At 45.8% G+C, this 54,727-nt stretch carries 73 protein-coding genes and 1 tRNA gene (1 of these 74 cut by a window edge); 1 reads left to right on the forward strand and 73 read right to left on the reverse strand.

All coding sequences use genetic code 11. The features are described from left to right. Positions 1–259: 259 nt before the first annotated feature. The 19 genes from scfB to M3079_RS09050 all read right to left on the reverse strand — a co-directional run bounded on the left by scfB (position 260) and on the right by M3079_RS09050 (position 16,775). Positions 260–1,660, reverse strand: coding sequence for a thioether cross-link-forming SCIFF peptide maturase (gene scfB, locus M3079_RS08960; RefSeq protein WP_249078836.1), 1,401 nt, complete (start codon positions 1,658–1,660; stop codon positions 260–262). A gap of 82 nt (positions 1,661–1,742) precedes the next feature. Next, a complete protein-coding gene (gene scfA / locus M3079_RS08965; protein ID WP_021715452.1) occupies positions 1,743–1,886 on the reverse strand; it encodes a six-cysteine ranthipeptide SCIFF in 144 nt (47 codons plus the stop codon). Between the two features lie 66 nt (positions 1,887–1,952). Then, positions 1,953–2,783 carry a polysaccharide deacetylase family protein gene (locus tag M3079_RS08970; RefSeq protein ID WP_249078838.1) on the reverse strand — a complete coding sequence of 277 codons (831 nt, stop codon included), beginning with the start codon at positions 2,781–2,783 and terminating at the stop codon, positions 1,953–1,955. After that, a complete protein-coding gene (gene whiA / locus M3079_RS08975) occupies positions 2,755–3,711 on the reverse strand; it encodes a DNA-binding protein WhiA (protein ID WP_021715454.1) in 957 nt (318 codons plus the stop codon). Before whiA ends, M3079_RS08970 begins: the two co-directional genes overlap by 29 nt. A 12-nt stretch (positions 3,712–3,723) precedes the next feature. After that, the gene (locus tag M3079_RS08980; RefSeq protein ID WP_249078840.1) at positions 3,724–5,088 is read right to left on the reverse strand and encodes a YvcK family protein; all 1,365 of its coding nucleotides are present in this window, start codon (positions 5,086–5,088) and stop codon (positions 3,724–3,726) included. A gap of 11 nt (positions 5,089–5,099) precedes the next feature. Next, positions 5,100–5,969 (reverse strand): RNase adapter RapZ, encoded by an 870-nt coding sequence (gene rapZ, locus M3079_RS08985; protein WP_249078842.1) that lies wholly within the window; start codon positions 5,967–5,969, stop codon positions 5,100–5,102. Positions 5,970–6,080: 111 nt separating this feature from the next. After that, positions 6,081–7,472, reverse strand: coding sequence for an adenosylmethionine--8-amino-7-oxononanoate transaminase (bioA, locus tag M3079_RS08990; protein WP_249078844.1), 1,392 nt, complete (start codon positions 7,470–7,472; stop codon positions 6,081–6,083). Beyond that, positions 7,465–8,232: a dethiobiotin synthase gene (gene bioD, locus M3079_RS08995; protein WP_249078846.1), complete on the reverse strand. Its 768-nt coding sequence runs from the start codon at positions 8,230–8,232 to the stop codon at positions 7,465–7,467. The genes bioA and bioD overlap by 8 nt, the downstream gene beginning before the upstream one ends. Further along, positions 8,225–9,397, reverse strand: a complete 1,173-nt coding sequence (gene bioF, locus M3079_RS09000) for an 8-amino-7-oxononanoate synthase (protein WP_249078848.1) — start codon at positions 9,395–9,397, stop codon at positions 8,225–8,227. Before bioF ends, bioD begins: the two co-directional genes overlap by 8 nt. Further along, on the reverse strand, positions 9,391–10,161 hold the full coding sequence (locus M3079_RS09005; RefSeq protein WP_249078850.1) for a 6-carboxyhexanoate--CoA ligase: 771 nt from the start codon (positions 10,159–10,161) through the stop codon (positions 9,391–9,393). The genes bioF and M3079_RS09005 overlap by 7 nt, the downstream gene beginning before the upstream one ends. Positions 10,162–10,173: 12 nt before the next feature. Further along, positions 10,174–11,160, reverse strand: coding sequence for a biotin synthase BioB (bioB, locus tag M3079_RS09010; RefSeq protein WP_249078851.1), 987 nt, complete (start codon positions 11,158–11,160; stop codon positions 10,174–10,176). A 181-nt stretch (positions 11,161–11,341) separates the two neighbouring features. After that, positions 11,342–12,256, reverse strand: a complete 915-nt coding sequence (trxB, locus tag M3079_RS09015; protein ID WP_249078854.1) for a thioredoxin-disulfide reductase — start codon at positions 12,254–12,256, stop codon at positions 11,342–11,344. 9 nt (positions 12,257–12,265) lie between these two features. Further along, the gene (gene trxA / locus M3079_RS09020; RefSeq protein ID WP_249078856.1) at positions 12,266–12,574 is read right to left on the reverse strand and encodes a thioredoxin; all 309 of its coding nucleotides are present in this window, start codon (positions 12,572–12,574) and stop codon (positions 12,266–12,268) included. Between the two features lie 188 nt (positions 12,575–12,762). After that, entirely contained in the window at positions 12,763–13,053 is a 291-nt protein-coding gene (rpmA, locus tag M3079_RS09025; RefSeq protein ID WP_021715997.1) for a 50S ribosomal protein L27, read from the reverse strand. Positions 13,054–13,059: 6 nt separating this feature from the next. Further along, positions 13,060–13,386 (reverse strand): ribosomal-processing cysteine protease Prp, encoded by a 327-nt coding sequence (locus tag M3079_RS09030; RefSeq protein ID WP_249078857.1) that lies wholly within the window; start codon positions 13,384–13,386, stop codon positions 13,060–13,062. Then, entirely contained in the window at positions 13,386–13,697 is a 312-nt protein-coding gene (gene rplU, locus M3079_RS09035) for a 50S ribosomal protein L21 (RefSeq protein WP_021715995.1), read from the reverse strand. The genes M3079_RS09030 and rplU overlap by 1 nt, the downstream gene beginning before the upstream one ends. 126 nt (positions 13,698–13,823) lie before the next feature. Then, positions 13,824–15,242, reverse strand: coding sequence for an Rne/Rng family ribonuclease (locus M3079_RS09040; RefSeq protein WP_249078859.1), 1,419 nt, complete (start codon positions 15,240–15,242; stop codon positions 13,824–13,826). A 37-nt stretch (positions 15,243–15,279) separates the two neighbouring features. Further along, positions 15,280–15,633: a CGGC domain-containing protein gene (locus tag M3079_RS09045; RefSeq protein WP_021715993.1), complete on the reverse strand. Its 354-nt coding sequence runs from the start codon at positions 15,631–15,633 to the stop codon at positions 15,280–15,282. Positions 15,634–15,653: 20 nt separating this feature from the next. Beyond that, positions 15,654–16,775, reverse strand: a complete 1,122-nt coding sequence (locus tag M3079_RS09050; protein WP_249078861.1) for an AI-2E family transporter — start codon at positions 16,773–16,775, stop codon at positions 15,654–15,656. A gap of 129 nt (positions 16,776–16,904) precedes the next feature. On the opposite strand from M3079_RS09050, the gene M3079_RS09055 reads away from it, so the two are divergent. Then, positions 16,905–16,979, forward strand: a tRNA-Arg gene (locus M3079_RS09055). A gap of 151 nt (positions 16,980–17,130) precedes the next feature. Here the strand turns inward: M3079_RS09055 and M3079_RS09060 are convergent. From M3079_RS09060 to rplD, 54 genes are all read right to left on the reverse strand, one after another. Beyond that, positions 17,131–17,775 (reverse strand): vWA domain-containing protein, encoded by a 645-nt coding sequence (locus M3079_RS09060; RefSeq protein ID WP_021715986.1) that lies wholly within the window; start codon positions 17,773–17,775, stop codon positions 17,131–17,133. A 101-nt stretch (positions 17,776–17,876) separates the two neighbouring features. Next, positions 17,877–18,875, reverse strand: a complete 999-nt coding sequence (locus M3079_RS09065) for an O-acetyl-ADP-ribose deacetylase (protein ID WP_349293393.1) — start codon at positions 18,873–18,875, stop codon at positions 17,877–17,879. 98 nt (positions 18,876–18,973) lie between these two features. After that, complete coding sequence (locus M3079_RS09070) at positions 18,974–19,930, reverse strand: hypothetical protein (protein WP_249078865.1); 957 nt, start codon at positions 19,928–19,930, stop codon at positions 18,974–18,976. Between the two features lie 12 nt (positions 19,931–19,942). Then, on the reverse strand, positions 19,943–20,500 hold the full coding sequence (locus M3079_RS09075) for a carbonic anhydrase (RefSeq protein ID WP_249078867.1): 558 nt from the start codon (positions 20,498–20,500) through the stop codon (positions 19,943–19,945). A 17-nt stretch (positions 20,501–20,517) separates the two neighbouring features. Then, positions 20,518–21,522: an asparaginase gene (locus tag M3079_RS09080; protein ID WP_249078868.1), complete on the reverse strand. Its 1,005-nt coding sequence runs from the start codon at positions 21,520–21,522 to the stop codon at positions 20,518–20,520. Continuing rightward, positions 21,512–22,501 carry a DUF3089 domain-containing protein gene (locus M3079_RS09085; protein WP_249078870.1) on the reverse strand — a complete coding sequence of 330 codons (990 nt, stop codon included), beginning with the start codon at positions 22,499–22,501 and terminating at the stop codon, positions 21,512–21,514. The genes M3079_RS09080 and M3079_RS09085 overlap by 11 nt, the downstream gene beginning before the upstream one ends. Beyond that, positions 22,498–23,679 (reverse strand): amidohydrolase, encoded by a 1,182-nt coding sequence (locus M3079_RS09090; protein ID WP_249078872.1) that lies wholly within the window; start codon positions 23,677–23,679, stop codon positions 22,498–22,500. The genes M3079_RS09085 and M3079_RS09090 overlap by 4 nt, the downstream gene beginning before the upstream one ends. Then, positions 23,676–24,041 carry a peptidase dimerization domain-containing protein gene (locus M3079_RS09095; protein WP_249078875.1) on the reverse strand — a complete coding sequence of 122 codons (366 nt, stop codon included), beginning with the start codon at positions 24,039–24,041 and terminating at the stop codon, positions 23,676–23,678. The genes M3079_RS09090 and M3079_RS09095 overlap by 4 nt, the downstream gene beginning before the upstream one ends. 61 nt (positions 24,042–24,102) lie before the next feature. Next, on the reverse strand, positions 24,103–25,650 hold the full coding sequence (locus M3079_RS09100; protein ID WP_249078876.1) for an AbgT family transporter: 1,548 nt from the start codon (positions 25,648–25,650) through the stop codon (positions 24,103–24,105). A 141-nt stretch (positions 25,651–25,791) separates the two neighbouring features. Beyond that, positions 25,792–26,592 (reverse strand): DUF3298 and DUF4163 domain-containing protein, encoded by an 801-nt coding sequence (locus M3079_RS09105; protein ID WP_249078877.1) that lies wholly within the window; start codon positions 26,590–26,592, stop codon positions 25,792–25,794. Positions 26,593–26,668: 76 nt separating this feature from the next. Further along, the gene (locus M3079_RS09110) at positions 26,669–27,853 is read right to left on the reverse strand and encodes an FtsX-like permease family protein (RefSeq protein ID WP_249078879.1); all 1,185 of its coding nucleotides are present in this window, start codon (positions 27,851–27,853) and stop codon (positions 26,669–26,671) included. Next, positions 27,840–28,523, reverse strand: a complete 684-nt coding sequence (locus M3079_RS09115) for an ABC transporter ATP-binding protein (protein WP_249078881.1) — start codon at positions 28,521–28,523, stop codon at positions 27,840–27,842. The genes M3079_RS09110 and M3079_RS09115 overlap by 14 nt, the downstream gene beginning before the upstream one ends. Next, the gene (locus M3079_RS09120; protein WP_249078883.1) at positions 28,523–29,023 is read right to left on the reverse strand and encodes a hypothetical protein; all 501 of its coding nucleotides are present in this window, start codon (positions 29,021–29,023) and stop codon (positions 28,523–28,525) included. The genes M3079_RS09115 and M3079_RS09120 overlap by 1 nt, the downstream gene beginning before the upstream one ends. A 21-nt stretch (positions 29,024–29,044) precedes the next feature. Continuing rightward, positions 29,045–30,850 (reverse strand): alkaline phosphatase, encoded by a 1,806-nt coding sequence (locus M3079_RS09125; protein ID WP_249078885.1) that lies wholly within the window; start codon positions 30,848–30,850, stop codon positions 29,045–29,047. A 160-nt stretch (positions 30,851–31,010) separates the two neighbouring features. Next, positions 31,011–31,451, reverse strand: coding sequence for a C-GCAxxG-C-C family protein (locus M3079_RS09130; RefSeq protein ID WP_249078887.1), 441 nt, complete (start codon positions 31,449–31,451; stop codon positions 31,011–31,013). Positions 31,452–31,969: 518 nt separating this feature from the next. Then, on the reverse strand, positions 31,970–32,326 hold the full coding sequence (locus tag M3079_RS09135) for a hypothetical protein (RefSeq protein WP_249078888.1): 357 nt from the start codon (positions 32,324–32,326) through the stop codon (positions 31,970–31,972). A gap of 70 nt (positions 32,327–32,396) precedes the next feature. After that, positions 32,397–34,532, reverse strand: coding sequence for an autotransporter outer membrane beta-barrel domain-containing protein (locus tag M3079_RS09140; protein WP_249078891.1), 2,136 nt, complete (start codon positions 34,530–34,532; stop codon positions 32,397–32,399). A gap of 844 nt (positions 34,533–35,376) precedes the next feature. Next, positions 35,377–35,760 carry a desulfoferrodoxin family protein gene (locus M3079_RS09145; RefSeq protein WP_249078893.1) on the reverse strand — a complete coding sequence of 128 codons (384 nt, stop codon included), beginning with the start codon at positions 35,758–35,760 and terminating at the stop codon, positions 35,377–35,379. 53 nt (positions 35,761–35,813) lie between these two features. Next, positions 35,814–36,635, reverse strand: coding sequence for a ZIP family metal transporter (locus M3079_RS09150; protein WP_249078895.1), 822 nt, complete (start codon positions 36,633–36,635; stop codon positions 35,814–35,816). 187 nt (positions 36,636–36,822) lie between these two features. Further along, complete coding sequence (locus tag M3079_RS09155; RefSeq protein ID WP_249078896.1) at positions 36,823–37,245, reverse strand: flavodoxin; 423 nt, start codon at positions 37,243–37,245, stop codon at positions 36,823–36,825. Between the two features lie 14 nt (positions 37,246–37,259). Further along, positions 37,260–37,841 (reverse strand): DUF3793 family protein, encoded by a 582-nt coding sequence (locus M3079_RS09160; protein ID WP_249078898.1) that lies wholly within the window; start codon positions 37,839–37,841, stop codon positions 37,260–37,262. A 209-nt stretch (positions 37,842–38,050) separates the two neighbouring features. Then, complete coding sequence (locus M3079_RS09165) at positions 38,051–38,695, reverse strand: uracil-DNA glycosylase (RefSeq protein WP_249078900.1); 645 nt, start codon at positions 38,693–38,695, stop codon at positions 38,051–38,053. Continuing rightward, a complete protein-coding gene (locus M3079_RS09170; protein WP_249078903.1) occupies positions 38,692–40,119 on the reverse strand; it encodes a lipase family protein in 1,428 nt (475 codons plus the stop codon). The genes M3079_RS09165 and M3079_RS09170 overlap by 4 nt, the downstream gene beginning before the upstream one ends. 149 nt (positions 40,120–40,268) lie before the next feature. Beyond that, positions 40,269–40,466: a cold shock domain-containing protein gene (locus M3079_RS09175; RefSeq protein WP_021715492.1), complete on the reverse strand. Its 198-nt coding sequence runs from the start codon at positions 40,464–40,466 to the stop codon at positions 40,269–40,271. 123 nt (positions 40,467–40,589) lie between these two features. Beyond that, the gene (locus M3079_RS09180; protein ID WP_283162476.1) at positions 40,590–40,853 is read right to left on the reverse strand and encodes a GIY-YIG nuclease family protein; all 264 of its coding nucleotides are present in this window, start codon (positions 40,851–40,853) and stop codon (positions 40,590–40,592) included. Then, positions 40,853–41,323, reverse strand: coding sequence for a peptidylprolyl isomerase (locus M3079_RS09185; protein WP_021715490.1), 471 nt, complete (start codon positions 41,321–41,323; stop codon positions 40,853–40,855). The genes M3079_RS09180 and M3079_RS09185 overlap by 1 nt, the downstream gene beginning before the upstream one ends. 154 nt (positions 41,324–41,477) lie before the next feature. Continuing rightward, positions 41,478–41,816, reverse strand: coding sequence for a 50S ribosomal protein L17 (gene rplQ / locus M3079_RS09190; protein WP_021715489.1), 339 nt, complete (start codon positions 41,814–41,816; stop codon positions 41,478–41,480). 18 nt (positions 41,817–41,834) lie between these two features. Then, positions 41,835–42,806, reverse strand: coding sequence for a DNA-directed RNA polymerase subunit alpha (locus M3079_RS09195; protein WP_021715488.1), 972 nt, complete (start codon positions 42,804–42,806; stop codon positions 41,835–41,837). A 72-nt stretch (positions 42,807–42,878) separates the two neighbouring features. Next, entirely contained in the window at positions 42,879–43,472 is a 594-nt protein-coding gene (rpsD, locus tag M3079_RS09200; protein WP_021715487.1) for a 30S ribosomal protein S4, read from the reverse strand. 17 nt (positions 43,473–43,489) lie between these two features. Next, a complete protein-coding gene (gene rpsK / locus M3079_RS09205; RefSeq protein WP_249078905.1) occupies positions 43,490–43,882 on the reverse strand; it encodes a 30S ribosomal protein S11 in 393 nt (130 codons plus the stop codon). A 22-nt stretch (positions 43,883–43,904) separates the two neighbouring features. Then, positions 43,905–44,273: a 30S ribosomal protein S13 gene (gene rpsM, locus M3079_RS09210; RefSeq protein ID WP_021715485.1), complete on the reverse strand. Its 369-nt coding sequence runs from the start codon at positions 44,271–44,273 to the stop codon at positions 43,905–43,907. A gap of 17 nt (positions 44,274–44,290) precedes the next feature. Then, positions 44,291–44,404, reverse strand: coding sequence for a 50S ribosomal protein L36 (gene rpmJ / locus M3079_RS09215; RefSeq protein WP_004092858.1), 114 nt, complete (start codon positions 44,402–44,404; stop codon positions 44,291–44,293). A 27-nt stretch (positions 44,405–44,431) separates the two neighbouring features. Beyond that, the gene (gene infA / locus M3079_RS09220; RefSeq protein ID WP_021715484.1) at positions 44,432–44,650 is read right to left on the reverse strand and encodes a translation initiation factor IF-1; all 219 of its coding nucleotides are present in this window, start codon (positions 44,648–44,650) and stop codon (positions 44,432–44,434) included. 17 nt (positions 44,651–44,667) lie between these two features. After that, positions 44,668–45,315, reverse strand: a complete 648-nt coding sequence (locus M3079_RS09225) for an adenylate kinase (protein WP_249078907.1) — start codon at positions 45,313–45,315, stop codon at positions 44,668–44,670. Between the two features lie 13 nt (positions 45,316–45,328). Further along, on the reverse strand, positions 45,329–46,585 hold the full coding sequence (gene secY / locus M3079_RS09230) for a preprotein translocase subunit SecY (RefSeq protein ID WP_021715482.1): 1,257 nt from the start codon (positions 46,583–46,585) through the stop codon (positions 45,329–45,331). 1 nt (position 46,586) lies between these two features. After that, positions 46,587–47,027 (reverse strand): 50S ribosomal protein L15, encoded by a 441-nt coding sequence (gene rplO, locus M3079_RS09235; protein WP_021715481.1) that lies wholly within the window; start codon positions 47,025–47,027, stop codon positions 46,587–46,589. A 17-nt stretch (positions 47,028–47,044) separates the two neighbouring features. Beyond that, positions 47,045–47,230: a 50S ribosomal protein L30 gene (rpmD, locus tag M3079_RS09240; RefSeq protein WP_021715480.1), complete on the reverse strand. Its 186-nt coding sequence runs from the start codon at positions 47,228–47,230 to the stop codon at positions 47,045–47,047. A gap of 12 nt (positions 47,231–47,242) precedes the next feature. After that, positions 47,243–47,743, reverse strand: coding sequence for a 30S ribosomal protein S5 (gene rpsE, locus M3079_RS09245; protein WP_021715479.1), 501 nt, complete (start codon positions 47,741–47,743; stop codon positions 47,243–47,245). A gap of 17 nt (positions 47,744–47,760) precedes the next feature. After that, complete coding sequence (rplR, locus tag M3079_RS09250; protein ID WP_249078910.1) at positions 47,761–48,123, reverse strand: 50S ribosomal protein L18; 363 nt, start codon at positions 48,121–48,123, stop codon at positions 47,761–47,763. Positions 48,124–48,148: 25 nt separating this feature from the next. Continuing rightward, positions 48,149–48,697 (reverse strand): 50S ribosomal protein L6, encoded by a 549-nt coding sequence (gene rplF / locus M3079_RS09255; protein WP_021715477.1) that lies wholly within the window; start codon positions 48,695–48,697, stop codon positions 48,149–48,151. 26 nt (positions 48,698–48,723) lie between these two features. Continuing rightward, entirely contained in the window at positions 48,724–49,122 is a 399-nt protein-coding gene (gene rpsH, locus M3079_RS09260; RefSeq protein ID WP_021715476.1) for a 30S ribosomal protein S8, read from the reverse strand. A 31-nt stretch (positions 49,123–49,153) separates the two neighbouring features. Continuing rightward, positions 49,154–49,339 carry a type Z 30S ribosomal protein S14 gene (locus M3079_RS09265; protein WP_021715475.1) on the reverse strand — a complete coding sequence of 62 codons (186 nt, stop codon included), beginning with the start codon at positions 49,337–49,339 and terminating at the stop codon, positions 49,154–49,156. A 16-nt stretch (positions 49,340–49,355) separates the two neighbouring features. After that, entirely contained in the window at positions 49,356–49,901 is a 546-nt protein-coding gene (rplE, locus tag M3079_RS09270; RefSeq protein WP_021715474.1) for a 50S ribosomal protein L5, read from the reverse strand. Positions 49,902–49,925: 24 nt separating this feature from the next. Then, positions 49,926–50,252 (reverse strand): 50S ribosomal protein L24, encoded by a 327-nt coding sequence (rplX, locus tag M3079_RS09275; RefSeq protein WP_021715473.1) that lies wholly within the window; start codon positions 50,250–50,252, stop codon positions 49,926–49,928. A 36-nt stretch (positions 50,253–50,288) separates the two neighbouring features. Continuing rightward, positions 50,289–50,657 (reverse strand): 50S ribosomal protein L14, encoded by a 369-nt coding sequence (gene rplN, locus M3079_RS09280; RefSeq protein ID WP_021715472.1) that lies wholly within the window; start codon positions 50,655–50,657, stop codon positions 50,289–50,291. A gap of 41 nt (positions 50,658–50,698) precedes the next feature. Next, positions 50,699–50,959: a 30S ribosomal protein S17 gene (gene rpsQ, locus M3079_RS09285; protein WP_021715471.1), complete on the reverse strand. Its 261-nt coding sequence runs from the start codon at positions 50,957–50,959 to the stop codon at positions 50,699–50,701. A gap of 34 nt (positions 50,960–50,993) precedes the next feature. After that, entirely contained in the window at positions 50,994–51,188 is a 195-nt protein-coding gene (gene rpmC / locus M3079_RS09290; RefSeq protein ID WP_021715470.1) for a 50S ribosomal protein L29, read from the reverse strand. Then, positions 51,188–51,640, reverse strand: coding sequence for a 50S ribosomal protein L16 (rplP, locus tag M3079_RS09295; RefSeq protein ID WP_021715469.1), 453 nt, complete (start codon positions 51,638–51,640; stop codon positions 51,188–51,190). Before rplP ends, rpmC begins: the two co-directional genes overlap by 1 nt. Positions 51,641–51,644: 4 nt before the next feature. After that, positions 51,645–52,313, reverse strand: a complete 669-nt coding sequence (gene rpsC, locus M3079_RS09300) for a 30S ribosomal protein S3 (RefSeq protein WP_021715468.1) — start codon at positions 52,311–52,313, stop codon at positions 51,645–51,647. 26 nt (positions 52,314–52,339) lie between these two features. Continuing rightward, a complete protein-coding gene (gene rplV / locus M3079_RS09305) occupies positions 52,340–52,672 on the reverse strand; it encodes a 50S ribosomal protein L22 (RefSeq protein WP_021715467.1) in 333 nt (110 codons plus the stop codon). Between the two features lie 20 nt (positions 52,673–52,692). Beyond that, positions 52,693–52,968, reverse strand: a complete 276-nt coding sequence (gene rpsS / locus M3079_RS09310; protein WP_021715466.1) for a 30S ribosomal protein S19 — start codon at positions 52,966–52,968, stop codon at positions 52,693–52,695. Between the two features lie 30 nt (positions 52,969–52,998). Continuing rightward, a complete protein-coding gene (gene rplB, locus M3079_RS09315) occupies positions 52,999–53,829 on the reverse strand; it encodes a 50S ribosomal protein L2 (RefSeq protein ID WP_021715465.1) in 831 nt (276 codons plus the stop codon). Between the two features lie 27 nt (positions 53,830–53,856). Continuing rightward, the gene (rplW, locus tag M3079_RS09320) at positions 53,857–54,147 is read right to left on the reverse strand and encodes a 50S ribosomal protein L23 (protein WP_021715464.1); all 291 of its coding nucleotides are present in this window, start codon (positions 54,145–54,147) and stop codon (positions 53,857–53,859) included. Next, a protein-coding gene (gene rplD, locus M3079_RS09325; protein ID WP_021715463.1) for a 50S ribosomal protein L4 crosses the window boundary here: on the reverse strand, positions 54,147–54,727 show its 3' portion. It continues 49 nt past the right edge of the window; only the last 581 of its 630 coding nucleotides appear in the window; its start codon lies beyond the right edge, outside the window; the stop codon is at positions 54,147–54,149. The genes rplW and rplD overlap by 1 nt, the downstream gene beginning before the upstream one ends.

Below are 54,727 nucleotides of genomic sequence, written 5' to 3' on the forward strand. Positions count from 1 at the left end.
CCGCTTTAAGCAAACTCGCCCGCACATTCGCTTTTTCTTGGTTCTTGTTCAGTTTTCAAGGTGCTGCCGTTTTCCGGCGACTTGTATAGTTTATTACACTTTCAAAGGTTTGTCAAGTGCTTTTTTTACTTTTTTCGAAAAGTTTTTTTAAGTTAAGCATTTGTTAAACTTGTGTAACAAACTGTATTTAGTATATTAGCAGATTTTACGATAAAATGCAATACCCCTGCGCAAATTTTTTCGCAGGGGTATGAAAAATTTATTCTGTTTCGAACTTAAAGTTTGTTATATGCGGCCTGTTATCCTCGCCCTGCTGTGCTTCGGCAGACAGAACGGCCTGCAATATAATGGCACATTCCAGGCGCTTTTTCTGCAATTTGCAGCCGTATTCATACGGGATGGAAATATCGCCGTTAATAAGGTCGGCATTGGCATGGCAGCCGCCGCTGCAGAAGAACCTTGCCCAGCACTCGCGGCAGGCAGGCTTCGTCATTACGTGGGTATGGCGGAATTTCTGCACCAAATCAGGTTTTACAACACCGGTATCAAGAGTGCCGAGTTTATACTGCTCACGCCCTACAAACTGGTGGCAGGGGTAAATATCGCCTTCCGGAGTAATGGCAAAATATTCATGCCCGGCACCGCAGCCAGCCAACCTTTTGGCAACGCAGGGCCCGTTATCAAGTGCAACATTAAAATGGAAAAAGTCAAACGGGTCGCCTTCATGGCGTTTTTGCAGGTATGCACGCGCCAGTTTATCGTATTCTTCGTACAATACCGGCAAATCTTCTTCGGTAAGTACATACGGCTCATCAGTGCCGACAACCGGTTCTACGGAAATTTCCTTGCCGATTTTGGTCATATCAAGGGTATCTTCGCAAAAATGCGGATTGTAATGGGTATAAGTTCCGCGCAGATAATAGTTTTTGCCATGACGGCTTTCAATAACTTTTTTAAAGCCGCGTACAGCTGCATCATAGCTGCCCGTATGGTTCGGGAACGGACGCATCCTGTCGTGAGTTTCCTTTTTGCCGTCAAGGCTTAATACCAGCATTACGCGGTTATCGTTCAAAAATTTAATGTTTTCATCGTTCAGCAAAGTGCCGTTGGTTGTAAGTGTCAGCTTGATGTTTTTGCCGGTTTCCTGTTCACGGCGGCGCACATAGTTAATAACGTGCTCCACAACCGGCCAGTTCATCAGCGGCTCGCCGCCGAACAAATCAAGTTCCAGATTATGGCGTTTTTTGCTGCCTGTAATGGCAAATTCAACTGCTTTTTCGGCAACTTCTTTGCTCATCAAAGCGCGGCAGCCGCCAAAATCGCCGGTACCGGCAAAACAGTAGCCACAGCGTAGGTTGCAGTCATGCGCAATATGCAGGCATAACGATTTTAAAACCGGAGTTTCGCTGAAAGTAGGCGGCACTTCAAATTCAGGAGAAAAAAGCAGTCCTTCATTTTTCAGTTCCGTCAGTTCTTCAACGGCTTCACGCAGTTCCGCTTCGTCATAGCGGTCTTTCATTGCGCTTATGGCTTCTTCACCGTTTTCGCCGTTAAAAACATCCAGCAAATCGTAAATCAGGTCATCAACCAAATGCACCGCACCGCTGTTAACGTCAAGCACAGCCTTGTAATCGTCAAGGCGCATTTTATGTATCAGCATCAAATTCCACCTTTCAAAGCATAAAACAGCCCCCTGACATGCAGGGAGCTGTAACAGATCTGCTAATTTTTATCCGAACGGATTATTTATGTTCACAAACCTGGTTGCCTACAGTGCAGGAAGTTTTGCATGCAGACTGACAGGAAGCCGGGCATTCGCCGCAGCCGCCGGTTCTTAAAGTTTTGTTGAGCATTGCTTTATTTACGGTAGTGATATGTTTTTTCATCGTTCATTCCTCCAAAATCATTATTTATAATATTGTACCGTGTTTTAACTAAATCCGCAAGCCTTATCAGTAAAAAAACAGGCTGCCGAAAACCACGCTTTTTAAATACCCCAATAAATAGGAGCGTTCCAGTTTGCTTTCAAACTCGCTTTCCATCATGTCGCCCTTAATAATTACGCGCCCGATTTCCATCGGATGGTTTTCCACCCAGTTTTTATCAACGGCGCCGTTTTTGCCAGTAACAGCATAGTTGTAACCGTACTTCTGCGCTGCGGCAATTACTTTTTCGTCATATTTGCCGTTGGGATACGAAAGCAGATGCACATAATACATATCAAATTCCTTTTTTAAAAAGAATTTGGAACTTGAAAGTTCCCACGCAAAATATTTGGGGTCAATATCAGTTAAAATGTTGTGGTTGATTGTATGGGAAGCCAAATCGTTGCCTGCGCGAATCAGCTCCGTAATTTCGTTATGCCCCATATAATTGGGCTTGCCTATTTTAGACTGCACTATAAAAAACGAAGCATTGGCATTATATTTTTTCAGCAGCGGAAAAACATTGGTGTAATTATCCATATAGCCGTCGTCAAAAGTAAGCACAACCGCTTTGCCCATGTCTTTTCCGTTTTTAAAGCCGTCTATCATCTGCTCCATGGAAAGCATGCGGTAGCCGTTATTATGAAGATACTGCAGCTGTTTTTCAAAAGCTTCGGTTTTGATTATTACTTCGGCAGGCCATTCATCGCTGCCGCCAACGGAATGGTATTCCAAAACCGGCACTGCATTTTTGCGGTATTCGCTGTAACCGTCATAAAAAGGCTTCGCAGCCGCTGCCGCAGCAACAACCAGCACCAGCAGAACTATTTTAATCCACTTGCTCTTTATTTTTATCATTAATTTCCAGCCCCAGTTCTTTTGCAATTTGCTGTAATTTTTTCAGCCTGTGGTTAAGGCCGGATTTACTTATTTTACCGTTAGCGGCTTTGGCAAGTTCCGCCAGTGAAGCATCCGGGTTTTCAAGGCGCAGTTCTGCCGTTTCGCGCAGTGCCGCAGGCAGCTTGCCAAAATGCCCCTTCTTTTCCAGATAGCGGATGCTTTCAAGCTGTTCAACCGCAGCCTGCACAACTTTATTCAAATTGGCCGTTTCGCAGTTTACAACGCGGTTAACATTATTGCGCATTTCTTTAACAATACGCACATTTTCAAACTCCATAAGTGCATTATGCGCGCCGATAACCGAAAGAAAGTCAATAATGCTGTTGCCTTCCTTCATGTAAACAATAAAATCATTTTTGCGGTCGGTAATTTTTGCCGGCAGCGAAAAACCATGCATTACCTTTACAATGCTTTTGGCCAGTTCTTCGTTTTCCGTTACCACTTCCAAATGATAATCGCTTGAAGGCTTGCTTACAGACCCGCCTGCCAGAAACACCCCGCGCAGGAATGACCTGCGGCAGCAGGATTTGGCAAGCAGTTTATGCCTTTCCGCAACATCGCTGTAAGGCAAAAGCTGTAATTCATGCAGCGCTTTGCCCGCTTCCTTGGAAGGAATAACCCTGACCTGATAGCGGTTGTTCTTTTTTAAACGGCGCGAGCGCGTAATGACAACTTCCGTCTGCACATTATAATTGCTTTTTAACATTTGCAGCATGCGGCGTGCAAGGGCAGCATTTTCGGTTGAAAAATGGATACCCATATTGCGCCCCTGCAAAATAACGGCGCCGCTTACACGCAAAAGCCCCAAAAGCTCTGCCCTTTCGCAGCATTTTTTAGAAACTTCAAGACGTGACAATTCGTTTTTTACTTCGTTGGAAAATGACATTGCCTTACCCTTTTACACCGATTTATTTTTTAATTTGCGCATACTCTGGCGCATGAAGAAGTAATCGAAAAAGCGGAAGCCCTTGCCGAACAGCCGCAGGCGGTAAATAAGCGAAATAACTGCCTGAGCAAGCTTCTGCGGGTTATGCCTTACCAAATCCTTATTGCTGATAAGGCTCTTGGGCACAACCTTAATGCCGAGGCGTTCAATCTTTTTAATATCTGGCGTAACCGGAATGGAACCTTTTAACTGATACTGCGCAAGCTGCGTTTCCGTAACGTTCTGGTCATTAACGATAACGTAATCCAAAAACTGCGCGCCTGCATGGGTAATAAGCGCCTGTACATGCTCGAAAGCACCGTAGCCGTCTGTTTCACCAGGCTGCGTCATTACATTGCAGACATAAATTTTTACAGCGTCCGACCGCAGCACTGCTTCACGGATTCCTTCCACCATGAGGTTCGGTATTACGCTTGTATAAAGGCTGCCCGGCCCAAGAATCAGCACATCTGCCTTCATAATGGCATCAACAGCGCTGCTTGTGGCCTGCACGTTTGAAGGTTCAATGCCAACGCGGCGTATACGCTTATGTGCTTTTGGTATTTCCGATTCGCCTTCTATTAACGTGCCATCCGTCATTTCCGCTTTCAGGCGGATATCGCTCAGCGTGGAAGGAATTACCTTGCCGCGCACGTTTAAAATCTGGCTTGTTGCTGCAAGGCCTGCTTCCATGCTTCCTTCGGCTTCTGCCATGGCCGCAATAAAAAGGTTGCCGAAGTTGTGCCCTGCCAGCGGCGAACCGTCGTTAAAACGAAACTGCATAATGCGTTCCATCAAAGGCTCACGGTCTGCCAGCGCTACAAGGCAGTTACGCAAATCGCCGGGCGGAATAATGCCCATTTCCTTGCGCAGACGCCCGGAAGAACCGCCGTCATCTGCCACGGTAACAACGGCATTGCAGTTGCTTGTTATATATTTCATGCCGCGCAAAAGAGTGGAAAGCCCAGTGCCGCCGCCAATAACGGTAATGGCAGGACCGCGCCCAAGTTTCCTCTGCGTAAAGATTTTTTCCATTAAAGATGAATTGTTGTCCGGCAGAACTGCTTCCACAACGGAACGGATAACGCGCCTTGTTGCATATATCATGACAAAGCCGCCGATGCACAGGAATAAAAAGCCACCCAGCATGGAAACCGTATTGGAATATTTGCCGGTTGTAAGATAGGCCATGCGGAACATTAATTCTTCAACATAGCCCATGAACTGATAATTAAAAAATAATGCCAGCCCAAGCGCACAGCATAAAACGCCTACTGTAAACAAAAGCAGCCAGCGCTTTAAATTCATGCCAGGGCACAGCCAGCTAATCCAGCCCATAATAGCCTCCTTCAGCGGTTTTTAAGCCTTAAATCGCGGTGGCTTAACAGAACCTTATAGCCCTGCCTGCGCAAAAACGCCGCCAGCTTATTGGCAATATAAACAGAACGGTGCTGGCCGCCGGTGCAGCCGACGCTGATTACAAGCTGGCTTTTGCCTTCCGCCACGTACTGCGGCAAAAGCATTTCCAGCAAATCTTCTTCTTTTGCCAAAAACTGCTGCGTCTGCGGATAATGCTCTATAAACTGCGCAACCTGTTCATCATTGCCGGTTAACATCCGCAGGTCGTCTTCATAAAAAGGGTTCGGCAAAAAACGTACATCAAGCACCATATCGCTGTCAAGCGGCAGGCCATGTTTAAACCCGAAAGACTGCACCGTTACCGACATGGGTTCGCCCGTTCCGCTTACGGAAAACAGCTCGCGGATTTTGTTTTTCAACGCGTCGGCGCGCATATCGGTAGTGTCGATAATATACGTTGCACGGTCTTTGATTTTTTGCAGGCTGCTGCGTTCGTAAGAAATACTTTCGCTTAACGTTCTGCCCTGCCCCAAAGGATGGCGGCGCCTGGTTTCCTTGTACCTTCTTATCAGCACCGCGTCGGAAGCATCCAGAAACAGTACTTCATACGAATAGCCGTTTAAACGCAGTTCGTCCAAAACTTCTGCCAGTTTGTCAAAAAAGCGTCCGCCGCGTATGTCAACAACTATTGCCGTGTTGCGCGGCGCGGATGCCTGCCTGGACAGTTCCGCAAATTTGGTAATCAGCGCCGGCGGCATATTGTCAACGCAAAAATAGTTCATATCCTCAAGCGTGCGGATAGCCTGCGTTTTGCCCGCGCCCGACATACCGGTTATTATTAAAAATTTAGATTCCTCCATTATCATCACCGCCAAAACTTGCTGTGTATCATTTTTATTATACCATACACCTGCAACAAAAAATAAAAATAAAAGGCGCCCTGTCACAAGAGCGCCGGAAATGGAGGCTGATTAAAAAGCGCAAGGGTCGGAAAAATCAACTTTGCTGCCGCCTGCAATTTTCTCAAATACTTCCGCCATGGATTTTTCAAGCATGCCGAGCATTTCTTCAATCTGCTCAGCCGTGCTTGCCAGAGGCGGCATAAAAATAATTACATCGCCGATATTGCGGACAATCAAACCATATTTGCGTGCATTCTGGCAAATGCCGCCGGCAATTAAAAGTGCCGGGTCAAACGGAACTTTGTTTTCCTTATCGCGCATAAGTTCAATGCCAGCCAGCATGCCGCACTGCCTTGCATTGCCAACATACTGCATTTTGCCGAATTTTTCCATATATTTTTCAATAACTGCCATTTTGGGAGGCAAACCTGCAATAACTTTATCTTTGGCAAAAATTTCAAGCCCGGCCAGGCCTGCCGCACACGCCAGCGGGTTGCCGGTATAGGAATGCCCATGGTAAAAAGTTTTGTATTCTTCAGGCTCTCCCAAAAAGGCATTGTAAATTTCATCCGTAACCATGGTTGCGCCTAGCGGCAGGTAACCGCCAGTAATGCCTTTGGACATGCACATTAAATCAGGCAGTACGCCTTCATGTTCGCAGGCAAACATTTTGCCGGTACGCCCAAAGCCAGTTGCAACTTCATCCACAATTAACAGTACGCCGTATTTTTTGGTAAGCTCGCGTACGCCCTTAATATAGCCCTTCGGCTGCATAAGCATGCCCGCGGCAGCCTGCACCAGAGGTTCAATAATCATTGCTGCAACGTGGTTTGCATTTTCTTTTAAATAGGCTTCAAGCTCGTCAAGCAAATATTTTAAAAATTCTTCTTCGGTTTTAAATCCCAGTTTGCTGTGATAAAAAGACGGGCAGGTCATTTTTTTAGTGGCAAACAAAAGCGGCTTGTAAACTTTATGGAACACGTCGATATTACCGACGCTTACGGCGCCTACCGTATCGCCGTGGTAAGAATCGCCAAGATTAATAAACAGCTGTTTTTCGGGCCTGCCTTTAAACTGCCAGTACTGAAAAGCAATTTTAACGGCAGCTTCAACTGCGGTAGAACCGTCATCCGAATAAAAAACTTTATTTAATCCTTCCGGCGTAATCTCCACCAGTTTTTCCGCAAATTCTGCCGAAGGCTGGTTAATAAGCCCCAGCAGTGTGGAATGGGAAATTTTGTCAATCTGCGCTTTAATGGCGTCATCAATTTCCCTGCGGCGGTGCCCGTGAATATTTACCCACAGGCTGGAAATACCGTCATAATAACCGCGCCCTTCGGTATCGTACAATTTTACGCCGTCGCCGCGTTCAATAACAAGCTGCGGATTTTCAACCCAGCCTTTCATTTGCGTAAAAGGATGCCAGATATATTTTTTATCGAGTTCTTCCCATTTATTCATTTTCGCCATCTCCCAAAAGTTTATAAATGCGCTGTAAATCTATGTTTTCCGCGGCAATTTTACCCGCTTCAAGCATATCAGGGCCGGTTAAAAGTTCTTTATTTAAAACCGGCAGCCTGCCCAAAACTGGCAGCCCGGTTAATTTTTCGTAATAATAAAGGTTGCTGTGTTCCAAAACACCGGCATTTTCCTCATCCCAGCCGTTAACAATAAAGCCCAGTACCTTCAAGCCTTCGTGCTGTGCGTAATAAGCGCTTAAAACAGCGTGGTTAACATTGCCCAAAAGCGGTTTAACAACAATTATTACCGGCAGCTTCATATCACAGAAAAAATCTTTTACAAGGTAATTATCCGTCAGCGGTGCGGAAATTCCGCCCACGCCTTCCACAACAGTCAGTTTATGGGAGTTTATCATCTTCGCCGCCGCTTTTTTCATTACGGCAGGCTCTAATTTAACGCCTGCAAGCTTGGAGGCTTCCGCCGGTGCCAACGCCGCTTCCAGAACATAAGGCACAACATCGTCGTGCTGAGCCATTGTAAGCCCCGCACCTTTAATAAGCAGTTCCGCATCTTCCGAAACAAGCCTGCCTTCTGCCGTACGCACGCAGCCGGAGGCCGCCGGTTTAAACACGCCCATATCAAACCCCAAATATTTAAACCCTGCTGCCAGGCAGGAACTTACTACCGTTTTGCCAAATTCCGTATCCGTTGCGGTTATACCGATTGCTTTCATGCCAAAACCTTCTTTCGCTTTACGCATTTAATTCACGCCATATTTTGCCCATAGTTTTTGCGGCCTGCTTAATTTCTGCTTCGGTATGCGCAGCCGTTACCGTTACACGCAGGCGGCTTGTGCCTTCCGGCACCGTCGGCGGGCGTATGCCCGAAACCATAATGCCTGCCTCCAAAAGCGCCGCCATAAACCGCATGGTTTTTTCGCTGCTGCCGGTAAGCACCGGCACTATTGGAGTTACGCCGTCGATTATCTCAAATCCTTCATCATGCAGCAACCTGCGCATTAAGGCCGCATTTTCTTTCAGCCTGCCGACATATTGTTCCGGCTTTTGCCGCAGCAGGCGCAAAGCCGCCAGAGCCGCCGCCGTTACACAGGCAGGCAGTGCAGTAGAAAAAATAAACGGGCGCGATTTATTGATAAGATACTCAATAATTGTTTTACTGGCAGCCACGTACCCGCCTTCCGCCGCCAGCGCTTTGCTTAATGTGCCAACCTGCAAATCAATTGTGCCCGGCATGTTGTAATAAGCCGCCGTGCCGCTGCCGTCCGCACCTATAACGCCAACACCGTGGGCATCGTCAACCATCAGGCAGGCTCCGTATTTTTCTTTCAAGCGCACAAGCTCAGGCAAATTAGCAATATCGCCGTCCATGCTGAAAACGCCGTCCGTAACTATAAAACGCTCGCCAGCGGCAGGAATTTCTTCAAGCAGGCGTTCCAAGCCCTGCATATCGTTATGTTTGTAAACAACAACCTGCGCACGGGCAATGCGGCAGCCATCAATAATGCTGGCATGGTTCAGCTCGTCGCTGAAAACAACATCGCCCGGTTTAACCAAAGCAAACAGTACGCCTAAATTGGTCATATAACCGGTATTAAACACCACTGCGCTTTCGGTGTGTTTAAACTCTGCCAGTTCTTTTTCCAGTTCGCCGGTTTCAAACGCCGCGCCTGTTGTAAGGCGGCTGCCAGTGCTGCCCGTTCCCCAGCGTACCGCTTCTGCCGCAGCCCGCTGTACCTCCGGCGCATGGGTAAGCCCAAGGTAATTATTGCTTGCAAACACAAGATATTCCTTGCCGTTTTCATCTTCGGCGCGTACCGCGGTTTTAAAGCGCAGCCCGTCAACAGTGCGCCTTAACCCTTTGGCATAAGTTTGCTCCAGTTCTTTCTGCAGGCGTTCTGTCAGCATGTCAGCACCTCCCCGGTTTGTATCATCACTACCTGTTCTTCAAGGTAATTAATCAGCTTTTGCATATCCGTACCCGGACGCACAAAAAATACCCTGCCGCCAATACCGCTGCCGCGCTCCTTCATTACAGGTATGCGGCGGTAGCCATAAAGCGGCGAAGCAACATAACCGGTAACATAATATGGGTCATCCGACCAGCACAGTTCCGCAACCATGCCTTCTGCCCCGGCAACCTTGGATGCCAGCACCAGCGCTTCGCGCACATGGTCACCTGTCAGACCGCGCGCCTGCATATATTCATCATAGCCGCGGCTGTTTACGCAGTCCATTTTGCTGGCACGTACGCCGCGCTCGCCCATGCCGTCAATACGCATTCCGCTTTCACAATCAACAACAATGGCACCGCGCATGCTGTCATGCAGGTTTTCAAGCATTTCCAGCCCTTTAAGGGCGGCTTTGGGCTTCACTCCGGCTCGTTCAAGCTCGGCAACTGCCGCCCGGTGCCCTTCCTGCGCCGTTTTTACTGGGCAGGTGCTAAAGCTTAACAGCGGCTTATAAACAATTTCCTGCGGCTTTATTTCTTCCACTTTTAAGCTGATAAAATCCGCGCGTCCGCGTTCATGCTCGCGCGCCCGGTGCAGCATGGTAAGCACGGCATAATCAAGCTGTTCTTCCGGCAAAATGCGCTCCGCGCCGGAAATATGCCTGCCGCCTTCTTCATGCGCTCCGCCCTGTGCCGAACGCATTTTTACACTGTAAAGCATAGCTCTCACCCCTTACAAAACCGGATGCGTTACAGTGCGTCCCAAATCTCTAATCATTACTTTGTCGGCTTCCGGGCTTCTGCCGCCGGTAGTTAAATATCCGCCAACCATAATGCCGTTCAGCCCGCCGTTTAGCGCCAGGCACTGCAAATCGCGCAGGTTAACCTCACGCCCGCCCGCGGTGCGGATAAGCGCTTTCGGCAATATAAAACGGAAAACCGCGTAAGCACGCAGAATTTCCAACGGTTTTAAAGGCTTGTTATTTTCAAACGGAGTTCCCGGAATCGGCGTTAAAAGATTCAACGGCACACTGTCGATGCCAAGGCGTTTCAGTTCAAACGCCATTTCAACACGCTGCTCCGGCGTTTCGTTCAGCCCGAAAATACCGCCGCTGCAAACACGCAGGCCTGCTTTCTGCGCGTTATGGATGGTAAACATTTTATCTTCATAAGTATGGGTACTGCAAATATCGGGAAAATGGCTGGGCGCAGTTTCCAAATTGGAATGATAACGCGTTACGCCGAGCTCTTTCAGTTTAAAGGCCTGCTCCTCTGTTAAAATGCCCAGAGAACAGCAAACTTCAATGCCGACTTCTTCTTTAATGCGTTTCAGCGCTTTGCAGATGTTTTCAAAATCATCGGCCTTGCTTTGCCCTCTGCCGCTTGTAACAATCGAAAACCTTACCGCGCCTGCGGCTTTGGCTTTTTTGGCAGCGTCAACAAATTCCTGCTCGCTCAGCAGCGGATATTCTTTAACACCGGTATGATAATGAGCGGACTGCGCACAAAATTTGCAGTTTTCCGGGCAGCGCCCGCTGCGGCCGTTAATAATAGCGCAGCAGTCGACAGCATTGCCGTTATATTTCTGGCGGATTTTATCTGCCATTGCCAAAAGCAGCATTGTATCGTCATCACTTACATTTATTAATCGTTCTGCCTCGGCTCTGCTTACTTCTCCGCCGTTTAAAACTTTATCAGCCACTTCAATAATAAAATTCATAATAATTTTGCCCTCCGTTTACGTAAACCTTGTTATTTATTTTGGTTAACAACCACATTATACAACGTTAACTATTCTTTGTAAACAGGTTTACCATAAATTTAAAATGGTTTACCGAAGTTTGCGTAAAAAATAAACGGTTCTGCTTTTAAACAGAACCGTTTACATTGAATTATTATTTTTAACCTATATATTCGCTTGCTGCAAGTGCGGCAACAGTACCGTCTGCCGCAGCCGTTGTAAGCTGGCGCACTTTTTTTGTGCGTCCGTCACCGGCGGCAAAAATGCCCGGGCAGCTTGTTTTGCAGTCCTCACCGGCAACAATATAGCCGCCTGCGTCAACCTCAACAACATTTTTAAACATACCGTTCTCCGGCATCTGGCCGATAGCTACAAAAACTCCGTCCACGGCAAGTTCCGATTCTTCGCCGGTAACTTTGTTTTCCAGTTCCAGCCCTTCAAGGCGCTTATCGCCTTTCAGCCCAGTTACAACGGTATCGAGAATGAACTCAATATTTTCAGGTTTATGAACCTTTTCTACCAGCTGTTTTTCGGCACGAAATTCCTGCCTGCGGTGAATAAGGTAAACTTTTTCAGCAAGCTGCGAAAGCACAACCGCATCATCCAGCGCAGTGTTGCCGCCGCCGATAACGGCAACGGTTTTACCTTTATAAAAAGCGCCGTCACACGTTGCGCAAAAAGAAATGCCTCGTCCTACAAATTTTTCCTCACCGGCAACGCCAATCGGCCGCGGGCGCGCACCGGTTGCGATAATAACGGCTTTGGCATCATAATGCCCGTTTGCCGTAAGCACGCGTTTAAAGCCGTCTGCATTTTCAATGCCGGTAACTTTTGCGTACACAAACTCAGCACCAAATTTTACAGCCTGGTCATACAGTGCCGTTGCAAATTCAAAACCGGCAATATTGTCAAAGCCCGGAAAATTCTCCACATGGCTGGTATTAATAATCTGCCCGCCGTGAATGCTCTGTTCCAGCACCTTAACACTGCGCCCGGCACGCCCGGCATAAACGGCAGCCGTCATTCCGGCTGTGCCGCCGCCGATAATAATAATATCCGTCATTTTATCAGCCATAAAAACACCTTATTTCAGCATATCCATAATTACAGGTTTCGGCATTACGCCGCTTACGCTTTTAACTGCTTCTCCGTTTTCAAACACAATAAAAGTAGGCACAACTTCCACGCCGTATTCGGTTGCCAGTGCTTCAGCCTGGTCAATATCAACCTTGCACACCTTAACATCTGCCAGTTCGTCGGCCAGCTGGTCAACAATCGGGCTCATCATACGGCAGGGGCCGCACCAGGTTGCAAAAAAATCTACCAAAACCTTGCCTTTTGCTTCCAATACTTCCTGTTTAAAATTTTCTGCGCTTAAATGTAATGCTACCATTTATATCACTCCTTAAAAAATTATCTTATCTCATGGTTTAATCATAGCATTTTTTGACCTTTTGTTCAAGGAGAAAAGCTGTAAATTAAAGCAAAATTACAAATAATTCACATTTGCAGTAAATAATTTTTATTATAATCGGGCAAAAATAAAACCCCAAAGCCAAAAACTTTGGGGTAATAAGCAAATTACATAGCTTCTTCAACCGGATATACGCTGATTTGGCGTTTATCGCGGCCTTTGCGTTCAAATTTAACGCGGCCTTCAACCATTGCATAAATGGTGTAATCTTTGCCCATGCCTACATTGTGGCCGGGATAGAAACGGGTACCACGCTGACGAACAATGATGCTGCCTGCGGTAACGAGCTGGCTTTCATGTGCTTTGGTGCCGAGGCGCTGAGAGTTGGAGTCACGTCCGTTGTGGGAGCTGCCGGTACCTTTTTTATGAGCATGTAATTGAAGAATCAGTTCAAACATCGGTATTCACCTCCTGGTGTCTTTCACTTTGACATACTGCGGAAACTGCCGTTCTACACTCTGCAATGCCAGAACCATTGTTTCAAGTATTGCCTGTGTATTGCTGTCCGCCCGGTCAAGTTTTAATGTAAAAATGCCGCTTTCTTCATCAACTGTGTACTGCGGCTTAAGTTTTAAATAACGCTCCAAACCGATAAGCGGAGCCTGAGTCAGTACGGAAACCGAATTGCAGACAAGGTCGTAACCGTCCTTCTCTGCCGCTCCGGCATGCCCTGCTACCTCATAGGAAGTAATATTTCCGTTTTTATCACGGTAAATACTGACTTTAACCATTATGCTTCAATTTTGGAGATTTCTACTTTAGTAAACGGCTGACGGTGGCCCTGGCGTTTACGGTAGTTGGATTTAGCTTTGTATTTGAAAACGAGGATTTTTTCGCCTTTGCCCTGTTCTACAACTTTAGCAGTAACTTTTGCGCCTTCAACTACAGGCTGGCCGATTTTAACATCAGCGTCGTTAACTACGGTAAGAACTTCGTCAAATACTACTTCGCTGCCGGCTTCTGCATTCAGTTTTTCAACGTTCAATACATCGCCTTCAGCAACACGGTACTGTTTACCGCCGGTTTTAATAACTGCGTACATTTATTTGCACCTCCCTTGTTATATACTCGCCAAATACGGTACTCCATCCGGAGTTTACGGAACCTCTCTGCGCGGTTGGGGACAGACTCAATCAGTCTATACTGGAATAATTTACCACACCGGGCGTTATTTGTCAACACCGGTGTTGTCCAAAAGTGAAAAAGTTTCAAGCTGCAAACGCGGCTCTGCCGTTACGGCAAGCGTGCAGTTCAGTTCTTTTTCCCACTGGCGTATAACTTTATGGTTCAGCCATTCGGCAAGCCACGGGCTGACCATAATTAAAATGCTGCGCGGCGCACATGGCTTGGCCAGAAGCGTACGCAGGCGGCGTTTTATTTCAAGCCCTACCGTTTCCTGCGACTGCACCCTGCCGCTGCCCTGGCAGACCGGGCACGGCGCATAAAGCACTGCCGACAAGTTCTGACGGGCTTTTTTGCGGGTTATTTCCACAAGGTTAAGTACCGTCATATCCTGCACGCAGGGTTTCATTTTATCGGCGCGCAGCGCCTGCTGCAAACGTTCCATTATTTCTTCGCGGTATTCTTTTTTATCCATGTCGATAAAATCTACCACAATAATGCCGCCAATATCGCGCAGACGCAGCTGGCGAGCTATTTCGTCCGCCGCCTCGCGGTTAATCTGCATTACGGTTTCTGCTAGGTTTTCGCGCCCGCTGAAATGCCCGCTGTTAACATCTATAACAGTCATAGCCTCCGTATAATCTATAACAAGGTAGCCGCCGCTGGGCAAATCAATGCGCCTGTCGCTGATGGAAGCAATATCGTCGCTTAAACGGTAGTATGAAAAAATATCGGTCTGCTTGTCATGCAGCAGCAGTTTGCAGCTTCTGCTTTCGGCAATATTCTGCAAAAGCTCCTGCAAACGCCCGTAAACAGCCGGGCTGTCTACAACAACTTCATCAATACAGGCATTAAGATAGTCGCGCACAATGCGTACGGAAATATCAAGTTCGCGGTGCAGCACCTGCGGTGAACGTGCGAGCTTGGCACGCGCCTGTATAATCTGCCAGTCTGCCATAAGCTGCTGCAAATCAGCACGCAAAACTTCTTCCGGCATACCGGCAGCATTAGTGCGCATAACCGCGCCTGCCGCCCCGTTTGTAACTTCGTCGGCAATTTTCTTCAGGCGGCTGCGTTCGGCACTGTCGGTAATTTTACGCGAAATGCCGGTATAATTTGCTTCCGGCAGCAGCGCTGCATACCTGCCGGCAAGCGATATATCAAGCGTTGCCGTGGGGCCTTTGCTGCCGCGGGCGTCCTTTGTTATTTCAACCAGCACGCGCTGTCCTTCGGTAATGCCTGTTTTGTCGCCCAAATACAAAAAAGCGTTCTTATCAAGTCCAATATCTATAAAAGCCGCCTGTATGCCGCGCACCACATTGCATACACGCCCCAGAAAGATGCTGCCGACAAGCTGCGCACTGTTATTGCGCTCAACAACATATTCCATTAAATGGCCGTTTTCCACAATGCCCATACGGGTTTCTTCCGGGTTAACAGCCGAAATAATTATTTTAGCCGTCATCAGCACCCTCTTTCTTTAATCTTTAATCTTTACGCAGTTAATGCGTTCCGCGCACCACGTCAATACCGGCAGCAGTAAATTTATCTTCCAGTTCTTTAATTACCGGGCAGATTACACGGTTGCCGTTTTCATCTTTGGGCATGGTGCAGTTACTTAAATGCAGTGCGTCCGGCTGCATTTTTATAATGCGTTCAACTTTTTTGTTAATGCCTTCCTGGTTAGGCAGTTTATTTTCGCCGCAGCCGTTGCAGGTAAAAACGGCAGCAGCCTGCAAAGTTTCATCGCCATAGCGTTCAAACGCGCCTGTTTTTTCGTTTAACGCACGCAGGCAGCCGCTGCCCGTGCAGGATGCGCTTACACGCAGGCAGCGCAGTACAGCAATTTTCTTCATTAAGTATTCCTCCATAAAGTTCAAATATCATTCATTTTTTTATTTTGCAGCCGCCGTTTGATATAATCGCTGAAAAGCGCATAAAAAACGGAACACAAAGGCACGCTTATAATCATGCCCATAATGCCGCCAAGCCCTGCGCCTATCATAGCCGCAACAAGCAGCCACAACTCCGGCAGACCGACGGATTTGCCGACAATTCTCGGATAGAGAATATCGCCTTCGATACGCTGCAGTACAAGGAAAAAGATAATGAAAACAATAACTTTTTCCGGCTGCGATATTACTATAAATATGCAGCCTATAACTGCACTGGTTATAGAGCCGATATACGGCACTACCGCAAGGCACGCAACCAATGCGGAAATAACAAAAGCATAAGGTATGCCTAAAATTATCATACCTGCAAAACACATCAGCCCCAACAAGAAAGCCTCCAGAAGCTGCCCGCCGATAAACCCGGAACAAATCCTTTTGGCAAGCGATGCCGCCGCAATAATGTACCTGACGCGTTCAGCACTGCAAAAAGCATAAAGCGCGCGGCGTGATGATACTGCAAGCTGTTTCTTTTCCAGCAGAATATACACCGCAAATACAAAACCCATTACAAGGTTTGCCACCACACCGGCAACGGAAGCCGTAATGCTTAAAGTCTGCGAAAGCAGAGCCGCTTTATTGGCCTGCCAGTAAGCTTCCACGGCAGTCTGCCATTCATAAATTTTGTCCTGAACGTATGCCACGTCTTCAGGAGAAAAATTCCACGCCAAAAGCTGTTCCTGCAAAAAGGCATTAAAATATACAATATCCTGCGGCAGCTTATGGCTTAAAATAACAATGCTTGCATGCAGTTCCGGCAAAACGGCAAAAAGCAGTGCCGTTATTACGCCAAAAATAAGCATAAAGCCTGCAATAAGGCAAACCGGCCCTCTAAACCTGGCAGCACGCTCTTTTAACACACGCATCCATATCTGCTCAAATTTTTCTATAAACACATTTACGGTAAAAGCAATAACGCAGCCCGTAATAAGCGGCATTAAAATACCCAGCGCACTGCCCAGCAGAGATAAGGTTATTTCATAATTCCACAAGGCCCATATAAAAATTATAACGGCAACAAGCTGCTGCCAGATGTTTTTTTGCATAATTTACTCCGTTTCATTTAATAAGCTAATTGTAACATAAAAAACGGCGTCTGCAAAATAAATAACAGTACGTGCATTAAGCCCGATTGTACAAACAGCACATTTGTGGTATAATGCAAATGTTATAGTGCGCCTGTAGCTCAGTGGATAGAGCAGCGGCCTCCGGAGCCGCGTGCGGTGGTTCGATTCCACTCAGGCGTACCAGAATTATAATATTGTAAAAATTCAGCCTGCTTTTGCAAATGCAAAGGCAGGCTGTTTTGTTTTTTATTTAAAACTTCGGCTATTTTAAAAATAGTAATATTATTGCTATTTCTGCAAATTTAATTTATTCAACAGCAGGCATCTTTTTATTTTATTTTTTCCTATTCTTATAATCCTCGTCAATTTTCTTTTTCCAGTCTGCTTTAAGTTGTTTGCCGGTACGCAGGCAGGATACTGCTTCGCTGACTACCGCAAAATTTAGGTTAATACCTTTGGCATCGTTGTTAAAATTTGCAACACGCTCTTTGGCAATCCCCAAATCGTGGCCAACATCAACAGCATCGATATTAGCACCAAAGAACAAAAACTCCCAGCCGCGCTCCTTTTGCTCCTCGATCAAACGTTTAACCTGCACACAGCTGTATTTAGTGCTGGCGTTTTCCATGCCGTCCGTTGTAATAACAAACAGCGTATGCTGCGGCACATCTTCCGCCCGCGCGTATTTGTGGATATTTTTAATATGCTCCACGGTTTCGCCGACAGCATCCAATAAAGCCGTACAGCCGCCAACACAGTAATCATTTTCCGTCAGCAGCGGCACTTTATCAATCTCCACACGGTCATGGATGGTTTGGCTTTCATGATTGAACAACACAGTTGTCACCAGTACTTCGCCCTCTGCCTTTTTCTGCTTTTGCAGCATGCCGTTAAATCCGCCGATAGTATCTACTTCCAAACCTGCCATAGAACCGCTGCGGTCAATAATAAAAACGAGCTCCGTTAAATTTTGTTTCATAATAATAACCTCCAAAATAAAAATATGGCTGTAAACATTTCTGCTTACAACCATATTGTAAATTTTTTGTTGGCTCTTTTGGTCGCCCGCAAAGCGACATTTTATGCACCCAACAAAGGCTGGTCAAAGGCAAACAGAGCAGTATTTATTTCGTATATATCATACTTTTTGTTAATTATGAAAAATTCAATAATCCTGTCAAACACCTGCGATGGAGACAACGCAAACCCTGCTTTTGTCAGCAGTTCTTTCGCTTCGTCAAGCGGCAGCTTAAGCGCTATGGCAAAAGCAATGGCAGTTTGCTTGCTGGGACGGTAATTTTTATCCTTGCGGATTTTATAAAACAACCTGCGGTCAACGTTTGCAAGGTGGTAACATTCGGCATCCGTCATGCCTTTTTCGTCAATTTTGCGCAGAAGCATTTCTGTAAAACTTTCATCTATAAAACTTACAAATTTTTCTAAATCACGTTCTGCATTTCCATACTCACAGCTTTTTTCAGCAACTGCTTTATTAAATAACTTTTTGCTTATTTTTAAAGGCGGCACATTATACAGGCGCGGTACTTCTTCAACAATTTCGCTTTCATCAAGATATGTTTCGATAGCGTCATACAATGAACCGGCAATACGATATGCCTTACGGTCAAAAATAACAATATATACGGCCAGGTCATGCGTGCGTAAAAATTCTTCCGCTGTTTTTACTGCGACTTCCAATGCCTTATCCTTGGGATAGCCGTAGACACCTGATGAAATCAGCGGAAAAGCAATACTCTCACAATTATATTCTACTGCCAATTTCAAACTTTCACGGTAGCAGGAAACAAGTGCTTCTTTTTCACCAACAATGCCGCCCATCCAACGCGGTCCAACAGTATGAATAATATATTTGGCAGGCAGGTTGTAACCTTTGGTTATTTTAGCCTGACCGGTTTTGCATCCGTTCAGCTTCCGGCACTCTTCCAAAAGCTGTGGTCCTGCCGCTTTGTGGATATCGCCGTCCACACCGCCGCCACCAAGCAAACTATTGTTGGCAGCATTAACAATGGCATCAACTTTCATTTTAGTAATATTAGCAGCAATAATTTGTAATGGCATCATAAAACCTCTTTTGCAATCTTTTTTATTATTATACCAAAATTTAAATCTTCCTGAGATAAAAACAGACCTTTTCATAATAGAAAAGGTCTGTTACTTCATTCCACCGCCAAAGGCATTTTATTTTCTGTTGCCCATTGAGTCCACGATTTTTGCAGTTTTGGGTTTTCTTTTGCATAGCGGTAAAAGGATTTTAAAAAGGCAATACGTTCATTAACTGCCGTTTGGCGCCATTGCGGTTTATTAGGATTATAAGCCGTTAAATTAATGCCGCCAATGGCAAACTGACGCATAATAATATCGTTAAAGCTGACTTTATCAGCATTTTTCAACATATCAGCCATTGCCATAAATGTAGTAGTACGCCCTTTGCCTGCAAAGCAGTGAAAATGCAGCCATGCACCTTGCGGCAAATTTTTATAAAACCGGATAAAACGGTCTACTTCGGCATGGTGCGGCGTTAAATGGTCGGTTAAAGTAAGTCGCAGATATTTTGTACCGTGCTTTTTCGCCATAGCCTGTTCAGTAATTGCGCTTTCTACCGGCCATGTATATTGCCTGCCTTGTATAATTTCCTTATTCGCGCCTAAAATTCCAATATTAATAAACGGCACAGCGGCAATTTCCGCAAGCAGTTTTTTCTCATTCCTCACAATCTCGTTATGGGCGCGGCCTTTGTTACCCCAGTCATTGGCTTTATACCAGCTTACAACACTTCCGTTAATATAACCGTGGCTTTCACCGCGCAGGTCAACATCATAAATCAGTTCCGGCTTAACCGGTATATGCTTAATAATTTCTGCATATTCCAGTTCCGAAAAAGCTTTGCTGCCGGAAATATTCAGTTCTTCCATACCTATTCTTGAAGGCTCTGCTCCCTGCAAAAGCTCTTTTTCAAAAGCATATCCGGAAGTACGGAAATTATCAGGCAGCAAATCGATATTTTTACGGTCCAGTTTTAAAACACCATGTTCATTATCAGTGACCGTTGCCGCATATGCAGTTGCAGTAAAACAAAGCACCATCAACAACAGTAAAAACTTAGCAATTTTCATATCAGCCACCAGTTAACCATGTACAACAACTTCCAGCCTGCCTGTATCTGGGCAGAATAAAAGTCCATGCACAATAATATCCTGCGGCAAAAGCGGGTTATTTTTAATTGCTGCCACTGTTTTTTCCACATTCTCCCTTGGATGATGAAATGCATCAACCCACCTGGAAAATTCACTTTCAATTTCCGTAATCGCTTCCGGTTTTATACCGCGTTCCAGCATACGTTTTTTTAACGATTCGGATGTTGAATGCTGCATGCCGCAGTCTTCATGGCCAACAACCATTATTTCCGTTACGCCAAGTTCATACACAGCTACCATTAAACTGCGTATAACTTCATCAAACGGGCCTGTAATCATATTGCCTGCTGCTTTAATAACCTTTGCTTCGCCGCGCGATATGCCCATGGCAGGTTCCAGAAAATCTACCAGACGCGTATCCATGCAGGTATAAATTGCAAGCTGCCTTGCAGGATATTTGCTTACTTTGTCATTGCGGTGCAGATAGCTTTCCGGTAATGATGCCGTAAATTTATCGTTTTCTTCCAAAATTTGTTCCAGCAATGCCATAATATTGCCTTCTTCCATTAATATTCGTCAAAAATTTCTTGTATTTTTTTTGTGTCTTTTGTACATGTAAGCGCAAGCTGCAATAAAATGCGCGCTTTTTGCGGATTTAAATTGCCTCCACAGATAAAGCCCGCCTCATCCCATTTAGGGTTAGCCGCTAAAACGCGCCCTTCACTGACGCGGGTACTGCGTACAACAGCAATGCCATGAGCCGCTGCCCGCATAAGCGCCTGCTCTGCACCGGCGTGGATACTGCCCATGCCGCTTCCAGCATAAACAAGCCCCTGCGCACCGGCTTTTACAGCCGCTTCTATCAGTACGCCGTCATCATCACAGTGCGTATAAATAATATCTACCCGCGGTAAAATGTCATAATTTTTACCGGCAAAAGCAGATTGCTCTGTATGGCGTTTTTTCACCTGTGCTTCAAAATAAACTTTGCCGCCAGCTATTGTGCCAAGCTGTCCATATGGCTGTGCCTGAAAAGCCTCTACTTTAAAAGCACTGGTTTTTGTAGCATAACGCGCCGCCATAATAATATCATTCATTACTATCATTACGCCCTGCCCGTCAGCTTCACGGCAGGCCGCTGTTTTTACAGCATTAAGCAAATCCAAAGGCCCGTCCGCGCTGATAGCTGTTGCCGGACGCATAGCGCCTGTAAGAACGAGCGGCTTGCTGCCTTTAACAGTAAGATTTAAAAAATAGGCAGTTTCTTCCAGTGTATCCGTTCCATGTGTAATTACAATTCCGTCTACACTTTCATCTGCCATCAGCTCATTGCAGCGCGCAGCAAGTTTAAACCATAAATCGCTTGTTATATTGCAGCTGTCAATATTCGCAAGCTGCTCGCTGCTTACCGCTGCAATTTCCGCAAGCTGCGGCACGGCATCAATCAGGCTTTGTACGCTTAACGCCCCGGCGGTATAGCCGGTAAGTTTGCCGGCGCTTGCCGCACTGCCGGCAATAGTGCCTCCTGTAGCCAAAATTTTAATATGAGGCCAGCCTTGTTTATGCTGCATTTTGTACCTGCCTTTCTTCAACAAAAGTATTTATGCGCAGTCCAACATTCTGCTGCAAATTGCGGTAAAAAAACTGATAATCATATAAATGGTAAATACCATCGGTAAAAATGGACAGCACCGGCGGATACTGCTTTTTATCAATGTCTGTAACTTTCAGTACGCCGCGTTCCGTATCTATGCAGCACCCTGTAAGCTGCGGCACTTCGCGCTTAATGCTGCCGCTGTAATCGGTAAAACATACGCCTGAGTTCAGCGCTTTATCAGCCATTGTGCCGTCCGTACGCCAGTTAAGAGGATTAATGCAGAAACTTTTTTCGCCATGCGGCACCATCAGTGAAGATGTAACCTCCGGCGCTTCGCTGTTAAACATAATCACCGTACCCAAATCATCAGCACTCTGTGCCGGGCGGATATACTGATACTGCTTCGCCTCCTGCGGAGTAAAACGCCAGCCAATAGCATAGCAGGCAACCATATTATTTTTAACAAAATCCGTGTTGCCAAATTCTTTTAAAAGCCGCAGGCACATTTCCGCCCCCTGCGAAAACCCTGCAAGCACAAACGGCCTGCCGTTGTTTTCGTGCTGCATATAATATACAAAGGCCGCATGTACATCTTTATAGGCAAGGTTAAAATAAGGCTCTGCCTCGTTTGCAGGCAAATCATAATCTGCCAGCACTGCCTGCCGGTAATACGGTGCATACATACGGCAATGCTGCTCATAAATGCCGCGCTCCATATTAAGTGCGCCGTAAAAATTCTTTTTCGCTTCGTTATCGGCAAGGCTCATATTTTTATTGCCGCCCGTACCAAGGTCAACGGTAGGGCACACAATAAATAAATCAGACGGCTTGTTTTCGCCAACACGCCAGTACGCCCAGCTGCCCGTGTCTGCATAATCAGGTTCCTGCGCCGATGCCAGGCTGCAAAACGCAGCCAGCACCAGCAGCAGCATTATTTTCATCAGCTTGTTCATTTGGCATCACTGTTTAAATAATCGTAAGCAAACTGCGCATAAATACCGGCGCCGTATTTTAACTGGTCCTCATCTACCGCAAATTTGGGGTGGTGATGCACGCAGTTCAGCCCTTTGGCAAGGTTGCGCACGCCGATAAAGCCATACACGCCTTTGGTTTTTTCCATAAATACGGAGAAATCTTCTGCGCCAGTCATTTTATCCAAATGGCTCAGGCAGCCTTCGCCCATAATTTTTACGGCTGCCTTCCGGGCAATTCCGTTTAAATCATGGTGTTCGTTAATAAGCGGCGCAGGGCCGAAGAAATAGGTGCTGCTAACTTCGCAGCCATATGTAAGCGCGGCTTTTTTGGCAATATCATCGATAAGCTGCGGCATGCCTTTGCGGAATTCTTTGTTAAAAGTTCTTACGGTGCCGACAAGCTCTGTTTTAGCGGCAATGACGGCATCACCGCTGCCGCCGTTCATCATGCCGGTTGTTACAACAAGAGTGTTTTCCGGGTTGTTAACACGGCTTACAAGGCTTTGCAGTGCCATAACAACGGCTGCCGCTGCAAGTACGGCATCGCTGCCCTGCTGCGGCTTGTCTGCCGGTGCTTCTTTGCCGGTTACGGTAATGGTAAAGCGGTCGCTGCAAGCCATACGCTCGCCATCTTCAAAATTTACTTTGCCGCTGTCCATCAAAGCCCATACATGCTGCCCAAAAACGGCGTCCACATCGTCAAGGCAGCCCTTTTCAACATAATGGCGCGATTCTGTCCCAATTTCTTCCGCCATCTGGAATAAAAGTTTTACCGTTCCGCGCAGCTTATTTTTATTCGCCGCCAGCATTTTACCGGCAGCCAGCAGCATTGCCGTATGGCAGTCGTGCCCGCAGGCATGCATAACGCCATCGTTCTGCGAGCAGAAGCCGCAGTCGTTTTCTTCCTGTATCGGCAGCGCGTCGATATCTGCGCGCAGCATTACCGTGCGTCCGGGCTGCTTTCCGCGGATAATGCCGACGCAGCCGGTAATATCGTCAAAAACCTGCACTTCAATGCCGAAGGATTTCAGTTCGTTTACAATATGTTCCGTTGTTTTATATTCTTTGGTGCCAAGTTCCGGATGGGCATGCAGCCAGCGGCGCTGCTCTAAAATATAGCTTTCTTCTTTTAAGGCAAGTTCTTTAAAGTTCATCATGCCTCACCTCCGTTTTTCTGCACTTGGCCGAATTCAACTTCTGCCGTACAGCCAAATGCTGCGGCTGTGCTTTGGGCAATTGCCGTAAGGCCGGGCTGCGCGGCTTTAAGGTTTTCTTCATCCCCGGCATATAAATAAGCCGTCATTTTTACTAAATCGGTAATAATGTTAAACTGCGTGCCGCCGTTAACGCCGCTTACTGTAAACACCAGCGGCTTAAGCGGATTGTTTAAACGGCTTACAAGAGCCTGCGCGTTTAAAATAAAAGACGATGCCGCCACAATAGCGTCTTTGCCTAAATGCGGCGTAGAGCCATGCGCGGAACTGCCATGAACGGAAATATTAATTTTAGAATAGTACATAGCCTTACTCCTTATAAAAGCGGCTGCCCTTTAAGCAGCCGCTGTATTTGCGTTTAAATTATCAGTTAAGGAAAATGCCGCCGCCCGGGCCAAGAGGAATATCAAGGAAAATCCATACCAGAAGCTGGATAATCCAGATAACCGTAAAAGTAACGGAAAACGGCACCATGTTGGCGATAACGGAACCAAGCCCCATTTCCGGCGCGTACCTGCGTACAAAGCCCAAAATAACCGGGCAGTACGGGAACAGCGGCGACAGCGGGTTCGTAATGGAATCGCCTATGCGGTAAGAAACCTGCGTAACGGCAGGGTCAAATCCCATCAGCATCAGCATCGGCACAAAAATCGGCGCCAGAATTGCCCATTTTGCGGAAGCAGAACCGATAAGAATGTTAACAAGGCACGATACAAAAATAAGGCCTATCAGAAGCGGCGCACCGGTAAATTCCATTGCCTTTAAAGCTTCCGCGCCTTTAATTGCCATTACAATGCCCAAATTGCTCCATGCAAAATAGCTGGTAAACTGAGCGATAAAAAAGCACATAAAAATGTAACCGGCCATATCTTTAAAGCCAAGAGTTATATCGGCAAACAAATCGCGGTCATTTTTGTATTTGCCGCAGCCAAAGCCATAGCAGGCACCAACAACAAACAGCGCAACGGTAACCGTTAAAATAATGCCGTTCATAAACGGAGAACCGTTAGTCATAACGGAATGTGTTTTGGGATCTGCCAGAAGCGGGTCATCACCTATGCAGGCGGCAACAAGCGCAATTACAAAAATTACAAGTCCGATAACAGCCCATTTTAAGCCGCGCTTCTGTGCCTCGGTAATCTGCCCTTCCGATTCGTCAAAATTATATTTTAATAAATCTTCTTTGGTTGTCGGGAAACGTTTTACCAGGAATTTTTCCGTCAGCAGCGTACCAAAAACAGCAAGCAAAATACAGGATACAATTAAAAAATACCAGTTAATGGCCATAGTTGCCTGATAGTTAGGGTCAATCATGCGTGCCGCGCTTTCGGTAAAGCCGTAAGCCAGAGCGTCCGTCATGCCAAGCATAATATTGGCACTAAAACCGCCTGCGCAGCCGGCGTAGGCAACAATCATGCCCAAAACAGGGCTGCGCCCCATGCCCATATAAATAACTGCTGCCAGCGGCGGCATAACAATATAACCGGCGTCGCCCGCAAGGTTAGCGTTAATTGCAACAAAAAGAATGGCAAACGTTACCATCCACGATTTGGCATCGCCCATAACCTGTTTCATCATGGTTACAAGGAACCCGCTCTTTTCTGCAACAGCTGCGCCGATAATGCATACCATTACCATGCCCAGCGGCGCAAAATTTGAATAGTTGGCAACGGCCTTGCTGTACATATCACGGAAACCATCTTTAGTTAAAAGATTTACCACCTGAATGGTTTTGCCGGTACCAGGATGCACAGCACCATAACCAATGCTTCCCAAAACAGCAGAAAGAATTACAACCACAACAGCCAGAATAATGAACAGGCTGACAGGGTCCGGCATGGCATTGCCGATTTTTTCAATAAAGTCCATCGCTTTATCGAAGAAACCTTTTTGTTTTACTTCTGCTTTTGCCATAAAATCACTTCCTCACCTTTCAAAATATTAAAAAAGAAGGGACTCCACCAATTTGTGAAGTCCCCGTTGACTAAATTTATTATAACATTTCAGCCTGCTAAAATAAATAGATTTTAATTTTATTTTTAAGGTTCGGAGGCGTTATTTTATATCAACTGCCAAAATATCGCTCAAGCCGTCCAGCGGAATGGCAAAAGTTACAACGCCAGCTGCATAAGGAGCAACTTCATAAGGCGGGTAGGCAATTATAAGATTTTTGCCGTCCTGAATATAAAAACGGTCGCCGTCTTTTACTTCTACCGGCCCGAAGAACATTCTGGAGTCTTCAGCTACTTTGGCTGCAACAACTTTATTGATGCGTTCCAGATAGTTGCTGCCGTTTTTAAATAAATCAGCCAGTTCAAGCTCCCTGCCGGTGTTTAAATCAAACGTTGCCGCATTAAAAAGCGTCATGCCGTGAGCGCCGCCGGTATAAATGTAACCGCGCTGCTCAACGCTTAAATAATTATCGCCTTTAAAATGCACGGTATACTGCCCCTGCAAGTCGTAGCTGGGCACGCTGGTGCCGCCGTACTGTTTTACATCTTCAAGGTCGCAGCGCAGTTTAAAATTAACAAAACCGGCCACGTCTTCAACAAATTCACGCGCATCTTCGCTGCCGTCTTTGGCTTTAAAGGTTTTATCGTAAGCAGTACGCATAACGTCATCGTTTCTCATGCTTAAAGGCAGGGCTGTATAAAGCTGCTTTAAAACATAAAAATTTAAAGTGTTGTTAATTTTATTATCGGCAAATTTGCCGCCTGCTGCGCCTTTAATTTGCGGAACGTCAATCTTTACGCTGCCTTCGTGTACGTCAAATGTTTTTACAGCCGGTGCCGCAAATGCCGCCGAACATACCGACAGGCACAATGCCGCTGCTGCCAGAGTTTTTGCGATTTTCATAAAAACCCTCCTTTTGGTTTGTTGTTAGGTTAATTATAGCATAAATACCTTTCAACAAAAGCAGGGCCCAAAAATTTCACAAATCGTCCGCAGCCTGCCTGCGGCATGCCGCCGCTGCCGGAATAAAACTGAATACCGCCGCTGCTGCCACTACAACGGCAATCATAATGCCCTCCTGCAAAGTAAAGCCTGCGGTAAGGTTAACGGCAGTTTTTTCGCGCAGCAGATATGCCAGCGCCGCAAAAGCGCCGTGCCCAAGCGCCGCGCCCGCCGCCGTGCCTATGCAGGAAAGCAGCATGCCCTGCAAAAAGTTAATTTTAATAATTGCTTTCTGCCCTGCGCCAATGGCACGCATAACAGCATTGTCGTGCCTGCGCATGGCTGCTGCCCAGTACGTTGTAAAGGCAATAATAATCAGCGACAGCAAAATTACGGCATAGCTTATAATTTGCAGCACTTTTTCCGCATCGCCCATTACCGAAAACAATTCTATTATTGTCTGCGAAGGAAATACCACCTGCATTTCCTTATTGTTGCGGTATTGTGAAAGCACTGCCAGTGCCTGCGCATAACCGGCAGGCTTAATCAGCACCCCGGTTACGCCCTGCACCGCCGCGCCGTGCCCTGCGTGGGCAGCCCAAATGCTTTTAATATCGGTTAAAATGCTTTGGTCATACGGCCCGTTAACCGGTTTTAAAATGCCAACTACTTTATATTCCTGCGCATGCCCTTTGCTGCCCGGAATTTCTACCATGCCGTGCGAAGTTTTAAAAGTATCACCAACTTTTAACCCCGTCATGGCGGCCATTCTTGCACCAAGCACGGCTTCAAAAGGCGCTTCAAACGCACGCCCTTCGTTTATTTGCAGCCACTTGCCGCGCTGCGGGTTAATTACATAATTAAAAATTTCCTTTTCCGTTCCCGCCATGCGGAAGCCGCGGTAATTATCGCCGTAACCGAAAGGCACTGCCATTGCCACATTTTTATTGGCACGCAGCTTTTCCACTTCGGTATAACTGATATTGCTCATGGGTGTGTCTTTTAAAAACACCGTATTCAGCACCAGCTGATTAGGGCTGCCCTTGCTGCCCGCAACTATCGGGAAAGGTTCTGCCGCCGCCGTAAGCCCGCTGTGTACGCCGTCTGCCAAAAGCAGCACCAGCACCGCCATGGCAATGCTTGCCATAACAACGCAGCAGGCAACAAGGCTTTGCAAAGGTTTAAACATAATATTGCGGCGTACTATTTTAATGATGCTCATGAGTTATGAACCTCCCGCCTTTAATGTCAAACCATTCGTCAAACTGTTCTTTAACGCTTTCGTCATGCGTGGAAAGGATAAGCGCCGTGCCGTTTTCGCTGCATAAACCACGCAGAAGCCCCAGCACAATGCGGCTGTTTTCCGCATCAAGGCTTGCCGTGGGTTCATCTGCCAAAAGCAGTACAGGCTTGTTGATAACGGCGCGCACAACGGCTATGCGCTGCTGTTCGCCGATGCTTAATTTCCCGGGCAATGTGTCTTTTTTATTTGCCAGCCCCACGCGCTCCAAAAGCATGGCTGCACGTTTTTTTAGTTCAGCCATATTGCCGCCGGCAAAATAACCGGCCAGCAAAATATTTTCTTCCGCCGTCAACGCTTCTATAAGGTTCAGTTTTTGAAACACATAGCCGATATTGCGCGCACGCCACAAATCACGCTCTTTTTCCGGCATATTGTCAATGCGCACGCCGTCAAAATAAATTTCGCCGCCGCTTGGCGAAAGAAGCCCTGCAATCATATGCAGAAGGGTTGTTTTGCCGCTGCCGGAAGGGCCGGTTAACAGCATTTGCCCGCCTTTATCGAGCATTAAATGCTCTGCGTGGCTGACAGTAATAATTTCACCTGAAGGTTCCGTAACCTGTTTAAATACGTTTTTAATCTCCAAAAGCATTATAAAGCCTCCAGTGACTGCGCCTGTATGCGCACAAGGCTTACAAAGCCTGTTTCGGCGTCAACTTCCGTGCCTAATTCCAGTGTGCCGGTAACGCTTATCGGGCGGTCAAACGGCAATGCCACAACAGGCTCGCTGAGCTGCACAACAACAATATCCGCAGGCCAGTCAGCATCCGTGCTGCAAAACGGGCAAATGCTCATCGGCTCGCGCGTCAGCACAAAAAAGTTAATGGTAGGCGTTAAGGGCGGCGCCATAAAACCAGTCATCTGCACCGTCTGCCCTTCGCTGTTTTTCAGTTTATCGGAAAACGTAATGCCAAGCGAAGAAACACCGTCATACATTTCATCAAAAGTCATGCTTATTGCTGCTTCTGCCCTGCTGCACAAAAAAGGCGGTTCAAAGTGAACCGCCTTTAACGGCAAGTCTGCGGCGGTAAAGGCACCGCCTGCCAGCAGCAGGAACGAAAGCAGAAAACTTTTCAAAAAGTTTCTGAGCATCTTCCTGCCTCCGTAATTTAATTATTTTTTGTAGTTTTTGGTTCCGTCAAGGCCAAGGGCTCTAACCATACCGAAGAATACCTCGGTGTTGTCCATTACGCCGTTGAAATATTCGCTGCCGGGGCCCATGGCATTCAGCAGGATATCGTCAGCGGAGTGAACTTCCTGGGATTCCTTGTAAGGAATGTTGCCTTTGTAGAATTCGCCTTCCAGTTTCGGGTTGGCAATGGCTTTGTCGCCTGCCATAATAGCCGGGGAAGTCGGAACTTCTTTAAATTTATAGTTGATGTTGGTATCCGGATGGTTAGCAAACTGAACTGCAAGGGTTACGTCCGGGTTCGGGTTGTCGGGGTAGCCGTCGCCGTCGCGGTCTTCAAAAGTCGGCCAGCCTGCTGCTGCATAAGTACGTACTGCTTCGCGGCCGGTTTTGCCGTCCAGTTCATGGTAAGTGCCGGTAATGCTTGCGCCGTGTGCATGGTCGGCAACTACAATAATCAGAGTGTCATTGCCGTTTTCGGCAGCAAATTTCTTGGCTACGCCAACAGCCTGGTCAAGTTCAATATTGTCGTAAGCGGCACGCTGCCAGTCCATAACGTGCAGCTGTTTATCAACGCAGGCGCCTTCAACCATCAGGAAGAAGCCGTTTTCATTTTTGCTTAAAGTATCAATAGCGCGCTGAGTCATTTCCACAAGGCCCGGCTGGTCATTAAAGCCGCCCAGAACTTTCGGGTTTTTCAGCATGGCGCGGTCGATATATACATTCATGTTATCCAGCTGGTACAGGCCAAGAATTTTATCTTCGTCTGCCGGAGTATTCAAAAGCTCGGTTCTGTTGCCGGAGAAAGTATAGCCCAAATCTTTAAACTGTTCTACAACGTTAACATTATCTTTGCGTTTGGAACCGGGCACATTCATCGGAATGAAGTGGCGGGAACCACCGCCCATGATAACGTCCGGACGGTGATAATCTTCGGTCATGGTTTCGGCAATAAAGTTCTGTTCAGCACGGCGGCGGGTATGGCTCAGCATAGCTGCCGGAGTAGCGTCGGTAATGTTTGAGGTGGAAACAATGCCGGTTGCCATGCCTTTGGTACGTTTAACAAGCTCGATAATGTTTTCTACTTTCGGGTCGTCAAACGGGTCTTTGGTGCTGTTGGCATATACGCCCATAGCGTTGTTAACGGATTTATGGCCGGTTGCATAAGCAGATGCGCTGTTGGCGGAGTCCGTTACCAGAGAATCATAGCCGGAAGTTGTAATAACAGCCATGTGCGGCATTTTTTCCATGTTCAAAAGGTCGTTGTATTTGCCGTCGCTCAGGCCTTTGGAAAGGATACGGGCCATTTCGCGTGCCTGCAGGCTCATGCCGTCGCCTACAAACAGAATTACGTTTTTGGCTTTTTTCTTGGCTTTGGCATCGGTAACAGTGTAGTTTACAACATTTTTATTGCCGCCGCTTACAGCTTCTACTTTAACAGCGCCTGCTTTGGTAAAGGCAACATCAGGAATGCAGTAAACGGTTACACCGTCAGCAGTTTTAACTTCGCCTTTTTTGCCAAAATATTTTTCGGCGTCAACGCCGTCAACAGTTACTTTAAAATCATCAGCAAGCCCTTTAACTTCTACCTGCAAATCAAAGCGCTGGCCTTTTAAAAATTTGGCCTGGTTAATAGGCATTACACTTACAGGGTTCTTTTCCTGAACGGTATAGCCCGCAGCTTCAACGTGGGCAGGAAGATATACATTTGCTGCTGCGGCACAGCCAAAAATGCTTAAAAATGCACAAACAGCAGCAGCAGTTTTTCTTTTTTTGCTGGATAATTTCATAAAACTTTAGTCCTCCTTTTAAATGGCAGTTTAGTATATTGTTATTTTAGGTTGGCTTTATTATAAGCAAATTATTTAAAAATTTAATGCAGCGTAAGTAAAAAGTATGTAAAAAAGCACCGCCGGTATCATCCGCCAGCGGTGCCAAAAAACTTTTATGCTATTTTAAAAAGCCCTTGCTCTCCAAATACTCTGCCAAAAATTTGCCCATACGGTTAACAAGTTTTAAGCAGTTAATTAAATGCTCGCGCGTGTTAAACTCATACGGCATCAAATCTTTACATTCGGAAGAACCAAATTCTTTTACAAACAAATCATGATATTCCTTACTGTAAGGGTAAACTTCCGGCAAAGGCTTTTCCTGCGGGCTGGTGCGCCCAACAAAATAACTGATGACCATTACCGACCCAACCAGCGCACCGCAAACAGCGCGTGCGTGCCCCATGCCGCCGCCAAACGCCGTAACCATGCGCATGGTGTTGTCGTCAATCTTCAAGCCGCCTTCAGTGCGGAACGCCTGCAAAATTGCCTCGCCGCAGTTAAACCCGCTTTTAAAAGCATTGCCTGCCGCCGTGCCGATTCTTTCACTTAATTCACTCATAACCAATCCCTCCTGTACGGAAAGTTTACTATGTATATATTTCGGCATAGTTATGGTAACTCCTTTAAAATAAAAAGAATATTAAAACAGCGTCAAGTGTAAACTAATTTGACTTTTTTTACCTTTTTGCTATAATAATTATAGAAAAACAAATGGCTGCCGATAGACGGTCAGCCTGCAATAAAGTTTTGGTTACATAGTAGCCGCTACAGCATTGACAGACGCGTGGCGGTTACTACTGTTTTTTGGATAAATCTTTTCCGAGGGCATAGCCAAGGGAAAACACTGTTATTGTATAACCGATAATGGTTAAAATATCAATAACTTCCATACTATCCCCTCCTCCATAGTATTTCCGCGTACGGATTTCTATATCAACAGAGGGTCACAGTCCCTCCGGGGAGGGCTAACCGCCTACCGTTATGGCAGCACATTTGCTTAGATAGTTTAACAGAAAAATATAATCCTGTAAAGATACTAAAAGCGCACCCGTTAACAGCGGATGCGCTTGTTGTTTATTAAGCTTTGATACATTTGCAGCTTTTAATAATTACCGAAACAGCAGGCTGGCTGATATTAAACAAATTGGCCAAAAACACCTGCGACAAGTGACATTCATTATAAAGCCTGCAAATTTCTTCGTTGCGCTCAGTGCGGTTTGTAAAAGGCTGCACCGCCACTTCCGTGCCGGTAATATTTAAGCCGCTGTCGCGGATTACCACAATTCTGCGGCTGCCGTCTGCATCCCTTATTTTTAGTTCCCATGTGCGCATGCCGCTTCTGCAGCGCGGCAGATAATTTTCAAACTCTACCGTACCACCAGCCGCAAATTTTTCCAGCACTGTTTTATCAAGCCCCGTATTTTCCTGATTCATTTTTACCTCGTTCTTTCTTTCACATCACCCATAAATAAAAAGTAACTGTTTTTATTTTATATTTTTAATTTTAAAACTCCCAGCGGAAGCCGCCGTTAATTTGCCAAGTGTTATCAAAATCAGCACCGAAGGTACGTTCTACATCAGCCCAGAAGTAACTGTTTTTGCCCAAGCTAATATCCGCACCGATACCAACATCACACCAGGTTTCCTGCCCGTCATATTCTTTGTCGTAACGTCCGTCATTACCCGTCAGGCTAAAGCTCTTGTCGCCCGCAAATTCGTGCAGCAGGTCGGCCTTAATGTAAAAGTTATCGTGTTTGCCGTTGTCTTTTACATATTCGCGCCCAATGCGGAAACCGGCACGGCCGCTTAAGCTTGTTGCGCCGTCCTGGTCAACGTCAACTCCACTGTCGGATACATAGCTTGCACCGCCGACACGCGCCAGGTGAGCCTGAACCTGCGGCTCAAAATACCAGCCTGTGCCCATATCGTTTTTGCGTCCCCATTCGGCACTGATGCTGCCAAACCACTGGTGGTAATCGCCGCCAATATCTTCGTAACCACTGCTGAAAGCGCCGCTTACATCATAATCGCTGTTAATACGGCCGCCGCGCAGCACCAAATCACGGTAATGCCCTTTCTCGCCCAACCATGTATCGTACAGGCTTACGGCGTAACGCTCGTGTTCTCCTTCGCCGCTAATACCAATAATATTAGTATCAGCATCAGTGTAATCAATAGCAACGCCGCGGTAATGCTTGCCGTCCTTTTCGGTTACTTCATTATCAAAACCAAGCTGGAACATATCTCCGTTGGTTTCGTAAGTATCATCCCAGCCTGTTTTGCTGTGGCGGTAACGAACCCAAACGCCGTTATCGTTTTCAAGGTAACGTGCTTCACCCATGCGTTTGTTTAAGGTGTCAAGCTCCGTGCCTAAAGCATAACCTGCATACATTGCACCTTTGGCAGCTTCAAAGTTGGCATTGCCTTCGGCAGATTTACCGGTTAAACCAATGTACCAATCTTCGCCTGTGCTGCCTGTTTCACTGCCAACGCCATACTGATAGTTATAAATGTTAGAAGCATTGCTGTATACAGCATTTGTACCCATAGTTGTGGTAAATGCCGTGTTGCCATCCTCTACATTGGCAAAATACAACTTATCACCAATGTTCATTTTATCAAAATTTGCTTTAGAAGCATCAAAATCTAAAGTTTGAGTAGAACCAACTTCACTGTTTTCAATAAAAATATAGTCGCTGTTATCCGTTGCTTTTTTAGCTCCATTATTACTTAACCAATCAATATCAGTTTTAAAAATGCCGCCATTACCTTTTAAATTTTCAATAGTTACATCTTTATGATTTGCAGTCCGGTCATCCGAAAGTTTAACTTCATCAACCACATTGCCTTCTTCATCATAAACCTTTACTACTTCATTTTCATATTTATTTTGAATGTAAGCATCATCAAGTGCTACAATACCGCCATTTAATTCTAAATTTTCAATTTCTGGTATTTCATCATAAATCCATTCAGCACCATTATTAAGAGTTACATAGGCAGTACCTTGTTTATATTTAAAAATAAAAACTTTTAGTGTATCATTCACATCACCGTAAAAATAAGAATCTGTCGAATTGAATGTAACTCTAATTTCATTGTTTTTAGCTGAAGTATCGCTTGATACAAAATCAATGTTACCAATAATACGTACCCTGTCACCAGAAACTGTTATTCTATTACCATTTTTGGTACTTGCTGATAAAGCGGTACTTTTTTTCCTCACTAAACCATTTTTATAGCCAGAACCACCTAATGAAGCTATATATACATCATCACCAGTAATATTTACTTTCGTTCCATTAATTACCTGCAAACCGTCATTATTTGCTATGTTCAATGTGGGGTCTTCACCATCAGGTGCATCAACTGTATTAACAATATATACATTACCTGTAATAGTATGTTCCTTAGCATCATCAAAAATTATAGCAGCGGTAGTGTCATCTTTTTTATCCGAACCACTAACATTTATATTAATACCATTAATATCTATCTTATTCTTTTCATAACCAAATGTATTTCCCCAACCATTAACATTACCATAAAATTCAATGTCAGCCGCCCACGCAGGCACAGCAATACTGCTTAACATCAACCCCAGCACAATAGCCCTTTCCAAATTTTTACTACATTTCATTTACATTACCCCTTCCGCATTTTTATTATTGCATATAACCTTTTCTTTATTATTCCGTAACACAAATTTTACTTTGATGTTATATGCAGTAATATTATACCAAACCATCTCCCCCCCCGCAAGCAAAAGTTCGCATAGCGAACTTTACTTTTGGGTGGGCAATGCCCACGGCGGCGTAACTGCCCCGACCGCTGCCCGGGGCATGTTCCGCCTTGCATGCGCTTTCTGTTACTTTTTGTTAATAACGCCGCAAATTAAAATTTGCGAGCCGCCCGCCGCTCCGCCAATAAAAAACTGACAAGGTAAACTTTTTTGCAAAACCGGCTATTAGTTATATGCAGCGCTCAACAAAAAACACCAACAGCATACTTTGTGCCATTGATGTTTTTAACTGCTGTATTTGACTTTATCTTTTAATTTGCTATAATAATTATAGAAAAACAAATGGCTGCCGATAGACGGTCAGCCCAACAAAATGATATTGTTATTTAAGTAACAACCGTCAAAGTTTTGTCAGGACTCATGGCGGTTGTTACTGTTTTTTAGCGTAGTCTTTTCCGAGGGCATAGCCAAGGGAAAACACTGTTATTGTGTAACCAATAATGGTTAAAATATCAATAACTTCCATACTATCCCCTCCTCCATAGTATTTCCGCGTACGGATTTCTATATCAACAGAGGGTCACAGTCCCTCCAGGGAGGGCTAACCGCCTACCGTTATGGCAGCACATTTGCTTAGATAGTTTAACAGAAAAATATAAAACTGTAAAGATATTTTTACTTTATAAGTTAAAACCCGGAGCCTACTTTTGAGCAAGCTCCGGGTTTATTTTACGCTGTTATATTATTTTACTTCAGTTTTCCACAAGCCGTGCAGATTGCAGTATGCGTAAACGGCAACGGGTTTATCGCCGCCTGCAAAAGCAAATTCTGCTGACGGTTTGTCGCCCGGTTTCAGTGCTTTGCGCTGTCCGCCCTGTTCCGTTTCTACATAAATCCATTCAATATAATGCTCTGCAAGCATCGGGTGTTCAGCGCTGCCAACCTGTACTTTCAGCACGCCGCCTTCCATAGTGTAAACCGGCAGGTGTTTTTCCTGCGATGCTTCTACAGTGTTGGCGGTAAGTTCTGCCATCGGTTCGCCGCAGCAAATAATAGGTACGCCTGCATTTTTAATCATGCCAACCATGTTGCCGCAATGTTTGCAAACATAAAATCTTTTTTCCATTCTGTTCATCTCCTTAAATAACTTTTGTGTTTATTACAAAGCCCCTGCTTTGATTAACCAAGTGCCACGTCCATTATCATCATTATGGTAAAGCCCACAATAAAGCCAATGGTAGATAAATCTGCGCTTTCATGCTCGCCCCCGCTTTGTGCTTCGGGTATCAGTTCCTCTACCACCACATAAAGCATGGCCCCAGCCGCAAATGCCAGTGCATACGGCAAAACGGGCGTCATTCCGGCAACAGCCCACGCGCCAAGCACGCCTGCCATTGGTTCTACCACGCCGCTTGCCTGCCCGTACATAAAACTTTTAAAGCGGCTCATGCCTTCACGCCTCAGCGGAATGGATACCGCCGCGCCTTCCGGAAAGTTTTGCAGGCCTATGCCAAGCGCCACTGCCATAGCTGCAAGCAGGGATGTATGGTCGCCGCTTGCCGCCGCTGCGCCAAAGGCCACGCCAACTGCCAGCCCTTCCGGTATATTATGCAGCGTTATGCTGAACACCAAAAGAATACTGCGTTTTAAATGCGTCGGTATGCCCTCCGTCTGCCCTTCTTTGGCAAAGAAGTGGGCATGCGGCATAACGTGGTCTGCCAGGCACAAAAAGCCCGCGCCGCCGACAAAGCCGATAGCCGCTACCAGCCACGCCGGTATGGGCGCGCTCTGCGCCATTTCAATGGCAGGCTCCAAAAGCGACCAAAAGGAAGCCGCAACCATAATGCCTGCGGCAAAACCGAGCATCATATTCAGCACGCGCTTGTTTATTTCTTTAAAAAAGAAAACCATGCCCGCACCAAGCGCCGTCATAAACCAGGTAAAACAGGTTGAAGCCAGCGCCAAAAGCACAGGGTCATTTATTTTAGCTAAAAATTCCATAGGTCACCTCTCTTGTCTTACTTTAATTATATATCAAAAAATAATTTTTACAATCTATTTCACCAAAAAATCATTATTTTATTTCCCGGGCAACAGAAAAACGCCCCTAATGTTAGAGGCGTTGTTTCTGCTTTATGGAGAAATGGATTTAACATAAACGGGGAGGGCCGCTTATGCAGAGAATAAGTTAAGCTTTGGCAAGCAGGCTGCCAATTTCTTTACATTCCTGTCTGGCAGCGTCATCAGGTTCGCCCATAGCAAGTACGCCCGGATGCAGAAGTTCCGCACCATCGGCCTGTACTCTGGCTTCCCAGTCCTGCATGTAGCTGCCGCCCCATCCGTAAGAGCCGAACAGCACTACTTTTTTGCCTTTTAAATTATCTTCAACCATGGTAAAGAAGGGTTCAAATTCTGCTTCTTCCAATACTTCGGCGCCCATGGCACTGCAGCCAAAAGCAATTTTATCATAAGCAGCTGCTTCGTCGGGAGTAATTTCACTTACGCTTTTAACAACGGCCTGTGCACCAGCTTCGGCAATGCCTTCGGCAACGGCTTCGGCCATCATTTTTGTATTGCCGGTTCCGGACCAGTAAATTACAGCTATTTCCATTAATAATACCTCCTTTATATGGCAGCGGCAGCAACTTTTAACGTTACGCCGTTCTGCAATGCCTGCATCAGTTTTTCGCGGCACAGCGTATATGCATCAAACATTTTTTGCGCACGTTCTGCGTTGCCGTAAACCTTCCAGTAACCGCAGCACTTAAAGTTGCGCCCTTTATAACGCTTAAAGCCTTCTATATCTTCCGGCGGATAGCCGAGAATGATGCCTATTTCATGCGGAAAGCTTTCTCCGCCCGCAATTTTTGCGGCAATTTGGTTTAAAAAATCCTGTACGCCGGTATCGGCAGCATAGCCAAAACGGGCAAGATAATTTTGAATTACCTTTTTTTGAAAAATCTTTTCGGTAAGTTCAGTATCATAAACCAAAATTAATATATGCGCACGACAGCGGCACAACAATTTAAAACGTGTATGGCTGTCTTTAAACTGTTTTTCATAATCTGCCAGTATTTCTTCTGCCTGCGGCATTACCCCAGCAGGGCAGCTGAACAAATTTGCCGGTTTAATTCCTGCAATAGCAGGAGCCGCATGGAAAGCAAAAAATTCATCAAGATTGTTAAAACCAAGAATGCTTTGTGCCATAATATCACCAAAAAGAAAGATTGCTAACCAAATATTCCTCAGGAGGGGCATTGGTCAAAGCGCAGTTATTTAAGCAGTAATCAAAAGAAGAAGGTTCTTCAGAATACTTGGTTAGCTTAATCTAACTCACATTTAGAAGTATAACATAAAAAGCATTAGTTAGCAACCCCTAACTAATGCTTTTGTGTAAAAATTTTTTTATTTTCTTTTTAACGTTTCTTAAACAGCTTAAACAGGTCTGTTTTTTCTTCACTCATAAATTTATAATCCGGTACGGCTTCTTCTGCTTTTTTGCGAGCCGCCTCCAAATCATAAAAAACTTCCCATTTGGCATGGTTCAGTACATGCGGGTCTGCAAGGCGCAGAAGATACGCCGGATGATATGTTGCAATGCAGTCGTAACCCTGGCGCGTTTTAAACCATTTGCCGCGGTCACGGGTTATGCGCATATCCGGGCTGCCCAAATAATGCAGCGCTACGCTGCCCAGCGCCACAATTACTTGCGGCTGCAAAATTTCCAGTTCTTTTTCCAGCCAGCGCTGCGCGCAAAAATCGGCTTCAGCAATATTAGGCGTACGGTTTCCTTTAGGGCGGCATTTTACTATATTGGTTGTAATTACTCTGTCCCTTGTCATTTTGGTTGCCCACAAAGCTTTGTCCAAAAGCTGTCCGGAAGGGCCAATCAGCGGGCAGCCATAATCATCCTCGACCCCGCCGGGTCCTTCTCCTACAAATACTATCGGTGTTTCGGCGCAGCCAAACCAGCCGACAGGGCCTTTGGCAAATTCGCACAGTTTACATTCCCTGCATTTTGCCAGCTGCTGTTCAAGTTCCTGCAATGCTTCTTCTTTCAATTTTCAACCTCTCCCAAACTAATCCACTGCGGTGTTTTGTTATATCTGGTTTTTATAAAGGGCAGGTATTGCTTCAGCTGCGTGCGCCCTTCTTTAACGGCATAAACGGCAGCGTGCATATTGCCCGATACCGGCGAAACCAGCTTGGAAATGCTGATAACATTTATTAACCCGCCATTTGCGTTAAAAACGCTCTGATTCATATTAATATACCAGTTTTGGCTGTTTCGCGGCTGATGCCCGTCCATTTCGGCAATTATAATGTAATCTGCGCCAACAGCCTGCGCCTCGCGGATAAAGTAATTCAGCGGATAAAATTCCTGCCTGTATAATTTGATATCGTCATCCATAATTATATATCTCGGCAGCATGTTCTGATATTCCGAAAGCAGAAAACTTTGAATATCCGGCATATACGGGCGTTTTTCCAGAGCCCGGCTGGAACCTATCCATACCGCCACAAGCGGCTCGCTGCCGTTAAGCTGCTGCATGGGAGTTTTTGCAATCAGCCCGGCCTCCTGCGCTTTTTGCAGCGCCTTGTAATATTTGTGTACCGATACATCGAAATACATTGCCATATCATGCTGCTGTGTTGCCAGCTTAGGCGATACACTGTATTTGTATTGTTTGCCAAACTGCTTATAGCCGCCAAAAAAAGTCTGCAAGCTTCCGGGAACAGGGTCTGCCGTATTGGTTATGCGCCACAGCAAAATCTTATCGCTGTAGGCTTTGGCAAACGCCGCGTTGCCTATGGCAGGTGCGCCAAAAGTAATTACCGGCACGCGCCATTTTTCTATACCCATGCTTACAAGGCGTTCCGCCGTAAGCGTTGCCACCGCACCGCCAAGGCTGTGCCCTGTTAAAAGCACTCGTACCTTCGGGTTGTTTTTAATCTCCTCAACAAACCGTTTGCTGCTTGAACCGTCCTGCATGGTAGCACTTAAAACAGTGTTTACATATTCGTTAAACCCTTTATGCACCATAGGCACCGTTTCATCTTCTTTAACAGTTTGGGCAAAAGTTTTAAATTCTTCAACCGTACTGCCACCATACGGAACCTGTTCGGTTTCAAGGTTTATTTTCCAGTCGCTTTTGTTGGCGCTTCCGCGGAAGCCCACTATATAAAAATCAATATCCTGTTCTTTAATATGGTTTTTGGCTACAACAATGCTGCTGTCAACTTTACCGTCTTTTAATTTAAACGGCACAATCTCCCAGCCATAATCGCGCAAATACGCAATTTCCGGCGCCTGCTGCGGGTCATAAATGCCAATGCAAAGCCCTGCGGCGATATTAACAGCTTCTGTAAAATAGTATTCTTTTATAATGTCCTGCTTTTCGGATGATATGGCAGCAGCCAAAACCTGCGCCGAAAAGCATAAAATACATACGCAAAGCACTAAGATAAATTTGAGCCTTTTCATAATAATACCTGCTTTAATTGTTGATATATTTTAATTATAGCATTTTAAAAAGCAAACATAAATAAAAAGAACGCATCTTCCTGAGAAAATGCGTTCCGGTTTGTTCATAAGCCGATTCTATATAATTAATTGGGATTAATAACTATATATTACAGACGAACTACATTAGCAGCCTGCTCGCCGCGGGGACCTTCAACTACGTCAAATTCCACAGCTTGGCCTTCTTCGAGGGTTTTGAATCCATCAGCCTGAATTGCGGAGAAATGTACGAATACGTCGCCGCCTTCTTCACGTTCAATGAAACCGTAACCTTTTTCTGCGTTAAACCATTTTACTTTGCCAGTCATCTTTTCTGGGCCTCCTAAAAATATTACTTAAGTGCGAAAATACACTGTCTCGCACTCACTCCGCCTATTATACCCTATCAATATAAATAAAGCAAGGCACTTTAGGCAAAATTGCAAATATTTTCAGTAAATTGTGTTCAATTTGTTACGTTCTATTAATTTCAGCTTTTCCGTATGGCTTAGCTGTTTAATTGCATATTCACGTTTTAAGGCTTCGCTTTTATCAGTAAGTTCCTCGCAGTAAACAAGCTCTACCGGGCCGCGGCTGCGGGTATATTTTGCGCCCTGCCCGCTGTGATGCGCTTTCAGGCGTTTTTCCATATCATTGGTCCAGCCGGTATAAAGCGAACCATCTGCGCAGCGCAGCATATATACATAGGCCGGCATTATTTTACAACTTCAACTTTTTCCATTACTACCGGTTCAATCGGGCGGTCACGGAAATCAGTCGGCACTACGCCGATTAATCTTACTCTGTCCATACCTTCTACAATGCGGCCGAAAATCGCGTGATGACCGTCGAGCCACGGAGTAGGCGCAAGCGTGATAAAGAACTGGCTGCCGCCGGTGTTCGGGCCAGCATTTGCCATAGAAAGCACGCCTTCGTCGTCATGTTTAAGTCCTTCGCCAAATTCATCTTTAATTTTGTAGCCGGGGCCGCCCATGCCTGTACCGGTCGGGTCGCCGCCCTGAATCATGAAGCCGTCGATTACACGGTGGAAAATAATACCGTCATAAAAGCCTTTATTTACCAAATCCAAAAAATTTTTGGCAGTATTCGGTGCTTTGTCTTCAAAAATTTCTGCAACAAAAACACCTTTATTGGTTGTAAATTTTACTTTGCTGTTTTCGCTCATTATTATGCCTCCATTACATTTATTATGTTATTATTTTACACAATTAACCATGTCTGCGGCAAGTGTTTTTCCAAGCTGCGGGAAATTTGCATGTATAAACAAAAAAACAGCGGTTATCCGCTGTCTTTTTGTTTATGTTAGCTGTTTATACCAATCAGATGAGCTCGATAATTGCCATTTCAGCAGCGTCACCGCGGCGAGGACCAACTTTATAAATACGGGTAAAGCCGCCCTGGCGGTCTGCGTATTTAGGAGCGATCTCGTTAAACAGTTTTCTCGTTGCTTCTTCGTCCACGAGCTCAGCCATTACCAGGCGGCGTGCATGAAGGTCGCCGCGTTTAGCCAAAGTAATTAATTTAGCAGCATGTTTGCTTACTTCCTTAGCTTTAGTTACGGTAGTTTCGATTCTCTCGTGTTTGAAGAAAGAACTTAAAATGCTGCGGAACAATGCTTTACGGTTGCTGGAATTGCGGCCCAGTTTTCTGTATGCCATCTGTTTCCGACCCCCTTCTTATTCTTCTTCACTTTTGCGCAAGCTGAGGCCCATATCACTGAGTTTTTTCTTAACTTCTTCAAGCGATTTGCGGCCAAGGTTACGCACTTTCATCATATCTTCTTCTGTTCTTTGGATAAGTTCATCAACCGTGTTGATGCCGGCGCGGCGCAGGCAGTTGTTGGAACGTACGGAAAGGTCAAGGTCGTCAATGGAAACGGAACCTGTACCTGCCGGTGCGCCCTGTTCTTCTGCAGCAGCTTCTTCCGTGCTGCCGGATACGGTGATGATGCCGGAAGCAGTTTCAGCTGCCGGCTGGAACATTTTCAGATAGTCAATCATAATGCCGGATGCCATGCTTACAGCAGTATCAGGCTCTACGCTGCCATCTGTCCAAACTTCCAAAGTCAGTTTGTCATAGTTGGTAACATTACCTACGCGAGTATCGGTAACACCGAACTTCACTCTGGTAATAGGAGAATATATGGAATCAACGGGAATAACTCCTATCGGCTGATCCGCACGTTTATTCTTATCTGCCGGAACATATCCCAACCCTTTGTCTACATTAATTTCCATATTGAATACCGCATCGGTATCAAGTGTGGCAATGTGCAGTTCAGGGTTTAAAATTTCCACATCTGCGTCAGCAATGATGTTTGCTGCCGTAACCTCCTGCTCGCCGCTGCATTCAATGCGCAGAACTTTAGGTTCGTCGCCGTGCAGTTTAAGGCAGAGGCCTTTGATGTTTAAGATAATGTCTGCAACGTCTTCCCTGACGCCAGGAATTGTAGAGAATTCATGCAGTACACCTTCGATTTTAACGCTGGTTACTGCTGCGCCCGGCAGTGAGGACAGCAATACTCTGCGAAGGCTGTTGCCGAGAGTAATGCCGTAGCCCCTTTCAAGCGGCTCCCAAACAAATTTACCATAACGCCCGTCATCGCTGATATCAGCTGTGACCATTTTTGGTTTTTCTAATTCGATCATATGGAAAGCCTCCTTCTTTTGCGTATTACCACAATACGCCCAATATATGGTGGCATGAAGATGTTCAAACTATTATTTGGAGTACAACTCAACGATGAGATGTTCTTCGATAGGAACATCAATTTCCTCACGAGTCGGGTAACGGTCAACTTTGCCGCCGAGATTTTCAGCGTCCTGAATCAACCATGCCGGAACGGTTTTGCCGGCAAGAGTTTCAGCCATGCCTTTGAAATATTCTTTGGAACGGCTGCCTTCCATAACGGAAATAACGTCGCCTGCTTTTACCAGAGCGGAAGGAATATCAAGGCGTTTGCCGTTAACGGCAATATGGCCGTGTCTTACAATCTGACGAGCCTGACGGCGGGTGTTTGCAAGACCAAGACGGAATACAACGTTGTCAATTCTTCTTTCCAGAAGGATGAGCAGGTTTTCACCGGTGATGCCTTCCATTTTTTTAGCTCTGTCGTAGTAGCCGCGGAATTGTTTTTCCAGCAGGCCATAAATAAATTTTGCTTTTTGTTTTTCAGTTAACTGAATGCCATATTCACTCTTTTTTCTGTTAGCGCGTTTAGCCTGACGGTGAGATTCCTTGCTAATGCCCAGAAATGCCGGAGTTAATCCCAAAGATCTGCATCTTTTCAGGACAGGCGTTCTATCAATTGCCATCTATGCTACACCTCCAATTATACTCTTCTGCGTTTCGGCGGACGGCAGCCATTGTGCGGAATCGGGGTTACGTCTCTGATGGAGTTAACCTCAAGACCAGCAGCCTGAAGTGCGCGGATAGCGGCTTCACGGCCGGCGCCGGGGCCTTTTACATAAACTTCAACCTGTTTCAGGCCATGTTCCATAGCTGCTTTGGTTGCTTCTTCAGCAGCCATCTGTGCAGCGAACGGAGTGCTTTTGCGGCTGCCGCGGAAACCAAGGCCGCCTGCGGATGCCCAGCTCAGAACATTACCTTCGGTATCAGCGATAGTAACGATAGTATTATTGAAAGTCGAACGGATATGAGCTACACCGTTAATAATATTTTTGCTAACTTTTTTCTTGTTGCGAACAACTTTTTTACCAGCCACTCGTTTATCCCTCCTTCACTGATTATTTCTTCTTGCCGGCAATAGTACGTTTAGGACCTTTGCGGGTACGTGCATTGTTTTTGGTGTTCTGGCCGCGAACAGGCAGACCCATACGATGTCTGCGGCCGCGGTAGCTGCCAATTTCAATTAAACGTTTAATATTGAGGGATTCCTCTCTGCGGAGGTCACCTTCTACTTTATAATCAGCGTCAAGAGTTTCACGGATTTTAGCAACTTCTTCTTCGGTGAGATCGCGAACGCGGGTATCAGGGTTGATACCGGTTTTTGCGAGGATTTCTCTCGATAAAGTAAGTCCGATGCCATAAATATAAGGTAAAGCGTATTCAATACGTTTATCTCTCGGTAAATCGACACCTGCAATACGTGCCATTAAAGCGCACCTCCTTCTTATCCTTGTTTTTGTTTATGTTTCGGGTTTTCACAGATTACCATAACATGGCCTTTACGTTTGATGACTTTGCATTTTTCACATATTGGCTTTACAGACGGTCTGACTTTCATTTTTTAACCTCCTCTTGCCTGTCTTGCTTATTTAAAACGGTAAGTAATTCTTCCACGGTTCAGATCATACGGAGTAAGCTCCACTGTAACCCTGTCGCCAGGCAAAATTTTGATGAAGTTCATACGTATCTTACCGGATATGTGTGCCAGAATAACATGGCCGTTTTCCAATTTTACCTGGAACATGGCATTTGGCAAAGATTCCAAGATTGTGCCTTCAACCTCAATTACATCTTGTTTGGACACGCTCAATACCTCCTTGCTCAGTTGCCAGAGAGACTATCTTTAACATCGGCATATACTTTGTCAATCGGCTGCATGCCGTCGATTTCATGATATAAGCCCTGTTTTTTGTAGTACTCTATTAAAGGCTCAGTCTGGGAATGATATGCTTCCAGACGGTTTTTGATTGTTTCTTCTTTGTCGTCGTCACGTTGATAAAGCGTCCCGCCGCATTTATCACACATACCTTCCACTTTGCTGGGGTTGAACGCTACATGATAGGTAGCGCCGCAGGATTTGCAGATGCGTCTGCCGGTTACCCTGCCAACAAGCTCAGCATCGGGAACTACGATATTGATTACGCCTGTCATCTTTATGCCCAGGTCTTTCATGATGCCGTCAAGTGCGACTGCCTGTTCTTCAGTTCTCGGGAAGCCGTCAAGGATAAATCCGTTTGCACATTCCGGTTTGGATAATCCTTCACGTACAATGCCGATAGTTACAACATCAGGAACAAGCTGTCCGGCATCCATATATCTTTTAGCTTCTTTGCCAAGTTCAGTTCCTTGCTTTACAGCTGCGCGGAACATATCCCCGGTGGAAATATGGGGAATTTTAAATTCGGCAATTAATTTTTCTGCTTGAGTGCCTTTGCCGGCACCCGGAGGTCCCATTAAAATAATATACATTTCCTGATTCCTCCTATTTCATAAAACCTTGATAGTGACGCATCAATACGAGCGATTCAATCTGCTTCATGGTATCGAGCGCTACACCAACAACGATTAAGAGAGCGGTACCGCCGAAGTAAACACCTTCAATGCCGGTCATCCAGCCGATGACATTAGGCATAAGCGCAATCAGCGAAAGGAAAATTGCACCGGCAAGAGTGATTCTGGTCATGATTTTGTCCAGATAATCACTGGTAGGTTTACCGGGGCGCAGGCCGGGAATAAATCCGCCGTATTTTTTAAGATTGTCCGCCACATCATTAATATTAATGCTTACAGCAGTATAGAAATATGTGAAGAACAAAATCATCAATACATACAAAGTAGTCTGCAAAGGAGAACCCCATGCAAACCAGCCTGCTACCGTTTTAATCCACGCAACGTCAACAAACTGTCCGATGGTTACCGGGAACATAAGGATTGAAGATGCGAAGATGATAGGAATAACGCCGGCCTGGTTAACTTTCAGCGGAATATAACTGGAATGGCCGCCGTACATTTTACGGCCAACAACGCGTTTAGCGTATTGTACCGGTACTTTACGGATACCCTGCGTAATTGCAATTACAAATACGATCATGGCAACTGCAATTACAGCAAATAAAAGTACATTTAAAGCATTAATTGTTCCGGCCTGTAAATACTGGTAAATTACGTGCAGCCCGTCAGGAATTCTGGAAACGATACCTGCAAAGATTATCAAGGAGATACCGTTGCCAACGCCTTTAGCGGTAATCTGCTCGCCAATCCACATTAAAAATACAGTACCGGCAGTTAAAGTAATCGCAATTAAAAGAACGGAGAAAATGCTCGGGTCATTAATTGCCATTCTTAAACCATACGCCATACCCAATGCCTGGATGAAACCAAGAAGAACAGTACCGTATCTGGTTACTTTGGTAATTTTCTTCTGTCCTTCCACACCTTCTTTGCCCCACTGTTCCAACGTAGGAACAACGACTTTAAGAAGCTGCAGAATAATGGAAGCATTGATGTACGGTGTAATACTCATCGCAAAAACAGAAAATTTGCTCAAGGCACCGCCAGAGAACATATCGAGCAAACCCAAGAGGTTACCGCTGTTAAACAGCTGCTCAATCATGCTTGCGTTAACGCCAGGAACAGGGATATGTGTTCCAGCCCTAAAAACGACGAACATGGCGAGAGTAAAAAGGATTTTCCGCCTGAGTTCTGTTACTTGAGAAAGATTTGCGAGGGCTGATAACACTTTAAATCACCTCTACTTTGCCGCCGGCTGCAATAATTTTTTCTTCAGCAGTTTTGCTGAAGCCCATAGCCTGAACGGTGAGTTTTTTGGTAAGCTCACCATTGCCGAGAATACGGACGCCGTCACGGATATTTTTAACCATGCCGCATTCAATCAGCATTACAGGTTCAACTACTGTGCCGTCTTCAAAGCAATTAAGGCTGCCTACGTTGATTTCAACATAGTCAGAACCGAATCTATTGTAGAAACCGCGTTTCGGGAAACGCAGATACAAAGGTCTTTGACCACCTTCAAAGCCCGGACGTTTTACACCGCCGGAGCGGGATTTCTGTCCTTTTTGGCCTTTGCCGGATGTTTTACCAAGACCGGAACCCAAACCACGACCAACGCGTACATGTTTGGTTCTGGAACCCGGTGCAGGTGATAATTCATGCAAATTCATCTGTTGCACCTCCTCCATTAAGCTTCAACGACTTCAACCTTCACAAGGTGTCTTACTTTGTGAAGCATACCGCGGATAGCCGGGGTATCGTCTTTTATAGCAGTAGAATTAATTTTTCCTAAGCCCAGAGCTTTTACGGTCATGCGCTGGTCTTGCGGGTAACCGATAAGGCTGCGGGTCAGCGTAACTTTAAGTTGTTGCATCGAGCTTCCTCCTTAGCCAAAAATTTCTTGTACGGTTTTGCCGCGAAGTGCAGCAACCGTTTCAGCACTCTTTAAGGAACGAAGACCTTCAATAGTTGCGCGAACTACGTTATTCGGGTTATTGGAACCCTGGCATTTGGTAAGGATATCACGTACGCCTGCAAGTTCGAGTACGGCACGAACAGGGCCGCCGGCAATAACGCCGGTACCTTCTGCAGCCGGTTTTAAAAATACGCGGCCTGCGCCGAACACACCAATGCATTCATGCGGAATGGTTGTACCAACCAAAGCAACGTTAACCATATTCTTTTTAGCGTCTTCTACACCCTTGCGAATAGCTTCGGGAACTTCTGCCGCTTTGCCAAGGCCCATGCCAACATGGCCGTTTTCGTCACCTACCACAACAAGTGCAGAGAAGGAGAAACGGCGTCCGCCTTTAACAACCTTTGCAACACGGTTGATGAACACGACTTTCTCTTTCAAGTCGCTTTCTTCATTTCTGAAATTAGCCACTATTATTCCTCCTTCTTTTAGAATTGCAGTCCAGCTTCACGGGCTGCATCTGCAAGAGCTGCTACACGGCCGGTGTAAAGATAACCACCGCGGTCAAATACTACTTCTTTAATGCCTTTTTCCAATGCTCTTTCGGCAATGGCTTTGCCAATTTCGCGGGCAGCTTCTACGTTGCCGCCGTTGCTGGCTTTTCTATCTTTTTCAACAGTGCTGGCAGAAACAATGGTCTCGCCAGTTTCATCGTTAATAACCTGAGCGTAAATGTTTGCCAGGGAACGGTATACGTTCAAACGCGGTCTTTCAGCAGTGCCGAAAATGTATTGACGGGCACGCAGATGGCGTTTCTGGCGTTTCGCATTTTTATCAACTCTGTTAAGCAAGAGTTTCACTCCCTTCCTTTAGAAATTACTTCTTGCCTTTAGCGCCTGCTTTACCAATCTTACGGCGGATACGTTCACCTTCGTAATGGATGCCTTTGCCTTTATACGGTTCAGGCGGACGCAAAGTGCGGATTTCTGCTGCAACAGCGCCTACTTTTTCTTTATCGGCACCGTTTACTACGATTTTGTTCGGAGCCGGAACCTCAAAGGTAATACCAGCAGGCGGCTCTTTAACTACAGGATGGGAAAAACCAAGGGTAAAGTTAATGTTGTTACCCTGTTTTGCGGCACGGTAACCTACGCCGGTAATTTCCAAAGTTTTGGAAAAGCCCTGGGTTACGCCGATAACCATATTATTAATGAGAGTACGGGACAGACCGTGCATGGAGCGATGTTCTTTGTCGTCGCTCGGACGTTCAACGGTGATAACGCCGTCCTCCATGGTAAGTTTCATTTCTTTGTTGATTTGGCGGGAAAGTTCGCCTTTAGGGCCCTTAACGGTAACAAGGTTGTTTTCGATGGTAACTGTTACGCCAGCGGGCACGGTAATTGGATGCTTACCAATTCTAGACACTTATGAGCACCTCCTATCTTTCAGTATTACCAGACGTATGCAAGCACTTCGCCGCCGAGGCCGGCTTTGCGTGCTGCTTTATCAGTCATAAGGCCTTGGGAAGTAGAGATTACTGCAATGCCAAGACCTCCGAGAACTCTGGGCAGTTGGTCTTTTTGAGAATAAACTCTGAGACCAGGTTTGGAAATACGTTTAATGCCGGAAATAACTTTCTCTTTGTTGGCACCATATTTCAGGCTGACGCGGATAACGTTCTGTTTATTATCAGCAATTACTTCAAAATCTTTTATAAAACCTTCGTTCTTTAAAATCTCAGCGATAGCAACTTTGATTTTAGAGCACGGGATTTCAACTTTATCATGATGAACCGAATTTGCGTTACGAATACGGGTAAGCATATCGGCAATCGGGTCAGTCATTACCATACTTTAATACCCTCCTTCCTAAAATGCTGTATTACCAGCTTGCTTTGGTAACTCCCGGAATAGCGCCCTGATAGCTGTATTCACGGAAGCAGATACGGCAGATGCCAAATTTACGCATATAACCATGGGGTCTGCCGCAAATTTTGCAGCGGTTGTAACGGCGTACTTTAAATTTCGGCTCTTTATTCCACTTTTCAATCAAGGCTTTCTTAGCCAAAGTATTCCCTCCTAACTTATGCGCTGAACGGCATTCCGAGGATTCTGAGCAATTCTCTTGCTTCCTCATCAGTCTTAGCGGTCGTAACAATGATGATATCCATTCCGCGTACTTTATCAATCTTATCGTAGTCAATTTCCGGGAAAATCAATTGTTCTTTCAAACCAAGTGCATAGTTGCCGCGGCCATCGAATGCAGTCGGGCTAACACCGCGGAAGTCACGTACACGAGGCAGTGCGATGTTCATCAGTTTGTCGAGGAAGTAGTACATGCGGTCGCCGCGCAGAGTAACTTTTGCGCCAATCGGCATGCCCTGACGGAGTTTAAAAGCTGCGATGGATTTTTTTGCTTTAGTGATAACAGGTTTCTGACCGGAGATTGCGGTCAGGTCTGCTACTGCAGATTCCAGAGCTTTGCTGTTGCCAACGGCTTCGCCAACGCCCATATTGATGACAACTTTCTCGATTTTAGGAATTTCCATAACATTTTTATAGTTAAATTTGTCCATCAGTCCTTTAACGGCTTCAGACAAATATTTTTCTTGCAATCTTGTTTTTGCCATTCAAACATTTCCTCCTTTCCCGGATTATTTATCTATTACTTCGCCACATTTTTTGCAGGCTCTTACGAAGCTGCCGGAAACTTCAACTTTTTTAATACGGGTCGGTTTCTGGCAATGCGGGCAAACGAGCATAACTTTTGCGGAAGCCATCGGAGCTTCTTTAACGATAATGCCGCCCTGAGGATTGCTCTGAGTCGGTTTTGTGTGACGTTTTACTTTATTAATGCCTTCAACGACAACTTTGGATTTTTTCGGCAGGGCCATAATAATTTTGCCTTCTTTGCCTTTGTCCTTACCGGACAGTACCAAAACTTTGTCGCCTTTCTTGACGTGCATTTTAGCTGCTGTCATTTCAGGTACACCTCCTTATGTGCGTCATCAAATTTCTTACAGCACTTCAGGTGCCAGAGAAATGATTTTCATAAAGTCTTTTTCACGGAGTTCGCGGGCAACAGGCCCGAAGATGCGGGTTCCGCGCGGAGTTTTGTCGTCTTTGATTACAACTGCCGCATTTTCGTCGAAGCGGATGTAAGAACCATCCGGACGGCGGACACCCTTAGCTGAACGAACAACAACTGCCTTTACAACGTCACCTTTTTTTACAACGCCACCGGGTGATGCATCTTTTACAGCACACACGATTACGTCGCCAATATTAGCATATTTACGGTAGGAACCGCCCAATACGCGGATGCACATAACTTTCTTAGCGCCGGTGTTGTCGCCGACATTAAGAATAGTCTGTTGTTGGATCATGGTTTTACCTCCCTTGCCAATCAATCAATCGGCAGATTTCATTATTTTGCACGCTCTAAAATTTCAATAACACGCCAGCATTTATCTTTGGAAAGCGGACGGGTTTGCATAATTTGGACAGTATCGCCAACATGTGCTTCGTTATTTTCATCGTGAGCTTTAAATTTGATAGTATGTTGAACACCTTTACCGTATACCGGATGTTTTACAAAACGCTCAACAGCAACTACAACAGTTTTCTGCATTTTGTCGCTGACTACTTTACCGATACGGGTAACACGCGTATTTCTTTCAACGGTCACAACTGTTTCCTCCTTCTTCATACTTCAAACACACTCAGGCGTTTAATTCACGCTGGCGCTGAATGGTTTTAATACGGGCAATGGACTTTTTAATTTCGTGAATTTTCATCGGGTTTTCACATTGTCCGGTTGCCATTTGAAAACGCAGGTTGAAGAGTTCTTCTTTTAAACCTGCCAGCTTGTTGTCTAATTCAGCAGCAGACATTTCACGGATTTCTGCGGTTTTCATTAAGCTTCACCACCCTTTTCCTGTGCGGCAGCTTCAGCTTCTTGCTGTGCGCGGGTCACAAATTTAGTCTTAATCGGCAGTTTGTGGCTAGCAAGACGCATAGCTTCTTTAGCGATTTCTTCGGATACGCCGTTCATTTCAAACATTACACGGCCGGGTTTAACAACTGCAACCCAGTATTCCGGGGAGCCTTTACCACTACCCATACGGGTTTCAGCCGGTTTAGCGGTGATAGGTTTGTCAGGGAAAATCTGAATCCATACCTGGCCGCCACGTTTAATGTAACGGGTCATAGCAATACGGGCTGCTTCAATCTGACGGTTGGTGATCCAGGCCGGTTCAAGTGCTACCAGGCCGTAATCGCCATGAGCAATTTTATTGCCGCGCATTGCACGTCCGGTCATACGGCCTCTGTGCTGTTTACGATGTTTAACTCTCTTCGGTAATAACATTAACTTATGCCTCCTTCGCCGGAGCAGCTTTTGCTACTTCTTTACTTTCAGGAAGGACTTCGCCTTTATAAATCCATACTTTTACGCCGATACGGCCATAGGTAGTATGTGCTTCTGCGGTACCATAATCAATGTCAGCACGCAGAGTGTGCAGAGGAATGCTTCCTTCGCGGTAGCTTTCGCTGCGGGCAATTTCTGCACCGCCAAGACGGCCGCTAACCTGTACTTTAATACCTTTCGCACCCATACGCATGGTACGGCCTACGCACTGTTTCATAGCGCGGCGGAAAGCGATACGGCGTTCGAGCTGAGAAGCGATGTTTTCTGCAACAAGGGTTGCGTCCATATCCGGGGTTTTAACCTCAACGATATTGATGTCGATTACGCTGTCAGTCATTTTTTTCAAATCGTTTTTAAGCAATTCGATGTTGCTGCCCTGACGGCCGATTACCATACCGGGTTTAGCGGTGTGGATGGAGATGCGTGCTCTGTTGGATGCACGTTCGATTTCTACTTTAGAAATACCGGATAAGAACAGTTTATCTTTAATGAATTCACGGATTTTAATATCTTCCAATAAGTATTTTTCATAGTCTCTGTCGGCATACCATTTGGAATCCCAACCTTTAATGATGCCTACGCGCAGACCATGCGGATTAACTTTTTGACCCACTATCGTTTCCCTCCTTCTTCGGGATATTATTTTTCTTTAACTGCTACGGTTACGTGGCTGGAGCGTTTCAAAATTTTAAACGCTTGTCCGCGGGAACGCGGATGAATTCTCTTCATGGTAGGACCCTGATCCACAAAGCAGGTGGATACAACGAGTTCGTCTACATTCATGTCGAAGTTATGCTCTGCATTGGCAACTGCACTGCGCAGTACCTTCTCGATTACCTCAGACCCAACTTTAGGGGTATGTTTGAGGATCGCGAATGCTTCACCCACGGATTTGCCGCGGATAAGGTTAATCACGATGCGCAGTTTGCGCGGCGCGATACGAACATATTTTGCAACAGCTTTTGCTTCCATGCTATCTGCCCCCTTTCCCCTTATTTTAAAGCCGTACTTTTATCGGCATGACCTTTGTAAGTACGGGTGGGAGCAAATTCTCCCAATTTATGGCCAACCATATCTTCGGTAATGAATACAGGCACATGTTTACGGCCGTCATGTACGGCAATAGTATGTCCTAAAAATTCCGGAAGAATAGTGGAGCTGCGAGACCAGGTCTTTACAACTTTTTTATCGTTAGAAGCGTTCATGGCTTCGATCTTCTTCAGAAGACTTTCATGCACATAAGGTCCTTTTTTGATTGATCTGGACACTATTTGGGCCTCCTTTCTTTAACCTGCTAATTATTTCGTTCTGCGTTTTACAATCAGCTTGCTGGAAGCTTTTTTCTGCTTGCGGGTACGAGTACCGAAAGCACATTTGCCCCAAGGAGTAACAGGGCGTTTGCGGCCGACAGGAGAATGGCCTTCGCCACCGCCATGCGGATGGTCGTTCGGGTTCATAACTACGCCGCGGTTTGCAGGACGGATACCGAGCCAACGGTTACGGCCGGCTTTACCAATAGTGATGTTTTCAAAGTCAATATTGCCAACCTGGCCAACAGTTGCACGGCAGTTGATGTGAACTTTGCGGATTTCGCCGGAAGGCAGACGGAGAAGTGCATATTCGCCTTCTTTAGCCATCAGCTGAGCGGAAGAACCGGCGCTACGTGCCATCTGGCCGCCTTTACCGATTTTAAGTTCAACATTGTGTACGGTAGTACCAAGCGGAATATTTTTCAGCGGCAGGCAGTTACCGATTTTGATATCAGCTTCCGGGCCGCTTTCAATCATATCGCCAACTTTTAAATCAAGCGGAGCGATGATGTAGCGTTTTTCACCGTCAACATAGTTTACAAGAGCTATGCGTGCATTGCGGTTAGGATCGTATTCAATGGTTGCAACGCGAGCGGGAATACCGTCTTTGGTGCGTTTGAAATCAATAACACGATACAGTCTTTTAACGCCGCCGCCTTTATGGCGAACGGTCATTTTGCCGGTATTGTTGCGTCCAGCATGTTTCTGAAGTTTCTCAACAAGAGGACGGTACGGCTTATCTGTCGTAATCTCTTCGAAGGTAGACACTGTAATGAAGCGTCTCGAAGGAGAATACGGATTAAAGCTTTTAATAGCCATTTAATTTTACCTCCTTATTACGTTAAATTACATTCCTTCGAAAATTTGAATCGTATTGCCTTCAGCCAGCTTCACGATAGCTTTCTTATAATCGGAACGTTTGCCAACGTATCTGCCCATGCGTTTAGTTTTGCCAAGTACGCGCACGGTGTTTACTTTTTCAACTTTTACGTTAAAAATTTTCTCTACCGCTTGTCTGATTTCAGTTTTGTTAGCAGTAAGAGGCACTTTAAAAGTATATTTATTGTCCTGCATCATAACGGAAGTTTTTTCGGTGATTACAGGGCGGATTAACAAATCGCGAGGATTGGTTGCCATTATGCGAGCACCTCCTCAATTCTGGCAATAGCGTCTTTAGCCAGGAATACTTTATTATTGTTAAGTAAATCGAAGCAATTCAGGCAGCCATTGGAAAGAGCTGTTACCTTCGGCATATTGCGGGAAGAAAGTTCAACATTTTCATTCTCGCCGTTGGTAATGATAAGAGCTTTCTTATCAGCAGCATCAAAAGCAGCAAGCATTGCTACAACATTTTTGGTTTTCGGTGCATCAAATGCAAGACCGTCAACTACAACCATTTCACCAGCAGCAACTTTTGCGCTCAGTGCGCAGCGGATTGCCAGACGGCGTGCCTTACGGGGCATTTTTTTGTCATAACTGCGGGGCTGCGGGCCAAATACGGTGCCACCGCCTACCCACAGAGGAGAACGGGTAGAACCGCTGCGTGCACGGCCGGTGCCTTTTTGTTTCCAAGGTTTACGTCCGCCGCCGCGAACAAGGCCGCGGGTTTTGGTAGCAGCAGTGCCCTGGCGCTGGTTAGCGTGCTGCATTACGATTGCTTGATGTACAACAGCTTCGTTAAACTCTACGCCAAAAACTACTTCATTTAATTCTATTT

Origin of the sequence: Phascolarctobacterium sp. ET69 (genome assembly GCF_023336935.1) — a bacterium.
In the GTDB taxonomy this organism is placed as follows: Bacteria; Bacillota; Negativicutes; order Acidaminococcales; family Acidaminococcaceae; genus Fusicatenibacter_A; species Fusicatenibacter_A intestinipullorum.

Excerpts from the sequence above, each read along its gene's own strand:
- scfB (WP_249078836.1), bottom strand. The coding sequence starts at position 1,660 with ATGCTGATACATAAAATGCGCCTTGACGATTACAAGGCTGTGCTTGAC.
- scfA (WP_021715452.1), bottom strand. The coding sequence starts at position 1,886 with ATGAAAAAACATATCACTACCGTAAATAAAGCAATGCTCAACAAAACT.
- M3079_RS08970 (WP_249078838.1), bottom strand. The coding sequence starts at position 2,783 with ATGATAAAAATAAAGAGCAAGTGGATTAAAATAGTTCTGCTGGTGCTG.
- whiA (WP_021715454.1), bottom strand. The coding sequence starts at position 3,711 with ATGTCATTTTCCAACGAAGTAAAAAACGAATTGTCACGTCTTGAAGTT.
- M3079_RS08980 (WP_249078840.1), bottom strand. The coding sequence starts at position 5,088 with ATGGGCTGGATTAGCTGGCTGTGCCCTGGCATGAATTTAAAGCGCTGG.
- rapZ (WP_249078842.1), bottom strand. The coding sequence starts at position 5,969 with ATGGAGGAATCTAAATTTTTAATAATAACCGGTATGTCGGGCGCGGGC.
- bioA (WP_249078844.1), bottom strand. The coding sequence starts at position 7,472 with ATGAATAAATGGGAAGAACTCGATAAAAAATATATCTGGCATCCTTTT.
- bioD (WP_249078846.1), bottom strand. The coding sequence starts at position 8,232 with ATGCGTAAAGCGAAAGAAGGTTTTGGCATGAAAGCAATCGGTATAACC.
- bioF (WP_249078848.1), bottom strand. The coding sequence starts at position 9,397 with ATGCTGACAGAACGCCTGCAGAAAGAACTGGAGCAAACTTATGCCAAA.
- M3079_RS09005 (WP_249078850.1), bottom strand. The coding sequence starts at position 10,161 with ATGCTTTACAGTGTAAAAATGCGTTCGGCACAGGGCGGAGCGCATGAA.
- bioB (WP_249078851.1), bottom strand. The coding sequence starts at position 11,160 with ATGAATTTTATTATTGAAGTGGCTGATAAAGTTTTAAACGGCGGAGAA.
- trxB (WP_249078854.1), bottom strand. The coding sequence starts at position 12,256 with ATGGCTGATAAAATGACGGATATTATTATTATCGGCGGCGGCACAGCC.
- trxA (WP_249078856.1), bottom strand. The coding sequence starts at position 12,574 with ATGGTAGCATTACATTTAAGCGCAGAAAATTTTAAACAGGAAGTATTG.
- rpmA (WP_021715997.1), bottom strand. The coding sequence starts at position 13,053 with ATGTTTGAACTGATTCTTCAATTACATGCTCATAAAAAAGGTACCGGC.
- M3079_RS09030 (WP_249078857.1), bottom strand. The coding sequence starts at position 13,386 with ATGGTTAAAGTCAGTATTTACCGTGATAAAAACGGAAATATTACTTCC.
- rplU (WP_021715995.1), bottom strand. The coding sequence starts at position 13,697 with ATGTACGCAGTTATTAAAACCGGCGGTAAACAGTACCGTGTTGCTGAA.
- M3079_RS09040 (WP_249078859.1), bottom strand. The coding sequence starts at position 15,242 with ATGACGGCTAAAATAATTATTTCGGCTGTTAACCCGGAAGAAACCCGT.
- M3079_RS09045 (WP_021715993.1), bottom strand. The coding sequence starts at position 15,633 with ATGAAGAAAATTGCTGTACTGCGCTGCCTGCGTGTAAGCGCATCCTGC.
- M3079_RS09050 (WP_249078861.1), bottom strand. The coding sequence starts at position 16,775 with ATGCAAAAAAACATCTGGCAGCAGCTTGTTGCCGTTATAATTTTTATA.
- M3079_RS09060 (WP_021715986.1), bottom strand. The coding sequence starts at position 17,775 with ATGAAACAAAATTTAACGGAGCTCGTTTTTATTATTGACCGCAGCGGT.
- M3079_RS09065 (WP_349293393.1), bottom strand. The coding sequence starts at position 18,875 with ATGCCATTACAAATTATTGCTGCTAATATTACTAAAATGAAAGTTGAT.
- M3079_RS09070 (WP_249078865.1), bottom strand. The coding sequence starts at position 19,930 with ATGAAAATTGCTAAGTTTTTACTGTTGTTGATGGTGCTTTGTTTTACT.
- M3079_RS09075 (WP_249078867.1), bottom strand. The coding sequence starts at position 20,500 with ATGGCATTGCTGGAACAAATTTTGGAAGAAAACGATAAATTTACGGCA.
- M3079_RS09080 (WP_249078868.1), bottom strand. The coding sequence starts at position 21,522 with ATGCAGCATAAACAAGGCTGGCCTCATATTAAAATTTTGGCTACAGGA.
- M3079_RS09085 (WP_249078870.1), bottom strand. The coding sequence starts at position 22,501 with ATGAACAAGCTGATGAAAATAATGCTGCTGCTGGTGCTGGCTGCGTTT.
- M3079_RS09090 (WP_249078872.1), bottom strand. The coding sequence starts at position 23,679 with ATGATGAACTTTAAAGAACTTGCCTTAAAAGAAGAAAGCTATATTTTA.
- M3079_RS09095 (WP_249078875.1), bottom strand. The coding sequence starts at position 24,041 with ATGTACTATTCTAAAATTAATATTTCCGTTCATGGCAGTTCCGCGCAT.
- M3079_RS09100 (WP_249078876.1), bottom strand. The coding sequence starts at position 25,650 with ATGGCAAAAGCAGAAGTAAAACAAAAAGGTTTCTTCGATAAAGCGATG.
- M3079_RS09105 (WP_249078877.1), bottom strand. The coding sequence starts at position 26,592 with ATGAAAATCGCAAAAACTCTGGCAGCAGCGGCATTGTGCCTGTCGGTA.
- M3079_RS09110 (WP_249078879.1), bottom strand. The coding sequence starts at position 27,853 with ATGAGCATCATTAAAATAGTACGCCGCAATATTATGTTTAAACCTTTG.
- M3079_RS09115 (WP_249078881.1), bottom strand. The coding sequence starts at position 28,523 with ATGCTTTTGGAGATTAAAAACGTATTTAAACAGGTTACGGAACCTTCA.
- M3079_RS09120 (WP_249078883.1), bottom strand. The coding sequence starts at position 29,023 with ATGCTCAGAAACTTTTTGAAAAGTTTTCTGCTTTCGTTCCTGCTGCTG.
- M3079_RS09125 (WP_249078885.1), bottom strand. The coding sequence starts at position 30,850 with ATGAAATTATCCAGCAAAAAAAGAAAAACTGCTGCTGCTGTTTGTGCA.
- M3079_RS09130 (WP_249078887.1), bottom strand. The coding sequence starts at position 31,451 with ATGAGTGAATTAAGTGAAAGAATCGGCACGGCGGCAGGCAATGCTTTT.
- M3079_RS09135 (WP_249078888.1), bottom strand. The coding sequence starts at position 32,326 with ATGAATCAGGAAAATACGGGGCTTGATAAAACAGTGCTGGAAAAATTT.
- M3079_RS09140 (WP_249078891.1), bottom strand. The coding sequence starts at position 34,532 with ATGAAATGTAGTAAAAATTTGGAAAGGGCTATTGTGCTGGGGTTGATG.
- M3079_RS09145 (WP_249078893.1), bottom strand. The coding sequence starts at position 35,760 with ATGGAAAAAAGATTTTATGTTTGCAAACATTGCGGCAACATGGTTGGC.
- M3079_RS09150 (WP_249078895.1), bottom strand. The coding sequence starts at position 36,635 with ATGGAATTTTTAGCTAAAATAAATGACCCTGTGCTTTTGGCGCTGGCT.
- M3079_RS09155 (WP_249078896.1), bottom strand. The coding sequence starts at position 37,245 with ATGGAAATAGCTGTAATTTACTGGTCCGGAACCGGCAATACAAAAATG.
- M3079_RS09160 (WP_249078898.1), bottom strand. The coding sequence starts at position 37,841 with ATGGCACAAAGCATTCTTGGTTTTAACAATCTTGATGAATTTTTTGCT.
- M3079_RS09170 (WP_249078903.1), bottom strand. The coding sequence starts at position 40,119 with ATGAAAAGGCTCAAATTTATCTTAGTGCTTTGCGTATGTATTTTATGC.
- M3079_RS09175 (WP_021715492.1), bottom strand. The coding sequence starts at position 40,466 with ATGACTGGCAAAGTAAAATGGTTTAACGCAGAAAAAGGTTACGGTTTC.
- M3079_RS09180 (WP_283162476.1), bottom strand. The coding sequence starts at position 40,853 with ATGCCGGCCTATGTATATATGCTGCGCTGCGCAGATGGTTCGCTTTAT.
- M3079_RS09185 (WP_021715490.1), bottom strand. The coding sequence starts at position 41,323 with ATGAGCGAAAACAGCAAAGTAAAATTTACAACCAATAAAGGTGTTTTT.
- rplQ (WP_021715489.1), bottom strand. The coding sequence starts at position 41,816 with ATGGCATACAGAAAACTGGGCCGCAATTCCAGCAACCGTAAAGCATTG.
- M3079_RS09195 (WP_021715488.1), bottom strand. The coding sequence starts at position 42,806 with ATGATCGAATTAGAAAAACCAAAAATGGTCACAGCTGATATCAGCGAT.
- rpsD (WP_021715487.1), bottom strand. The coding sequence starts at position 43,472 with ATGGCAATTGATAGAACGCCTGTCCTGAAAAGATGCAGATCTTTGGGA.
- rpsM (WP_021715485.1), bottom strand. The coding sequence starts at position 44,273 with ATGGCACGTATTGCAGGTGTCGATTTACCGAGAGATAAACGTATTGAA.
- rpmJ (WP_004092858.1), bottom strand. The coding sequence starts at position 44,404 with ATGAAAGTCAGACCGTCTGTAAAGCCAATATGTGAAAAATGCAAAGTC.
- M3079_RS09225 (WP_249078907.1), bottom strand. The coding sequence starts at position 45,315 with ATGTATATTATTTTAATGGGACCTCCGGGTGCCGGCAAAGGCACTCAA.
- rplO (WP_021715481.1), bottom strand. The coding sequence starts at position 47,027 with ATGAATTTGCATGAATTATCACCTGCACCGGGTTCCAGAACCAAACAT.
- rpmD (WP_021715480.1), bottom strand. The coding sequence starts at position 47,230 with ATGCAACAACTTAAAGTTACGCTGACCCGCAGCCTTATCGGTTACCCG.
- rpsH (WP_021715476.1), bottom strand. The coding sequence starts at position 49,122 with ATGGTAATGACTGACCCGATTGCCGATATGCTTACCCGTATTCGTAAC.
- rplE (WP_021715474.1), bottom strand. The coding sequence starts at position 49,901 with ATGGCAAAAACAAGATTGCAAGAAAAATATTTGTCTGAAGCCGTTAAA.
- rplX (WP_021715473.1), bottom strand. The coding sequence starts at position 50,252 with ATGACAGCAGCTAAAATGCACGTCAAGAAAGGCGACAAAGTTTTGGTA.
- rplN (WP_021715472.1), bottom strand. The coding sequence starts at position 50,657 with ATGATCCAACAACAGACTATTCTTAATGTCGGCGACAACACCGGCGCT.
- rpmC (WP_021715470.1), bottom strand. The coding sequence starts at position 51,188 with ATGAAAACCGCAGAAATCCGTGAAATGTCTGCTGCTGAATTAGACAAC.
- rplP (WP_021715469.1), bottom strand. The coding sequence starts at position 51,640 with ATGTTATTACCGAAGAGAGTTAAACATCGTAAACAGCACAGAGGCCGT.
- rplV (WP_021715467.1), bottom strand. The coding sequence starts at position 52,672 with ATGGAAGCAAAAGCTGTTGCAAAATATGTTCGTATCGCGCCGCGCAAA.
- rplB (WP_021715465.1), bottom strand. The coding sequence starts at position 53,829 with ATGGCTATTAAAAGCTTTAATCCGTATTCTCCTTCGAGACGCTTCATT.
- rplW (WP_021715464.1), bottom strand. The coding sequence starts at position 54,147 with ATGGCAACCAATCCTCGCGATTTGTTAATCCGCCCTGTAATCACCGAA.